At 29.8% G+C, this 57,671-nt stretch carries 52 protein-coding genes (2 of these 52 cut by a window edge); 29 read left to right on the top strand and 23 right to left on the bottom strand.

Going from position 1 to position 57,671, the window contains the following annotated elements:
- The 4 genes in view from DB313_RS01935 to DB313_RS01920 are tightly spaced (at most 56 nt apart) and all read left to right on the top strand, a layout consistent with a single transcriptional unit that may run on beyond the window.
- Window positions 1-876, top strand: partial view of an MGH1-like glycoside hydrolase domain-containing protein gene (locus DB313_RS01935; RefSeq protein ID WP_120104176.1) — the 3' portion only. It extends 549 nt beyond the left edge of the window; only the last 876 of its 1,425 coding nucleotides appear in the window; its start codon lies off the left edge, out of view; the stop codon is at window positions 874-876.
- Between the two features lie 56 nt (window positions 877-932).
- Entirely contained in the window at window positions 933-2,294 is a 1,362-nt protein-coding gene (gene mgtE / locus DB313_RS01930) for a magnesium transporter (RefSeq protein WP_120104175.1), read from the top strand.
- Between the two features lie 40 nt (window positions 2,295-2,334).
- Window positions 2,335-2,754, top strand: a complete 420-nt coding sequence (locus DB313_RS01925; protein ID WP_174220842.1) for an HIT family protein — start codon at window positions 2,335-2,337, stop codon at window positions 2,752-2,754.
- 23 nt (window positions 2,755-2,777) lie between these two features.
- Entirely contained in the window at window positions 2,778-3,446 is a 669-nt protein-coding gene (locus DB313_RS01920; RefSeq protein ID WP_120104174.1) for a hypothetical protein, read from the top strand.
- Window positions 3,447-3,484: 38 nt separating this feature from the next.
- On the opposite strand, the gene DB313_RS01915 is transcribed toward DB313_RS01920, so the two are convergent.
- Genes DB313_RS01915 through DB313_RS01900 form a run of 4 tightly spaced genes read right to left on the bottom strand, consistent with a single transcriptional unit; the run spans window position 3,485 to window position 7,011 of the window.
- Window positions 3,485-3,967: an S-ribosylhomocysteine lyase gene (locus DB313_RS01915; protein WP_120104173.1), complete on the bottom strand. Its 483-nt coding sequence runs from the start codon at window positions 3,965-3,967 to the stop codon at window positions 3,485-3,487.
- Window positions 3,964-5,133 (bottom strand): methionine adenosyltransferase, encoded by a 1,170-nt coding sequence (metK, locus tag DB313_RS01910; RefSeq protein ID WP_120104172.1) that lies wholly within the window; start codon window positions 5,131-5,133, stop codon window positions 3,964-3,966. The genes DB313_RS01915 and metK overlap by 4 nt, the downstream gene beginning before the upstream one ends.
- The gene (locus tag DB313_RS01905) at window positions 5,133-5,858 is read right to left on the bottom strand and encodes a 5'-methylthioadenosine/adenosylhomocysteine nucleosidase (protein ID WP_120104171.1); all 726 of its coding nucleotides are present in this window, start codon (window positions 5,856-5,858) and stop codon (window positions 5,133-5,135) included. The genes metK and DB313_RS01905 overlap by 1 nt, the downstream gene beginning before the upstream one ends.
- A gap of 13 nt (window positions 5,859-5,871) precedes the next feature.
- Window positions 5,872-7,011, bottom strand: coding sequence for an HD-GYP domain-containing protein (locus DB313_RS01900; protein WP_120104170.1), 1,140 nt, complete (start codon window positions 7,009-7,011; stop codon window positions 5,872-5,874).
- Between the two features lie 129 nt (window positions 7,012-7,140).
- Here DB313_RS01900 and DB313_RS01895 point away from each other — a divergent pair, with 129 nt between their 5' ends.
- From DB313_RS01895 to DB313_RS01870, 6 genes are read left to right on the top strand one after another with little or no spacing between them, the layout of a single operon-like run.
- Window positions 7,141-7,917, top strand: coding sequence for a hypothetical protein (locus DB313_RS01895; RefSeq protein WP_174220841.1), 777 nt, complete (start codon window positions 7,141-7,143; stop codon window positions 7,915-7,917).
- Between the two features lie 13 nt (window positions 7,918-7,930).
- On the top strand, window positions 7,931-9,403 hold the full coding sequence (gene gltX / locus DB313_RS01890; protein WP_120104168.1) for a glutamate--tRNA ligase: 1,473 nt from the start codon (window positions 7,931-7,933) through the stop codon (window positions 9,401-9,403).
- Window positions 9,404-9,432: 29 nt separating this feature from the next.
- On the top strand, window positions 9,433-10,770 hold the full coding sequence (locus DB313_RS01885; RefSeq protein WP_120104167.1) for a glycine--tRNA ligase: 1,338 nt from the start codon (window positions 9,433-9,435) through the stop codon (window positions 10,768-10,770).
- Window positions 10,767-11,984: a tyrosine--tRNA ligase gene (gene tyrS, locus DB313_RS01880; protein ID WP_120104166.1), complete on the top strand. Its 1,218-nt coding sequence runs from the start codon at window positions 10,767-10,769 to the stop codon at window positions 11,982-11,984. Before DB313_RS01885 ends, tyrS begins: the two co-directional genes overlap by 4 nt.
- 10 nt (window positions 11,985-11,994) lie before the next feature.
- A complete protein-coding gene (locus DB313_RS01875) occupies window positions 11,995-14,286 on the top strand; it encodes an AAA family ATPase (RefSeq protein ID WP_174220840.1) in 2,292 nt (763 codons plus the stop codon).
- Between the two features lie 17 nt (window positions 14,287-14,303).
- Entirely contained in the window at window positions 14,304-15,347 is a 1,044-nt protein-coding gene (locus tag DB313_RS01870; protein ID WP_120104165.1) for an NAD(P)H-dependent glycerol-3-phosphate dehydrogenase, read from the top strand.
- Window positions 15,348-15,370: 23 nt separating this feature from the next.
- Here the strand turns inward: DB313_RS01870 and DB313_RS01865 are convergent, their stop codons facing one another.
- Window positions 15,371-15,637 (bottom strand): PTS transporter subunit EIIB, encoded by a 267-nt coding sequence (locus tag DB313_RS01865; protein WP_120104164.1) that lies wholly within the window; start codon window positions 15,635-15,637, stop codon window positions 15,371-15,373.
- 6 nt (window positions 15,638-15,643) lie between these two features.
- A complete protein-coding gene (locus tag DB313_RS01860; protein ID WP_120104163.1) occupies window positions 15,644-17,020 on the bottom strand; it encodes an aminopeptidase in 1,377 nt (458 codons plus the stop codon).
- Between the two features lie 114 nt (window positions 17,021-17,134).
- Here DB313_RS01860 and DB313_RS01855 point away from each other — a divergent pair, with 114 nt between their 5' ends.
- The gene (locus DB313_RS01855) at window positions 17,135-17,749 is read left to right on the top strand and encodes an LA7/P22 family lipoprotein (RefSeq protein WP_120104162.1); all 615 of its coding nucleotides are present in this window, start codon (window positions 17,135-17,137) and stop codon (window positions 17,747-17,749) included.
- A gap of 89 nt (window positions 17,750-17,838) precedes the next feature.
- Here the strand turns inward: DB313_RS01855 and DB313_RS01850 are convergent, their stop codons facing one another.
- The 4 genes from DB313_RS01850 to DB313_RS01835 are packed head-to-tail and all read right to left on the bottom strand — an operon-like array spanning window position 17,839 to window position 22,415.
- A complete protein-coding gene (locus DB313_RS01850; RefSeq protein WP_120104161.1) occupies window positions 17,839-19,836 on the bottom strand; it encodes an EAL domain-containing protein in 1,998 nt (665 codons plus the stop codon).
- Window positions 19,837-19,889: 53 nt separating this feature from the next.
- On the bottom strand, window positions 19,890-20,849 hold the full coding sequence (gene lgt / locus DB313_RS01845) for a prolipoprotein diacylglyceryl transferase (protein ID WP_120104160.1): 960 nt from the start codon (window positions 20,847-20,849) through the stop codon (window positions 19,890-19,892).
- A 9-nt stretch (window positions 20,850-20,858) separates the two neighbouring features.
- Window positions 20,859-21,992 carry a MinD/ParA family protein gene (locus tag DB313_RS01840; protein WP_120104159.1) on the bottom strand — a complete coding sequence of 378 codons (1,134 nt, stop codon included), beginning with the start codon at window positions 21,990-21,992 and terminating at the stop codon, window positions 20,859-20,861.
- Between the two features lie 12 nt (window positions 21,993-22,004).
- Window positions 22,005-22,415, bottom strand: coding sequence for a hypothetical protein (locus DB313_RS01835; RefSeq protein WP_174220839.1), 411 nt, complete (start codon window positions 22,413-22,415; stop codon window positions 22,005-22,007).
- Window positions 22,416-22,476: 61 nt separating this feature from the next.
- On the opposite strand from DB313_RS01835, the gene DB313_RS01830 reads away from it, so the two are divergent.
- The 6 genes from DB313_RS01830 to DB313_RS01805 are packed head-to-tail and all read left to right on the top strand — an operon-like array spanning window position 22,477 to window position 28,509.
- Complete coding sequence (locus tag DB313_RS01830) at window positions 22,477-23,892, top strand: S41 family peptidase (protein ID WP_120104652.1); 1,416 nt, start codon at window positions 22,477-22,479, stop codon at window positions 23,890-23,892.
- 3 nt (window positions 23,893-23,895) lie between these two features.
- Entirely contained in the window at window positions 23,896-24,624 is a 729-nt protein-coding gene (locus tag DB313_RS01825; RefSeq protein ID WP_120104158.1) for a 16S rRNA (uracil(1498)-N(3))-methyltransferase, read from the top strand.
- Window positions 24,617-25,210: a hypothetical protein gene (locus tag DB313_RS01820; RefSeq protein ID WP_120104157.1), complete on the top strand. Its 594-nt coding sequence runs from the start codon at window positions 24,617-24,619 to the stop codon at window positions 25,208-25,210. Before DB313_RS01825 ends, DB313_RS01820 begins: the two co-directional genes overlap by 8 nt.
- 47 nt (window positions 25,211-25,257) lie before the next feature.
- On the top strand, window positions 25,258-25,743 hold the full coding sequence (locus DB313_RS01815; RefSeq protein ID WP_120104156.1) for a CarD family transcriptional regulator: 486 nt from the start codon (window positions 25,258-25,260) through the stop codon (window positions 25,741-25,743).
- Window positions 25,744-25,774: 31 nt separating this feature from the next.
- Complete coding sequence (locus tag DB313_RS01810; protein ID WP_120104155.1) at window positions 25,775-26,713, top strand: hypothetical protein; 939 nt, start codon at window positions 25,775-25,777, stop codon at window positions 26,711-26,713.
- 5 nt (window positions 26,714-26,718) lie between these two features.
- A complete protein-coding gene (locus tag DB313_RS01805; protein WP_120104154.1) occupies window positions 26,719-28,509 on the top strand; it encodes a hypothetical protein in 1,791 nt (596 codons plus the stop codon).
- Window positions 28,510-28,512: 3 nt separating this feature from the next.
- Here DB313_RS01805 and DB313_RS01800 read toward each other — a convergent pair whose 3' ends face one another.
- On the bottom strand, window positions 28,513-29,622 hold the full coding sequence (locus tag DB313_RS01800) for a hypothetical protein (RefSeq protein WP_120104153.1): 1,110 nt from the start codon (window positions 29,620-29,622) through the stop codon (window positions 28,513-28,515).
- A 122-nt stretch (window positions 29,623-29,744) separates the two neighbouring features.
- Between DB313_RS01800 and DB313_RS01795 the strand changes: the two genes are divergently transcribed.
- Both DB313_RS01795 and rpmB read left to right on the top strand, forming a co-directional pair.
- Complete coding sequence (locus DB313_RS01795; protein WP_174220838.1) at window positions 29,745-31,313, top strand: hypothetical protein; 1,569 nt, start codon at window positions 29,745-29,747, stop codon at window positions 31,311-31,313.
- Window positions 31,314-31,322: 9 nt separating this feature from the next.
- Window positions 31,323-31,601 (top strand): 50S ribosomal protein L28, encoded by a 279-nt coding sequence (rpmB, locus tag DB313_RS01790; RefSeq protein WP_120104151.1) that lies wholly within the window; start codon window positions 31,323-31,325, stop codon window positions 31,599-31,601.
- A 4-nt stretch (window positions 31,602-31,605) separates the two neighbouring features.
- Here rpmB and amrB read toward each other — a convergent pair whose 3' ends face one another.
- The 3 genes from amrB to DB313_RS01775 all read right to left on the bottom strand — a co-directional run bounded on the left by amrB (window position 31,606) and on the right by DB313_RS01775 (window position 35,311).
- On the bottom strand, window positions 31,606-32,313 hold the full coding sequence (amrB, locus tag DB313_RS01785; RefSeq protein WP_238614529.1) for an AmmeMemoRadiSam system protein B: 708 nt from the start codon (window positions 32,311-32,313) through the stop codon (window positions 31,606-31,608).
- 50 nt (window positions 32,314-32,363) lie between these two features.
- Window positions 32,364-33,797, bottom strand: coding sequence for a pyruvate kinase (gene pyk, locus DB313_RS01780; RefSeq protein WP_120104149.1), 1,434 nt, complete (start codon window positions 33,795-33,797; stop codon window positions 32,364-32,366).
- 107 nt (window positions 33,798-33,904) lie between these two features.
- Complete coding sequence (locus tag DB313_RS01775) at window positions 33,905-35,311, bottom strand: NFACT RNA binding domain-containing protein (protein ID WP_120104148.1); 1,407 nt, start codon at window positions 35,309-35,311, stop codon at window positions 33,905-33,907.
- A gap of 168 nt (window positions 35,312-35,479) precedes the next feature.
- On the opposite strand from DB313_RS01775, the gene DB313_RS01770 reads away from it, so the two are divergent.
- The 9 genes from DB313_RS01770 to rpsI all read left to right on the top strand — a co-directional run bounded on the left by DB313_RS01770 (window position 35,480) and on the right by rpsI (window position 44,358).
- Complete coding sequence (locus tag DB313_RS01770) at window positions 35,480-36,136, top strand: LolA family protein (RefSeq protein WP_120104147.1); 657 nt, start codon at window positions 35,480-35,482, stop codon at window positions 36,134-36,136.
- 11 nt (window positions 36,137-36,147) lie between these two features.
- Window positions 36,148-37,347, top strand: a complete 1,200-nt coding sequence (locus DB313_RS01765) for a helix-turn-helix domain-containing protein (protein WP_120104146.1) — start codon at window positions 36,148-36,150, stop codon at window positions 37,345-37,347.
- Complete coding sequence (locus tag DB313_RS01760) at window positions 37,347-39,443, top strand: ATP-dependent helicase (RefSeq protein WP_120104145.1); 2,097 nt, start codon at window positions 37,347-37,349, stop codon at window positions 39,441-39,443. The genes DB313_RS01765 and DB313_RS01760 overlap by 1 nt, the downstream gene beginning before the upstream one ends.
- Before the next feature lie 9 nt (window positions 39,444-39,452).
- Complete coding sequence (gene gatC / locus DB313_RS01755; RefSeq protein ID WP_120104144.1) at window positions 39,453-39,728, top strand: Asp-tRNA(Asn)/Glu-tRNA(Gln) amidotransferase subunit GatC; 276 nt, start codon at window positions 39,453-39,455, stop codon at window positions 39,726-39,728.
- A 25-nt stretch (window positions 39,729-39,753) separates the two neighbouring features.
- Window positions 39,754-41,184, top strand: coding sequence for an Asp-tRNA(Asn)/Glu-tRNA(Gln) amidotransferase subunit GatA (gene gatA, locus DB313_RS01750; protein ID WP_420808988.1), 1,431 nt, complete (start codon window positions 39,754-39,756; stop codon window positions 41,182-41,184).
- A complete protein-coding gene (gene gatB / locus DB313_RS01745) occupies window positions 41,174-42,631 on the top strand; it encodes an Asp-tRNA(Asn)/Glu-tRNA(Gln) amidotransferase subunit GatB (protein ID WP_120104143.1) in 1,458 nt (485 codons plus the stop codon). The genes gatA and gatB overlap by 11 nt, the downstream gene beginning before the upstream one ends.
- Entirely contained in the window at window positions 42,624-43,409 is a 786-nt protein-coding gene (locus DB313_RS01740) for a hypothetical protein (protein ID WP_120104142.1), read from the top strand. Before gatB ends, DB313_RS01740 begins: the two co-directional genes overlap by 8 nt.
- Window positions 43,410-43,487: 78 nt before the next feature.
- Window positions 43,488-43,937, top strand: a complete 450-nt coding sequence (gene rplM, locus DB313_RS01735; protein WP_120104141.1) for a 50S ribosomal protein L13 — start codon at window positions 43,488-43,490, stop codon at window positions 43,935-43,937.
- Window positions 43,938-43,947: 10 nt separating this feature from the next.
- Window positions 43,948-44,358, top strand: a complete 411-nt coding sequence (gene rpsI, locus DB313_RS01730) for a 30S ribosomal protein S9 (RefSeq protein WP_120104140.1) — start codon at window positions 43,948-43,950, stop codon at window positions 44,356-44,358.
- A gap of 41 nt (window positions 44,359-44,399) precedes the next feature.
- On the opposite strand, the gene eno is transcribed toward rpsI, so the two are convergent.
- Window positions 44,400-45,701, bottom strand: a complete 1,302-nt coding sequence (eno, locus tag DB313_RS01725) for a phosphopyruvate hydratase (RefSeq protein WP_120104139.1) — start codon at window positions 45,699-45,701, stop codon at window positions 44,400-44,402.
- A gap of 122 nt (window positions 45,702-45,823) precedes the next feature.
- Between eno and DB313_RS01720 the strand changes: the two genes are divergently transcribed.
- Entirely contained in the window at window positions 45,824-46,579 is a 756-nt protein-coding gene (locus tag DB313_RS01720; RefSeq protein ID WP_120104138.1) for an early set domain-containing protein, read from the top strand.
- A 199-nt stretch (window positions 46,580-46,778) separates the two neighbouring features.
- Here DB313_RS01720 and DB313_RS01715 read toward each other — a convergent pair whose 3' ends face one another.
- The 8 genes from DB313_RS01715 to DB313_RS01680 all read right to left on the bottom strand — a co-directional run.
- Window positions 46,779-47,759 carry an ABC transporter ATP-binding protein gene (locus DB313_RS01715; protein ID WP_120104137.1) on the bottom strand — a complete coding sequence of 327 codons (981 nt, stop codon included), beginning with the start codon at window positions 47,757-47,759 and terminating at the stop codon, window positions 46,779-46,781.
- Window positions 47,760-48,632 carry an ABC transporter ATP-binding protein gene (locus DB313_RS01710; RefSeq protein ID WP_120104136.1) on the bottom strand — a complete coding sequence of 291 codons (873 nt, stop codon included), beginning with the start codon at window positions 48,630-48,632 and terminating at the stop codon, window positions 47,760-47,762.
- A gap of 12 nt (window positions 48,633-48,644) precedes the next feature.
- Entirely contained in the window at window positions 48,645-49,697 is a 1,053-nt protein-coding gene (locus DB313_RS01705) for an ABC transporter permease (RefSeq protein ID WP_120104135.1), read from the bottom strand.
- A 12-nt stretch (window positions 49,698-49,709) separates the two neighbouring features.
- Window positions 49,710-50,630, bottom strand: coding sequence for an ABC transporter permease (locus tag DB313_RS01700; protein ID WP_120104134.1), 921 nt, complete (start codon window positions 50,628-50,630; stop codon window positions 49,710-49,712).
- Between the two features lie 165 nt (window positions 50,631-50,795).
- Entirely contained in the window at window positions 50,796-52,403 is a 1,608-nt protein-coding gene (locus tag DB313_RS01695) for a peptide ABC transporter substrate-binding protein (protein WP_120104133.1), read from the bottom strand.
- A 123-nt stretch (window positions 52,404-52,526) separates the two neighbouring features.
- Window positions 52,527-54,113 (bottom strand): peptide ABC transporter substrate-binding protein, encoded by a 1,587-nt coding sequence (locus tag DB313_RS01690; protein ID WP_120104132.1) that lies wholly within the window; start codon window positions 54,111-54,113, stop codon window positions 52,527-52,529.
- 266 nt (window positions 54,114-54,379) lie between these two features.
- A complete protein-coding gene (locus DB313_RS01685) occupies window positions 54,380-55,960 on the bottom strand; it encodes a peptide ABC transporter substrate-binding protein (protein WP_120104131.1) in 1,581 nt (526 codons plus the stop codon).
- 223 nt (window positions 55,961-56,183) lie between these two features.
- Window positions 56,184-57,671, bottom strand: partial view of a peptide ABC transporter substrate-binding protein gene (locus DB313_RS01680; RefSeq protein WP_120104130.1) — the 3' portion only. The gene runs 93 nt beyond the window's last position; the window shows 1,488 of its 1,581 coding nt (coding positions 94-1,581); the start codon falls outside the window, past its right edge; its stop codon occupies window positions 56,184-56,186.

Genomic DNA, 57,671 nt, shown 5'->3' with positions numbered 1-57,671 from the left:
TCATTACAAGTGCATAGTGCGTATTGTATTTCGAAATTGGCGGACATATTAAATGATAAAAATTTATCACTTGAATATAAAAAAAGATTTTTTTCCCTTAAGGCCAAGATTAATTCTTTGATGTGGGATGAAATCGATGGGTTTTATTATGATCTTGACATTAATGAGAAGATTATTAGATGTAAGACAATAGTAGGGTTTTTACCTATGCTTTCTGAAATTCCAAGTGAAGATAGAATAGAGAGAATGGTTTTCTATTTAAAGAGTGATAAACACTTTGGAACTCCAAATCCTTTTCCTACTCTTTCTGTTGATGATTCTAAGTTTAATTTAGATGGAAATGGGTATTATGGCTCTGTTTATACTTATATGAATTTTTTTATTATTAAGGGACTTGAATATTGTAGGCGTGCAAATATTGCAAGGGAATTTACCATAAGGCATTTGTATTATGTTCTAGATACTCTGCTACCCGATGGCAAGGTTAAGGGGCATATTTGGGAAGCTTACAAGCCAATGAAAGAGGGTCCGGCTTATTTTGATGTTGAGAATAAAATTCTTCCAAAAAAGGATATTATTTGTTATCTTGCTCTCTTTAGTATTAGTTTGATGATAGAAAATATTATTGGCCTTACAATAAGTTTGCCAGATAAAACAGTCTATTGGAATATTCCTGCTCTTGAAATTATGGGAATAGAGTGCTTATCTCTTAGGAAAAATCAAACTACAATTATTTGCAATAAGGGCAAGAGGGGATGGGAGATAAAGATGGAATCTGAGAAGCTTTACTACTTTACAATAAATATATTAAATAAAAAAGAAAAGACGCTACCTATACCTTCAGGTAGATGCTCTATGCTTTTGGATAAGTTATAGCTTTAATAAGTTTATTTTTATTATTTATTGAGAGTTAAAATCTTGGGGGTCTTAATATGATAGATATTGTATTTTTAAAAACCTTACTTGAAGAGAAAAGATATTCTGAAATAAAGGAAGAACTTTTAAAATACGATGCTTTTGATATTAGTGAAACGATGAAAAGACTTAATGGTTCTGATTTAATTTTGCTTTATAGGTTTCTTCCCAAGAAAGTTGCTGTTGAAGCTTTTTCTAATTTTGACCAAGCTACAAAAAATAAATTGGCTAATTCTTTTACAAACAAAGAAATAAGTGAAATGATAGATGAGTTAAATCTTGACGATGTTATTGATCTTTTGGAAGAAGTGCCAGCAAATGTTGTACAAAGATTTTTAGCAAGTTCTACTGAGGAAAATAGAGAAATTATTAATAAATTTTTGTCTTACAGTGACGATTCTGTTGGTTCAATTGTAACTATAGAATATATTGAACTTAAAGATTATTTTTCTGTTAGAGAAGCTCTTGACTATATTAGGAAAGTGGCAAAGACTAAGGAAGATGTATATACTTACTATATTACAGATGAAGAGAAGAGGTTAAAAGGCGTTGTTAAGATTGAAGATTTGATGCTATCTAGAGATGATGTTGTTATTTCTTCGATAATGAGGACTAGTGGGTTTTATATTGTAAAAGTTAGTGATGAGAAGGAGGAGGTTGCTCTTCTTTTCCAGAATCATGATATTTTGAGTGTTCCTGTTGTTGATAATGAGGGAAGAATGATAGGCATCATAGTTATTGATGATATTCTTGACGTTATTCAGAGTTTAAATACCGAAGACTTTCATATAATGGCTGCAGTTACTCCTTTAGGTAAGTCTTATCTTGATACTTCTATTTTTGACATGACAAAAAATAGAATAATTTGGCTCTTAATTCTTATGATATCTTCTACTTTGACAGCTACTATAATTACAAGTTATCAGAATTTGATTTTGTCTTTAGTTATCTTAACTAGTTTTATCCCACTCTTGATGGACACATCAGGAAACGCGGGTTCTCAAGCTTCTGCATTAATTATTCGTGAGCTTGCTCTTGGAACTCTTAAAGTAAAGGATTTCTTTCGTGTATTCTTTAAAGAAGTGTGTGTTAGCATTTTAGTTGGTTTAATTCTTGCTAGTATTAACTTTTTGAGGGTTGTATTTTTTGTAATTCCTGAGAATGGTGAAAGGTTTAGAATAGCTTTTGTTGTCTCTTCATGTTTGATGATAGGTTTAATGGTGGCAAAAGTATTGGGGGGTCTTTTACCTATTTTTGCTAAGATTTTAAGAATTGATCCAGCTTTAATGGCGGGACCTTTAATTACGACTATTGCTGATGTTATTACCTTAATTGCTTATTTTAATATAGCTAGATTAGTACTATATAATTATTTTTAAGGCTTAATGATATTTTTAATATGATTAAAAGGGGGGAGTTTTGAGTGATTGTATTTTTTGCAAGATAGTAAGAGGTGAAATGCCTTGTTATAAGGTTTATGAGGATGATTTAGTACTTGCTTTTCTTGATATTAACCCTTTAAATGTTGGACATACCCTTGTTATTCCCAAACAACATAGCAATGATGCTTTAGTTATGAGTGATGATCTTAATGGTCAAGTATTAAGAATATGCAAAAAAATAGCTATTTCTTTGAAAAAGTTGAGCTCATGTATTTGTAGTGGAGTAAATATTTATACTGCAATTGGGTCAGAAGCTGGACAAATTATTTTTCATACTCATTTTCATGTGGTTCCAAGATTCCAGGGGGATAATTTTGGTTTTAGCAGAGGTTCTAATGTTAATCTCTTAGAAGATGAATTTCTGAATTTATCAGAAAGGATAGGTCGAAATATTTAGTTTTTAAAGAAGGTATTTAATATATGAGTAAATTTTTTTATATATTAGTTGTTGTTTTTGTACTGAGTGTGTTTAAACTACATGCTTTTTCTTCAGGAGATACTAATGTTTATGGTGGTGTTGGAGTAGGTGTTGATAATTTTTCTCAAGATTTATATTTTTATGAAAGACTTAAATATCAAGCTATTTTTGGTTCCGGGCTTGTTGTTTCAAATAGTTTAGCTTTTGGAGGAGAAGTTTCTTTCGATGCTAGATTTTTATCAAAATATACACCTTATGCTAGGGAAATTGTGTCTATGTTAACAGGAGCTAGTGACATAAAAGAGCTAATAAGATCTCCTGATATTTTTGAGCTTCGTGATCTTTCAACATCAATTAGAATTTATCTTAATTATTTCTTTGTTCCTAACATGTCAATATTTAGTTTGACTATTTTTTCGGGTCTTAAGATATCATACATGGATTTTCAGAGTTATTCTTACGGTTATTTAGATTATATAGTAAGTGAAAACCCTGTGATTGTAGGACTTGACGTAGGTACAAGAATTAATTTGGGATTTATTTTCTTAGAATATGTAATTTCACCAATCTTTTATGATAAATCTTTGCTCTTTGAACAAATGCATAGAGTATCTGTAGGTTTTATTTATCAGTATAATGTAGCATCCATTAGTTCTACAACATACTTTTGATGGATAATGTAGTTTTCTAGTTACTTAGGTAATGAATACTATGAAGGGTAGATTAAGTTTTCTTCCTTGATGTTTGTTAGTATTTTTAAATATAGCCTAGACTCATGTTTTGCCATGTTAATATTGTGATCTTGATAATTTCCGCATTCCTTTTCAGTTGCGCCTGCATCTGTAATGTGTCCTTGAAAATTTGCTATCTCAGTGAAAAGCCAAGATATTAAGTTAACAAGATCTTTACTTTCATAATCTCCTAAAAGGATTAAATAAAAACCAGTCCTACAGCCCATTGGCCCAAAGTATAATGTTTTCTTACCCCAATCTTGATGATTCCTTATCACCATTGCACCTATATGTTCAATGGTGTGTATTTCTGCATTGTTTATTACAGGCTCTCTATTGGGTGCTTTCATTCTAATATCCACAGTAGTAAATGTTATATTTTCAAAGACATCTTTTCTGGAGATGTATATGCCAGGATTTAGTTTTGTGTGGTCAACTGTAAAGCTTGCTATTTTATTCATGTCTTAAACTCCTCTTTAATTTTGTCTACAAAGTCTAACTTTTCCCATTCTAGTTCGTTTTTTCCAAAGTGTCCGTATGTTGATGTTTTAGAGTAAATGGGCTCTCTTAATTTTAATTTCTTAATTATACCATCGGGAGTTAGATCGAAGTTATTTATGATAAATTCTAATATCCTTTTTTCATAATTTTCGTCATTTATTCCTGTAGTTATTTTAGTAGATACTGGATTAGAAAGTCCAATAGCATAAGCAAGTTGTATTTCAAATTCTTTAGAAATGCCTGCCGCTACCATGTTCTTAGCAATATATCTTGCCATGTAGGCAGCAGACCGGTCAACTTTAGTAGCATCTTTCCCGCTATAAGCACCCCCACCATGTCTTGCAAACCCACCATAGCTGTCGGCAATAATCTTTCTTCCTGTAAGACCTGTATCTCCGGTTGGACCACCAATGACGAAATTTCCGGAAGGATTAATATAATATCTAATATTAGGATCAAACATTGATTTATTTTGAAGTGTGGGTTTTATAACCTTCTCAATTATTGTTTGCCTTATTACATCTTGAGAAATATCGGGATCGTGTTGATGAGATACAACAATGTTGTTTATTCGAATAGGTTTTTTATTAGGATCATATTCGATGGTAACTTGTGATTTTGCATCAGGTCGTAACCATTTAATTTCTCCTGTTTTTCTAAGTTTGCTGGCTTTTTGTAAGATTAAGTTAGATAATTCATAGGCTATGGGCAAGAAATTTTCAGTTTCATTGCATGCATACCCAAATATTATTCCTTGATCTCCTGCTCCCGTGACCTTTGTATCTTTTCTTTCAACGGCATTTGCAATATCTATTGATTGATATCCAATAGCATCAATGATTGTAACAGATTTATAATCAAGTCCGTATTCTATGTTTGTATATCCAATATTTTTGATTATTTGTTTAGCAATTCCTTTTATATCTATATCTTTTTTTGCTGTACTATTTATTTCTCCTGCAATGACCACTAAATTTTGTGAAATTAATGTTTCACATGCAACCTTTGCCATTTTGTCTTTTTTTAACATTTCATCAAGTATTGCATCTGAAATTTGGTCTGCAATCTTGTCGGGATGTCCCTCAGACACGGCTTCAGAAGTTGATGTCTTGTTTTTACTTATCATTATTGATCCTTTTCTATGAGTCCAATAAGCTCCTTGACCATTCTAGCTGAATTCATTGATGCGATTTTTAGAAATTTATTGAAATCTATGTGATTGTCTTTGATGTTTGGCAAGTCAGATACAGAGCGTGTAATAATAAAAGGTATATTAAATGTGTGTGCAACTTGTGCAATTGCAGCCCCTTCCATTTCTACAGCTAAAGCATCTGGGAAATTACTTTTAATTACTTCTAATTGTTTTTGGTCTCCAATAAATTGGTCTCCTGTAAGTATTAGTCCAATATGAACATTAATGTCTGTTATTTTATCCTCTATAACTTTAACTGCTTTTTTTAATAGTTCTTCATCCGCTTTAAATTTTTGAGGCAATCCCGGGACTTGTCCTATTTTATGTCCAAATTTAGTTAAGTCAAAATCATGGAATGCCATTTCTGATGATACTATTATGTCTTTAATTTTAAGATTAGAATTATCTTTTATCCCACCAGCAGTTCCTGAGTTAATTATGTGAGTGATTTTGTATTTTGATACAATGTAACTAGTCCAACATGCAGCGTTTACTTTACCAATGCCAGTAGTTAAAGAGATTACTTCATGTCCTGAGATTTCTCCCTTCTGAATTTTCTTCTCACCTAAGTAGTCATTTAATGTAATTTCTCTTCTGTTTTCAATTATTGTGTTTATTTCTACTGCTTCTGCATCCATTGCAGATATGATTAAAATCATATTTTTCTCCTTTTTATATTTCTTTTAAAGAATATTTTTTTAAAAGAAATTCTATTTCGTTTTGGCTAAGTATTTTTTTAATTCCCGTCTCTGTTTTGGGTATTGACTTGATCTGATCTTGGTTTTCACTAGGAGGTATAACTTTGTCATCTTTTATTATATATTTGATGTAAGGATAATTAAGATTCTTTTCATTAACTTTTATTATTTTGGCAATTGATTTATCATTAAGTTCCACAATAAAATCTAGTGGGCATTGAGAAAGTACTTTAATAATTAATTTTAAAACCCTTTTATCAAATTTTTTATCTGCGTCTTGTATTAGCTCTATAAGAGATGCTCCAGAATTTAAGGATTTTTTATATGTTTTATCTAAAATAATTGCACTATATGCACTAGCAGCACCAATGATATTTGATTCAATGCTAATATTTTCGCTTTTAAGCTTTTTAGGGTATCCTGATCCATCTAAGTTTTCTTTATGGCTGAGTAATGTTGAGCAGATAGAATTAGAAAAATCAGTTGCCGATACAATTTTATAACCAAGAATAGGGTACTTTTTGATTAGTTCAAACTCTTTATCACTTAACTTTTCTTGCTTTTCACTTATCTTTAAAGGAATAAATAAAAATCCTATTTTGTGAAGAAGTGCTACTGTACATAATTCAACTGTTTTGTGGTTGTTTAAGTTCATCTCATGTCCAAGTGCAACTGTTAATATTGCAGTGTTTATTGAGTGTACAATATGATAGTCAGACAAGAATTTAGGTATTTTTATGTATTTTATAAATGTTTTTTGATTTTTCTTATAAAATTCTATTACCTTTTTTGCAGTTGGTAAGATATCTTGGTAATAAATTTTTTTATTTTTTTTGCAAGTTTCATATATTTCTTCTAAGTTACTTATTAGTATATGATAGTTTGAAATAGATTCTTTATCATATTCTGAATTGTTCAGTACATTTCCTTTATTCATTAGGGACTCATTAAAGAAGTTCATTTTTACGTAAAGCTCACCTCTTAAACCCCATTTTTCGATTAATTCAATATGTTTGGGTTTGACAAGAGAATTTTTAGGCCATACTAAAAAATCTTTTTCTATCATACAAGAAAAAACCTTTACATCTTTTGCCAACTCATCAAGGCTTTGCATCTTTCCCCTTAAGGTTACACTTGTTAATAAACATGTATAACACATTATTTATTAATTGTCTATCTGTTTAGTATAATATAATTGTATATCTCAATTTTGTAATTTAACTTATTTTAAAAGAGATTTTTGATGGTAGATAGAATACTTTTGATTTTTAATATTATGTTTGTTGGATTTTTTTTGTGTTTAATTTTTTTCCTAGAAATTTTAAAATATTCGAGTGTACTAGAATTTATTTTCCTTCATTCTTATTTTATTTTAGGGTTTATTTTACTTGTGTTTGCATTTAATATTTTTTATTCTAAATTGCTTTATTCAAGGTTATATTTTGTATTTAATGGGGTAGAGAATACTTATACTTTTTTGAAACTTAAGATAATTAGGAGGCGACTTAGGAGTGTATTTGATATTTCTCTTTTGTTAAAGATGATTTTAATCAAACAAGATAAAAAAAGCCTTGATGAAGTTTATTTTTATTTAAAAGATAATAAGATTAGTAATAAAACAATTGTAGAACTTTATTCTGTTCTTATTAGTTTTAGAGAAAAGGAGAAGGCATCTAGTTTGATTTTAAAGTATACAAGCAGTAAGAATAGGTGGGTAAAGTATTGTATAGCACTTAGTATGATTTCCTTTGAAGAATATGAAAAATTGGATAAGATATTAGATTTTTTAAAGAAGTATTTTTTAAAAGAACCTATTTTTACAATTTATTATTACTATATCTTAAAAAGATCTAATGTAGGATCTTATTTAACTGAAACCAGTAAACTTGAGATTAGAGATAAATATTTTAAATACAAAGATAAACTGAATACTAAACATACAAAATTACTAGGTTCAAATTTATTTTTTGTAGTTTTTTATTATATTTATGATAGCTCAAAAAAGGATATTTTTTATTAAGAGAGGATAGATTTTGAGTGTAAGAGTTAGATATGCACCTTCTCCAACGGGTTTGCAACATATTGGAGGAATTAGAACAGCTTTATTTAATTATTTCTTTGCCAAGTCTTGTGGTGGGAAATTTTTACTTAGAATTGAAGATACAGACCAGACGAGATATTTTAAAGAAGCCGAAGATGATCTTTATCGGAGTTTAGAGTGGCTTGGGATTGATTTTGATGAGGGCCCTACTTGTGGGGGACCTTATGAACCTTATGTTCAGTCAAAGAGAACTGAAATATATGTTGAATATGCTAAAAAATTAGTTGAATCGGGAAATGCTTACTATTGTTATTGCACGCCGGAGAGGCTAGAAAGGATTAGGAAGATTCAAACTGTTAATAAGATGGCAACAGGGTATGACAGACATTGTAGAAATTTGAGTGAGAGAGAGATTCGGGATGCTATAAGTTTAGGAATTAGTCCTGTTATTAGATTTAAAATTCCTCTTGATGGAGAGACTAGTTTTAATGATATTTTACTTAACAAGGTAACATGGCCAAATAAGGATATTAATCCTGATCCTATTATTCTTAAGTCTGACGGACTACCAACTTATCATCTTGCTAATGTTATTGATGATTATTTAATGAAAGTTTCGCATGTCTTAAGAGCTCAGGAGTGGGTTTCTTCAGGCCCTTTACATGTACTTCTTTATAATGCTTTTGGATGGACTCCTCCCATTTATTGCCATCTTCCAATGGTGATGGGTAGTGATGGGCAAAAATTGAGTAAGAGGCATGGTGCTACAGCTTTAAGACAGTTTATTGAAGATGGGTATCTGCCAGAGGCTATTATTAATTACATTACTTTACTTGGTTGGTCTTATGATGATAAGAAGGAATTTTTTACAAAAGATGAATTTCAAAAATTATTTTGTGTTGAGAAGATAAATAAATCTCCTGCTGTTTTTGATTATCATAAATTAGATTTTTTTAATAGTTATTACATTAGAGAAAAGGAAGATGAGGAACTGGCTAGTCTTTTAATTCCTTTTTTGCAACGAGTTGCCTACATTAAAGAGGATATTAAACCTGAAGATAGGGAAACATTGATACTTTTAATTCCCCTCATAAAGACAAGGATTAGAAAGCTTAGCGAGGCTATAAATATGCTTAAGTTTTTTTATGAGGATATTAAAACATGGAATTTAGATGAGTTTTTAGGTAAGAAGAAAACATCGGGTGATATTTATTTGATTTTAGATAAGATTAAGCCAATATTAGAAGGTTTTGAAACAAGGGAATTGTCTGATAACGAAAAAGTGTTTAATGATTTTGCTAAGGCGAATAATCTGAAAATAGGTGAAGTCCTTCTTCCAATTAGAATTGCAGTTCTTGGCAGTAAGGTATCACCTCCTCTTTTTGATTCTTTAAAATTACTCGGAAAAGGTAAGGTTTTTGATAGAATAAACTTAGCACAAGAATTTTTGAAAAGACATGAATAACAAAAATAATACGTTTTAAGGATATTGATATGACAAGAATAGAAGATATTATTGCACTTGCTAAAAGGAAGGGTTTTGTATTTCAATCCTCAGAAGTTTATGGAGGCCTTTCAGGGGCATGGGATTATGGGCCTTTGGGTATTGAGCTTAAAAATAATATACAAAAAGAATGGTGGAAGAGTATGGTTTACTTGCATGAAAATGTAGTAGGCTTGGATAGTGCTATTTTTATGAGGCCTGAAGTTTGGGCGGCCTCAGGGCATGTTGATAGTTTTTCAGACTCACTAGTTGATTGTAGAAATTGTAAAAATAGATTTAGAGTGGATTTTGTTGATGTGTCTAAGGATTGTCCTAGCTGTAGTGCAGAGAGTTCTTTTACAGATCCCCGAAATTTTAATCTAATGTTTAAAACTAATATTGGGGCTACAAAAGAGAGTTCGAGTGAAATTTATTTAAGGCCAGAGACGGCTCAGGGTATTTTTGTTAATTTTCGCAATGTATTGGACTCTACAAGACTTAAAATACCTTTTGGCATAGCTCAAGTTGGTAAAGCATTTAGGAATGAAATAATAACAAAAAATTTTATATTCAGAACTTGTGAATTTGAGCAAATGGAGATGCAGTTCTTTGTACATCCTAATCAGATGGATGACTGGTATTATTATTGGAAGCAAAATAGAATGAATTTTTTTGTGGAAACTCTTGGAATAAAATCGGATAGTCTTAGATTTAAGGAACATGGCGAGGATGAACTTGCTCATTATGCTAAAGCAGCTGTTGATATTGAATATGAATTTCCATTTGGTTTCCAGGAAATTGAAGGGATTCATAATAGGGGAGATTATGATTTGACTCAACACGCTAAGTTTTGTGAGAAGCCTAAATTATTTGAATACCATGATTTAACAAGTGGTGAGAGATATATTCCTTATGTTATTGAGACGTCTCTTGGGCTTACAAGGAGTGTTTTAATGACTCTTTGTGATGCTTATGCGCAGGAGGAACTTGAGGGAGGCGATAAACGAGTTGTCCTTCGCTTGCACCCTAAGCTTGCCCCTTATAAAGTTGCAATACTTCCTCTTGTAAAAAAGGATGGGCTTGATGATCTTGCTAGGAGGGTATTTATGGAGCTTAGCGATGATTTTTATATGTTTTATGATGACAGTGGTACAATTGGCAAAAGATACAGGCGTCAAGATGAAATTGGAACACCTTATTGTGTAACCATAGACTATGACACTATGGAAAATAGGACGGTTACTTTAAGAGAGAGAGATCGTATGACTCAGGTAAGAATTTCGCTTGATGAGTTATATTCATATATTAGGACTGAAATGTTAAATTATAGGGGAGTTTCAAATAGATGAATCTTGCCTTGGAGATTTTAAAGAAGCGAGGATTCTTAAAACAGTGTACAAATCTAGAAGCTTTAAGTGAGTTGATGGATAGGGAAAAGATAGTTTTTTATGTGGGAGTTGATGCTACTTTTAATTCTCTTCATATTGGACATTTAATTCCTTTTATGGCAATGGTACATCTTCAAAGACAAGGACATGTTCCAATTGCTTTAATTGGTGGTGGTACTACAAAGATAGGCGATCCTTCTGGCAAGAATGAGATGAGGAAAATTTTATCAAAAGAGGATATAGAAAAAAATGTTAATGAGATAAAGAAACAGTTATTAAGAATAGTAGATTTTAATAGTGGCTATGTTCTTGATAATTCGGAATGGCTTGATAGTATTAATTATATTGAATTTTTAAGGGATATTGGAATTCATTTTTCTGTTAATCGTATGCTGGGGTTTGAGACTTATAAAAGAAGATTGGATACTGGCCTTTCATTTATTGAATTTAATTATCAACTTTTGCAATCTTATGATTTTTATATGCTCAATAAAATTAAGAATTGCAGTCTTCAGATTGGAGGGGATGATCAGTGGGGCAACATTGTTTCCGGAGTTGATTTAGTGAGAAGGAAAGTGGGGGAAGAGGTTTTTGGTCTCACATTTCCCCTTGTTACACGAAGTGATGGGAAAAAAATGGGAAAATCAGAAAAGGGAGCTGTTTATATTGACTCAGAGATTTACAGTGTTTATGATTTTTATCAATATTTTAGGAATATTCCGGATTTAGATGTTAAGAAATTTTTGTATCTATTTACTTTTTTAGAAGAGGCTGAGATTGAAAATATTTCAAGTTTTGAAGGAAATTTATTAAACAAAGCAAAAGAAACTTTGGCTTTTGAAATAACAAAGATTGTTCATGGAGAGGAGTCAGCATTAAGAGTCGCTTCCGCTGCCTCTGCTGCTTTTAAAGGAGATGGAGACAGGGCCAATATCCCTTTTTTTGAGTTAGGGTTAGATAATTTGGGAGAAGGAATTTTATTGATTGATTTAATGATTCTTTCAAAAGTTGTATCTAGTAAGTCAGAAGCTAGGAGATTAATTAATTCAGGTGGAGTTTATATAGATAAATTAAGAATAGGAGAACAAGATTATTTTCTTACTAAGGATAATTTTACTAATGGTGAGTTTGAAATTAGAGTAGGTAAGAAAAAAGTTTTAAGAATTATTTTATAGTTGGGGTTTCGTGTATAACAGAAGAGCTTTAAATAATTTATTCTTTAGATCATTTCTGTTTTTTATGGAACGGCAACATGCTGTCTTTACAGAAGAACATGTTTTTCATAGTTTAATTAATGACGATAAGATTAAAGAATTGCTTGAGTTATGTACTCTCGATTTTTACAATCTTGAGAAAATATTAGAAGAGTTTTTTAAGAAACTTCCCTTAAGAGAATCTAGTATTTCAGATTATGCTTTCAAGATAAATGATTTGTATCAAGAAATAATTGATACAATTTTTTGTTATAAAAAACCATATAAAATACAGGAAAAAGATTTATTATGGGTATTAATTAGAAAAAGACAAAATACAATTTTAGATTCTTTACTAAAGTCGGGCTTTAATTTATCTATCTTTGATAAGATGATTGAAGTTTATGATTACTTAGGTTCAGATGTAAAGTTAGGATTAGTTGACAATAAAAGAACTGCCTCTACTTATGTTTCTGACGAAGAAATAGATAAAAATGGAGGTTTTGATATTTTTGAGGAAGACCATTTTAGATTAGAGAGCAATAATGATTCATTGGACGACAGTAATTTTGTTAAAGAATTTCTAGTAAATGTTATTGATAGTTTAGATCCAAATTTAGAGCAAAGCCCCTTGATTGGTCGAGAAAAAGAATTGAGTAAGTTGATTCAAGTAATGCTACGCAGGCATAAAAGTAATCCAATTTTGTTTGGAGAGCCTGGTGTTGGAAAAACGATATTAATTCAAGGACTTGCTTATATGATAAAAGAGGGTAGGGTACCTCAGGAGTTGAAGGGGCATGAGGTCTATTCTCTTGATATTGGTAAACTTATATCTGGAACTAGATACAGGGGAGATCTTGAGGATAGAGTAAATAAAGTTTTAGATTTTTTGTATTTAAAAAAAAAGGTAATTCTCTTTATAGATGAAATCCATATGATAGTTGGTGCTGGTGCCACCTCGTTTAGTAGCATAGATATTTCAAATTTATTGAAACCTATTTTGACTTTAGGGAAAGTGAAGTTTATAGGTGCTACTACGGAATATGAATATAAAAAGTTTTTCTTAAGAGATAAAGCTTTAGTAAGAAGGTTTCATAGCATAGAACTTAAGGAACCAAGATTTGAAGACACCTATCTTATGTTAAAGGGAGCTAAGGGACAGTATGAAAAATATCATAATGTAGAGTACACGGATGAGGCAATACGAGCTTCCATTTCTATGTCTTGTAAATATATTAAGGATAGATTTCTTCCAGACAAGGCTTTTGACTTGTTAGATGAACTTGGAGCTAAGTTTAAACTTGAGAATAATAAAAAAATAATCACTGAGGATGATGTTAAAGATTTTGTTAAATCTATGGTTGGTATGAGTATTTTTAATTTGGATGAACATGATGATAGTTTACTTGTTGATCTTGAACATAAAATAAGAGAGAACATGATAATTGATGAGGATGTTTTATCTGACTTGATATTGAATATAAAGCTTTTAAAGGTTAAATTTCTGCTTGAAAATAATACTCTTGGTCTTTTTGTTTTTATGAGCTCTTCTGATCTTGATAAGAATAAACTTTCATGTATTTTATCAGAAGAGCTTAAAATGCCTAAGTTTACCTTAAGGATGAGTGAATATGGTGATTTTGATGGTATTAATAGGTTAATAGGCCCTATGTATTCCTCTGATTCTTATGATGAACCTACTAAATTTTTTAAGTTTTTGAGTAGGTCTTCAAGTTCAATTATTTTTCTATCGGATTTTGATAAAGCTCATAAAAGGGTTAAAGATTTTTTTTTTGAAGGATTTAATACGGGAAAATTTTTTGATAGTTTTGGCAGAAGTGTTAGTTTGTCAGATAGCATAATAATAATAGATATTAATATAGAACATAGAGAATTTAGCAGTATTGGATTTAAAAATGAGGTAACAAGTGCCAGGAGTTTACTAGAGAAGAGATTTTCTTCTCTAGTTTTAGATTTGGTAGATCATATTTTTTTCTTCAGACCTTTGGATGAGGGTGATTTTGAAAAGGTTATTAAGAAAGAGATTAATAATTTTATTAGGATATTAAAGGAAAAGGCGATTGAAGTTTTTTTTGAAGAAGATATTATAGATTATTTAAAGGGTAAGACATATGAAAGTGGATTTGGAATTAAGGGTGTAAGGAAAATTATAATTAAGGAGATAGGAAGCTTGTTAATTAATGAAATGATTGTAAAAAAAATTAAAAAAAATGATAAAATTAGGGTCTATTTAGAGGGTAAGATGAAATATGAATTATTATGAATATATAGGAGCTATATATGAAGATATCGATAATTGGAGCAGGAGCTTGGGGAACAGCTGTTGCTAAGGTGTTGGCGGATAAGGGTAAAGATAATGTTTTAATATGGTCTTTTGAAGAAGATGTTAAAGATAGTATTAATAATGAACATGAAAATGTTAAATATTTAAAGGGAATTAAATTACCAGATAATTTGGTTGCAACTTCTGATTTAAGAGATGCTGTGAGTTTATCTGACTATGTTTTTATTGCAACTCCTTCTCTTTATACTTTGGGAGTCTTTAAGAGTTTAGATAGTATTATTACTGGTAGAAAACCTGGTTTGGCAATACTTACTAAGGGTTTTATCACTATTGATGGTAAACCTTGTCCTATTGTAGAGGTTGCAGAGAGTATTTTGGGTGAATATAGGGATAAGATTACTTATATTGCGGGTCCAAGTCATGCTGAGGAAGTTGGTCTTGGTGTGATTACAGGACTTATGGTTGCTAGTAAAAGCAGGGAGGCTGCTTCTGCTTTTATGAATTTGTTTGCTAGTACTTCCATTTCTGTTTTTTATAGTGATGATGTTTTGGGTGTTCAGATAGCATCAGCTTTGAAAAATATATTTGCAATTGCATTTGGGATTTTGGACGAGTATAAAAGTAAAAATCCAAATTTGATAGGAAACAACACAGAGTCTTTTTTATTTTCAGTTTCTTTAAATGATATGAAAAACATTGCATTTAAGGTTGGTGATTGCAGTGAGAAGACGTTTTTATTTTTAGCTGGTTCTGGAGATTTGGATGTTACTTGTAGAAGTATTTTTGGAAGAAATAGACGATTTGGCCGTGAACTTGTTAGTAAGGGTATTTTAAGTAATTTTGAAGGTATAGATGACTTAATAAGTAATATACATAAAATTGGTTATCTTCCAGAGGGAGTAGTTGCTGCTAGGGAAGTGTCTTTGCTTTTAGGGAATGATTTGGGTAAGCAAGGTTTAGCAGGCGTTGTTTATAAAATATTGAATAAGGAAGCAAGTCCTGATGCTGTTATTGAGTATATAAAAAATTTTAAATATTAGGACCCAGTAGGGTCCTTCAATTTTTAATTTGTGTGCTCATTCATCATATACAAAATATTATTGTAAACATCTTCAATTATTTCAAAATTCATTACGATCTCTGTAAATTCATTTGATTTAATTGTGCCTATTATGTTTTTATCTTCCGTTAAATTTTCTCTTTTAATTAAAGAGTTACTGTCAACTAGTATTTTGATTCTAGTAACATCTTTGTCTATTTCTTTAATGTTTACAATACCACCAAAACATTCTACGATATGTTCCGATGTTTTTATTGCTTTTTCATTCATATTTATTTATCCTTGAAAAAATGCCTTATATGCCATATAGGAAGTGTATACATCAAATTTAGAAGTTATTTCAAATGGTGAGTGCATACTAATTACACCAGGCCCCATGTCTATTGTTCTTATGCCATAATGAGCTAAAAATTTTGCAACAGTGCCACCGCCTCCTTCTTCTACTTTACCAAGTGTAGCTACTTGCCAAGCTATGTTATTCTTGTTTAGCAAATTTCTAATATAAAAGACAAGTTCAGCATCGGCATCGCTGGCCATGGACTTACCCCCATGTCCTGTATATTTCATAATGGGTATTCCATATCCTATCTTAGGTGCGTTTTGTTCATCATGAACAGATTTAAATAAGGGATTAATTGCACCACAAACATCAGCGGATATGCTTTTTGAGTTCCATAGTGCCTTTTGAACAAGAAGATCATTATATTTATTACCTTCAAGTTTGAATAATATGTCTGATACAAAGAATTCAAGATATCTTGAATTTAAACCAGTTGAACCAGTTGATCCAATCTCTTCTTTATCAACTAAAAAGCATACAGCAGTTTTGTTTGGAGTCTCTTCTAAGCTTAAAATAGCCTCTAGTGAAGTGTAGACACAAACTCTGTCATCTTGACCATAACCACCAATAAGTGCTCTATCAAATCCTACATCCTTTGCTTCTCCTGCTGGTACTATTTCTATTTCTGCTGAGACAAAATCTTCTTCTTCTATTTTGTATTTTTTATTTATTAAATCAAGAATAGCAAGCTTTACCTTATCTTTTTCTTTAGTTTCAATAGGTAGACTTCCGATTATTATTTTTAAATTTTCACCTTCAATAATTTCTTCGGATTTTTTGTCCCTTTGTACTTTTTTGTCAAGATGTGGCAATATGTCAGGAATTACAAATACGGGATCATTCTTGTCGTCTCCGATATTAATTTCTACTTTATCTTCGTTTTTCAAAAAGACTACTCCTCGTATTGATAGAGGAATAGATAGCCATTGATATTTTTTGATTCCTCCGTAGTAATTTGTTTTAATTAATGCAAATTCATTTTCTTCTGCAATTGGTGATGGTTTTGCGTCAAGTCTTGGTGAATCTGTGTGAGATACAATGAAGTTCATTCCATTCTCAATAGGTTCCTTCCCAACAAAAACAAGAGCAACATTTTTATCTCGACATGTGTAAAAGATTTTGTCTCCGGGTTTTAATTCTTGCTTTTCACATGAACAGGTGAAACCTTTTTCTTTAGCCTTTTGTATAGCATAATGGATAGATTCTCTTTCGGTTTTGATAGTGCTTAAAAAATACTTATATTTTTCTGAAAATTCTAAAATTTTATGTTTTTCTTCTTCTTTTAAAGAAATCCAAGGGTTTTGTTTTTTCATTTAAATTCCTCCTTATTTTTTTATTATAGCAGTTGAATGATACATAAAATTTGTATAAAACAATTGATTTATCATTGTCTTTAAAAGATAATGATAAACTATAGGAGAATATTTATGTACAGAAATTATTTTTTTAAAAATATTTTATTAATGACTATATTTATTTTGTTATTAGTAGGGTGTGAGTCTAAGAATAAAACAGAAGAAAGTAAGGCCCATGACCATCATGATCATGACCATGACCATTCTGAGTCTTTAAGAGGCCCTATTGATGAACATACTTTGGGGCATATATTGCATGCAATGGGAATATCTGTTGCTGGCAAAGATGAACGTTCAAAGATAGGGAAAGCTATTAAAGTTATGCATTTTGCAGGGGATAATGAAGGCCTACGAGAAGTAGATTCAAGTGCAGACGCTAAGATGACTGTTTATTCATATGAAAATGCATATGTGGCAGAGGCACATATTGATATTGCTGGCAGTAAGCAGGATTCTCATATTTTTGTAGGAGTAAGTTCAGATCTTAAAAAAATTATAGACATGAATTTGAATGGAGTTAAGAATGATACAGCAAGAGAGTTTATAAAGACTTTTAAAGGCCTTGATATTGTTGATGGTAAAGTAAATGTTTCCATTGATGAGAATGATGAAGATGCTAAGAATATATTAGCTACTGTTAATTTTATAATAGGTAGTCTTGCAAAAACTGTATTGTCAATGAATTAAAGATTGAAATTGGTATGTTTTGATTAATTTTTAAGAATAGACCTTACTAATCATAAGGTCTATTCTTGATCCTGAATACCTTATATGCTCTATATTGGTTCTGGTACATGCCATAGGAATCCTTGTCCATAATCTATTCCAATTTCATTGATTTTTTTAAGTATTTCTTCGTTTGATACAAATTCAGCTACTATTTTTATTCTTTTTGTATCAGCAATTTCTTTGATTGATTTTATTATCACAAGATCTGTTTGGCTGGAATTTATTACTTTAATAAAAGACCCATCTATTTTTATGATATCTATCGGTAATATTTTAATGTATGAAAGTGAAGTGTGACCGCTTCCAAAATCATCAAGTGCTAGTTTGATTCCAAAACTTTTAAGTTCTTTGAAATAGTTGTTAACTAGTTCAAAATTTTCTAAAATCCCAGTTTCTGTTATTTCTAAGCATATGTTTTGAAGTGGTACATGACTTGTAAGGAGTGTTTCTCTTAAGAACATTCTAAAATTTTTAGATTTTAGTGATTGTGGTGAAATGTTGATTGAAAAAATATGTATACCATTTTTTGCTACAAAATTTGTATATTCTCTTAAGGCTTTAGTAACAATCAGTTGGTCCACTTCAACAGTTAGATTATATTTTTCTATTAAATTGAATACTGTGCTATTTGGAATAGGAGTCCCAGTGTGGTCAAAAAGTCTTGTTAGTATTTCGATTTTAGGTTTTAAATTCTTTTTAAGGGGAGTTATTTTTTGATAGTAGAGAGTAAAAAAGTCATTTTTGATTGCTTTTACTATGTATTCAAATATTTTATTTTGGTTTTTAATAAGTATTGTTTCTGGTAGATCGTCTTTATATAAAATAGGAAGAGAATCTTTATATTCAGAAGATATTTTTGTTGCTATTTTTAGTTTTGAAATTATTATCTCTATGTCTTCTTGTAAATTAGCCTCTATTACTCCTATATTGAATTTAAATAGTATGAATCCTTGCTTTTTAAGTTCATTCGATATGGTTTTCTTAATTTCTTCTGCAATTGCAATTAGTCTCCTCTCTCCACCATTTGTGGAAATAATAACTATTAAATTATTATCTTTCACTCGAAATATGTATTCTGAGTAAAATGACATTATTTTAGAGGTGATTTTTTTAAGTATTTTAAAGTCTATATTTGCTCTATTCCCTTTATATTCATATTCTGTATTTATGTGTAAGTCTAGGTCAAATAAATATGTATTTTTATAAGAGGATTCAATTTGATTTATTAAAAGATTTTCAAGTTCTTTGATATTATACAAATCTGTTTGTGTATCAATAATTTCAAGATTTCTATCGTAGTTTTTGGGTTTTAAATGAGATATTTCTCTTATTGTTATTAATTTATCAATGTTATTTTGGCCAATTGTGCTAACAAATAAATCTACAGTTAATTTTTTATTGTGCTTTGCTATTAAAAGGCAATCAGTTATTAATATGTTCCTAAATTCAGGAATGTCATTTATAGTATAACTTAAATCTATTTTATTTTCTTTTTCTAAAGCTATGATATTGATATCAGTTATTTTATTTGTTTTGCCTCTAGTCTTTATTGGGAGTTCAAGTTCTTTACTGCCTTTCTCATTAACATAGATAATATCATTTTCAATATTTGTAATTATTACAATCTCTTTAATAAGTTCAGCTAAATTTAAGAAAAAATCAAGGTTTGCATTATTATTGTCATGAAAAAGCTTTTTTTGACATATGAGACTGTGATTAAAACTTAACTCATGGATGTCTCTTAGTATTTCTATATAATTGAATTTATAAGTTGTTGTTTCTGTAGGCTTATTGTTTATTATAATAGAATAAACTTTGTTGATGCTTTGTAAATCATTAGCTATATTGATTGAGAATTCTATTGGTCTTTTGTGGTTGTAAATGATAGCAAACTTAATATCATTTTGTTTAATGTATTCTCTGGAGATATTTTTTCTAGAGGATGAAATATATAATAAGTTGAAAATAGATTGAAGCCTTGCAATATCCTCGTCATTAATTTTTTGCTCAGATATTGCAATCGCATTTGGATATGTATTCTTCATCTTACTATAAATAAACTTATAGTGATTTTGTTATAAATCTATATTTTTGTGATTTATTTATTTAATTTTTCTGATCTCATCTTGGCCCATAAAAGCCAAATTATTCCTGATAGCATTAAAATTAAAGAGAGCACTTGTCCCATTGATATGTTTAAAAAAGAGAAGTCGAGTAGACTCTCAGGCTGGCTATAGGTGATAACAAATCCTATTTCTTTATCTGGTTCCCTTAAGTATTCAATTAAGAATCTAAAGAAACTATAAAGAATTATGTATACTCCAAAAATAAAACCATCATATTTTTTTATTTTTCTAAAGACAAACCATAGTAATAAAAAAGATACAGTCCCTTCAAAGAATCCTTCAATGAGTTGTGATGGAATCCTTGGTAGATTAACAAATAAATCATGAGGTGATAGTTCAAGTCCAATTGATTCTGCAAATTCTTTTACTCCCTTATCGCTTGTTCTAAAAGGCACTGCGTTTGGGAATATTATTCCTCCTTTCATTGGTCTTCCATAAAGCTCTGCATTTGCAAAATTAGCAAGTCTTCCTAGTATGTATCCTGAAGAAAAAGCTATCGCTCCGTAATCTGTCATCTTTATAAAGTACTTTCTCACATTTGTATTCTTAAGCTTGGTATTAATTATTATTAATAGTGTAATAATTACTCCAAAAAAACCTCCGTGTATTGCCATCCCTCTAAAACCTGTGAAGTTCCAGTGTTTGTCAAATGGTAGAAAGATTAACCAAGGGTGTGTATAATAAAGACCACTTTTGTCATAAATTAATGTAGATGCCAACCTACCACCGATTATTGCCCCCATAACAAGTGAGAACATCATTTTTTCATAATCACTTCTTTTAATATCAATTTTGTCAAGTTTTATTTGGTACCAAATGAATTTATAGCAAATCATGATTATTATAATGTAGGAAAGGCTATACCATGTGATTGGAATGCCTTTAATTATTTCAGGATGTAACCAGGTAGGGTAATTTATGTAATTCGGCATTTTTTCTCCTTAATCTTCTTTTAATTGTTTAAATAACTTTTTTTTAAACATCATGTTTTGTTTTCTCAATGTTGCAATTTCTCTTTGTTGGGATTTTATTATATCAATAATTTCATTATTGTCTATTGTTTTGTTTAATAGCAATGATTCAAGATATTCAGATTTTTCCAAGTATTCGTCTTGTGCTTCTTTGAGTACAAAATCATAGCTTTCGTGTATATCTTCCTCACTTAAGAGTTCTGCATCATTTATTAAAGTTTCAAGTTCAATTAATTTGCTTGCTATTTTTTTAATGCTTTTAGAAGTTAAACTTGTAGGTTTATAGATTGTTATTGGGATTTTATGGTTTAGTGCTATGTCAATAATCTCATCTTTATAAATTGAACCTATGCTTTGTAAATTTATATTTAGATAATCCTTTGCGGATTTTAGTATTTTTTCTGTTTTTTGAATGTCATCAGGTGTTCTTAACATATTAAAGACTATGAAAGGACTAAATCGTGAGAAAATTGCCATGAATTTTTCGTAATTTTCAGGGTCTTGATTTTCAATTTTAAGTAATAGATTGGGTATATATATTTTTTGTAAATCGTTAGAGTCTTTTTTTATCTCAGAGATTATTTTGTGTCCTTTTGTGTCTTTTGTAAATATTTTTGATATAAGCCTAAAGATTGTATTTTTTAAGAATAAATAGGCATTCATTGTTGCTGTTACTGTTGGGATTGTTACTATGACTCCACGATTTGACATTAAAAAGAAATCTATTGTATTAAATGTTGTCCCAGCACCAAGGTCAATTATTAAATAGTCATAAGTGAGGGATTTTAAGTTGTTAATTATTCTTCTCTTTTGAAAGGTAGCTATATTTGCAAGCTCTGGAATGTCAGAGTCCCCTGCAATAAAACTTAAATTTTTAATTCCAGATTCAATTATTATATTTTTGAAGGGAATTTTTGTTTTAAGGAAAGTTCCAATGCTCTTCTTAGGTATGATATTTAGCATGGAATGTAGGTTGGAACCTCCAAGATCAAGGTCAATAAGCAATACTTTTTTTCCTTCATTTGCAAGACAAATTGCAACATTAGTTGAAAAAAGAGACTTGCCAACTCCTCCCTTTCCGCTAGCTACAGGAATGATAACCAAACCTTTACTCCGTTACTTATCCTTTATTTTTATTAAAAATAGAATCATTGAGTTAAATATAGCGTAAATTATTACTATTCCTAAAAGATGAAATAGGGATATTTGATACACATATAAGCGAAGACTATAACCTAATATGAATAACATAATTCCCATTATTATTTGAAAAATTTTTGTTGTGATAATCAAGTTGTGAAGGATTTTAAATTTTTCATATAATAAATAGTTTATTGTTAGTATTGCAAGACATAACTCTGGTGAGAATATAATAAAAGATAACATAAACTTAATAGAAGAATTACTGACAAATATTATTTTGTTAATAGCTCCATAAAGTTCTACGAGTATTAATAAGCTTTCAAGTACTTGCATAGCAATAATGAAACTTGTAATTTTTATTTTTAAAGTATTTGTCTTTAACATAATCTTAAAGTATTATATTATGGAGATAAAATCAAGTTTTATTTGTGTAGGAATTAGTTGGATGAAAAAGAAATTTTTAATATTTGTATGCTTTTTATTAGCACTCAGTATGAGTTCTTTAGTTGTTGTAGAGTCTATCTTTGCACAATCAGATTCTTCTAGAGGTAAATTATCTGCGTCAAATTATGGTCATATGATGACAGAAGCTTTTGATTTTATTAAGAGAAATTATGTTGAACCTGTTGATGATGAGGCTGTTTTTGAAGGGGCTTTGAAGGGTATGTTTCAGGCTTTGGATGATCCATATTCTCAATATTTAACAAAAAAAGATTTAGAGGAGATATCAAAAACCACAGAGGGGAATTATGTTGGAATTGGGGTTACTATTACCAAAAAAGATTCTACTAAGGGATCTAATCTTGAACCTAATTCTTATGTGAAAATTCTTACTCCTTTTGAGGAAGGGCCTGCATATAAGGCTGGAATAAGGTCGGGTGATTACATTACAGCCGTTGATGGTAAGAGTGCTTCTGCAATGACAGTAGAACAAGTTGTTGAGCTTTTGAGGGGAAAAGAAGGTACAAAAGTTAAAGTTTCTATTCTAAGAGGTAAAGATTTAAAATTGGAATTTGAACTTATAAGAGAAAAATTAGATATACAGACTATTAAATATGATGTTATTAAGGAAGACGTTGGGTATATTAGGATAGTAAGTTTTAATCCAAATACTAATAGTTACTTTAGAAAAGCTTTAGAAAAACTTAAATCTCACAATATTAAATCTTTGATTTTAGATTTAAGACTTAATACCGGAGGTTTTCTAAAGGACGCAATAAAGATAGCCGATGATATTTTGACTGAGGGAATTATTGTTTCAACAAGGACAAGGGATGCTAAAGCTCCTTTTGAATATAAGGCTAATTCTGAATGTTTGGTACCTTTGGACATGAAAATTGTTGCTTTAATTGATAAGCATTCAGCATCAGCATCCGAAGTTTTAGTGGGAGCCTTAAAAGATCATAAGAGGGCTTATGTTATAGGTGAGAAGTCTTATGGCAAAGGAGTAATACAAAATGTAATCCCTTTCCATACAGGAGGCTTTAAGATTACTAATTCAAAGTACTATACTCCATCTGGTCAAAGTATACATAATATTGGGATTAAACCTGATTTAGAGATTGTTTCGAAAGATTTTTCTGAGGAAGAAGTCTTAGCTTATAAAGAAATTTTTGACAAGGATTTAATAGGACATTTTTTAAAGGATAGAAAAACTATTACTGAAACTGAAATAGATAATTTTATTGATAACCTTGTTAAAGGACATGCTAATTATAATGTAGATAAGGACTTTTTAGGTCAGTATGTACTTACTAAATTTTATCAAGACACAAATCAAGAAGCACCGATTTATAATTTACATTATGATAAGGCCTTAAGAGCTTCTTATGAGTATCTTTTAAATGAAACTAAAAATTAATCTGTGAAACAAATAGTCTTAAACGATGACTGTTTATTTGGGAATGATATCATTATTAATGATATTAAGATTTATCATTATCTTATTGATGTGAGACGGTTTAAGGTAGGAGATGCATTAAATGTTTTGGTGAAGGGAAAAGAAATAAGGTTTGCTAAAATTTTAAGCATTGATAATAAGATTATTAGGCTTTCTACTCTTAAGATAGAGAAAATAAAAAAGAGGGATTTTGAAATAAGCATGTTTATATCTAATCTTAAAGGTAGAAAATTAGACTTATGTTTAAGGCAAATCGTTGAGATTGGAGTAGATCATATAAACATTGTTAATGGCGATAATTCTGTTTCTAAGATAGATATGAATGATTTAAGTTTTAAAAGATCTAGATTTGCAAAGATAATTGATGAAGCTTTAAAGCAGAGTGGTAATATACATGTTCCTGATATTAATTTTTACAAAAATTTTTTTAGTATTCCTTATTCATCTTCTGTTCATTATTATGTTGCCCATCAAGAGGGTGGTTTATTAAGTTGTGGTGATAGTATAAGTCCTTTAAATAAAATTGGGATTTTAATAGGTCCTGAGGGTTGTTTTTCAATGGCAGAAATTAATTTATTTAAGGATTTGGGTTTTAAGTTCGTGAAGTTTAATACTTCAATTTTGAGGGCAGAAACAGCTATTGTTTATTCACTTATTTGTTTTAAATTGTTATTAGAGGGTAATAATGGCTAATTTAAAAGATATATATTCAAAACCCGACAGGATTTATTTTTGTGGGATGCCAATAGATGTATTTAAGAATAGTGATAAATTGGCGAGTCGATTTGAATATCTTTTATCTCATCCATATCATTCAATGGTGATTTTTGTTGATTTTAAGGCTTTATTGAAATTTTTGATTTTTAAAAAATTTAGAAATCTTGTTAAGGATTCTTCACTTGTCTTTTCTAATTCTAAGTTGTTAAGGGTTCTTTGCAAGCTTTTTAAAAAGATTGATATTAGTTATTATGATTCAAATTCAATTCTGCTTATTTTAATGAGTATACTAGAAAATACATATAAAACATGCTATATTATAGACAAGGATAAAATAATTTCTAAGAAGAATTTTTTAAGATTGAAAGAATCACATAAAGAAATTAATTTTATTGGTTACTATGATTTGAGGGCTGTTAAGAGAAATAAGGAAATGTTTTTTGCAAATATTAATAAGCTTACTCCTAGTATGATAATAAGTTTTTGTAGTAATGATTATCTTGAAAAATTGTTTTATGCAAATAAATTTGGCATTAGAACTAATTTAAGTGTGTTTTTATAACTTCTTTTGATTTAAGTATTAGTGAAATTTATTATATGAGGTAAAAAGTGGCATTTGTATTAGATCAAGCTGTAGTTTATCCAATGCAGGGAGTGGGTAGGATAAAAAATATTCAAAATAAAGAATTTAATGGTGAGTTTATTGATTATTATGAGATATACTTTCCCTTTAATGAAATGACTTTTATGGTTCCGGTTGCTAGAGCTGATGATCTTGGGATTAGAGCTTTGGTTAGTAGGGAAAAGGTGGAGGAAGTCTTTGATGTTATTAAAGATTTTGAGGGTCAAATAGATCAAAAAAAAATAAAAGATGGTAGTCATGATTTTTATAAACAAAATGATATATTGAATACCGCTAAGTTGTATAAGTTCTTGTATGCAAAGTCTACTCAAAAAGAATTACCCTTCTATGAGAAGAGGATTTTAAATGATTTTGAGCTGATTTTGGAGCATGAAATTAGTTTGGCCTTGCAAATTAGTTTTGAAGAAGCTAAGCAAAAAATTAAAGATGTTTTATCTGTTAGAAAGTCTTAAAATATTTATTTTCGACTTATAGGGATTTATGGTGTTGAATGTTTTAAGGTTTGTTTTTTTAGTATCTTGTAGGTTTATTTTTATATTTTTTCTCTTATCTTTTGTCTTCCTTTGCACATTTTATTTGAAATATAAATTTCTATATGTAAATTTTTCTATCTTTAGTTACGAGCTTTATTATGATACTTATCTTTATACTTTTCCCTTAGCTCTTGTTGTTACTTTTATGAGAATTTCTTATCCTTTCGATGTAGAAGTTTTAAAAATATCTAGGACTTTGTATTTTGTCACTTTTGTTTTTATATTATCTTTGTCTTATTTTGGATTTAGAGCATCTTCTAATTTTAATACTATATATGAAAATCTTCATCAAAAGAGCGACAGGATTATTAGAGATGGGGTAGTACATTTTTTTGATGGTAAGTTAGTGTTTTATAGCAATGATGTTAATTTTTTTGGTTTTAAGGGTCTTTTAAAGGTAGAAAAAAACGAGAATGAGGATAATGATTTTAATGAATTTTCATATAATCCAGACTTTTCTCAAGTTAATGCTATTTATTCTGAGAAAAATGCATTTTTGATGCAGGAATTATATAGTAAATTGATTAGCTATGTTTTTAATGATTTGGAAACTTTAAATTATTTTTTTCTATCTTTAGGGCATGTTGGTTTGATATTTAATATATTTGGATTTGGGTTACTTTTATTTTCATTTTCTTATGTTTTTAATCTTATATTTTCAAGTAGTTTTTCTTTATTTCTTTATCCGATCTTTATCATATTATTTTTTAAAGTTTACAATCTTTATGCAATTGAGTTTCCTAAAAATTTTAATTTGATTGTGGGAAGAAATGTAATTTCTGATTATATTCCTTTTGTTTTTTGTATTCTGACTTTCTTTTCTATTTATTTGTTTGGATTCATTTCCGATTGTATTAAGATTAGTGAAGGATTTGATAATAGTTTGTAGAGTTTATGAAAAGAGAATTGTATGCTTTTGTAAGCAATTTTATTATTTATTTATTTTTATTTATTTGTTTATTTTTTTGTTATGCATATTTTTTTGGGTCAGATTATTTAGAAAAATATAGATTAATAGCCACATTTTTTGATACTGTCTTAGGTGTTTATCATTATTTTAATGGTTTTTTTATTTTTTTTATTTGTATCTACTTTATTTTCTTAAGTCAATATGAAATAAGGGTTTATTTAAAAGAGTATAAGGGTTATTTATTTAGGAAATTTTATCCATTTGTATTTTTATTTTTTATAGTAGGAGTTATTGTTTCTCTTATTTTTAATTTTATTTTACCTTATACCATTACTCAAAGGAGTGAGTATAGGTATAGTTATGAGAGGTATAATCTTCTTGAAAATCAGGCAAATGAAATAGTAAATAAAGTAAAGGGAATAGATATAAGTTTATCAGTAAGCAAGATTTTAGATGCAAATGATTTAATAGAAGCAATGAAGAAGAAAAGAAAATATCTTGAAGATTTAATTAGAATATATAATAAAATGAGACTTATTGATTTTGATAATGATGAACTTTCAACTAATTATTACTTAGTGAAATCAGAATATAATAGAATGCCTATTTATGATGTTGATTTAGAAAAAATTAGAAAGACTATTAAGACATATTTGATTAGAAATCTTACCAAGAAAGATTTTCAAGATATTGTAAATGAGCTTATTGATAAGGGTGATTATGCTACAGCTAATTATTTTGCTTATATAGGATTTGCTTCTACTAGGGATGATGAACTTGCTGCTCTTCTAGACTTAACTTTTAAGGCTATTAATGAGAATAAGAATATTGAGAGCGAGAAGAGACATTTAGTTTTGGAAGAGAAACAGAAAAATTTTTTATATTTTAATACAGAAAAATTTAGAGATGCATATTATGGATTTTTGAGACTTCATAAATTATTTCCAAATGATAATGAGATTTTAAGTTATAAGAATAAGTCTTTGGAGAAACTTAGAAGTGAATATCTTTTCTTTGATGAGATTGAAAAATATTATGAACATCATGGTATAAATGATGTTTTATTGTTTCAATCTGACTCTGGGAGTGGGACATTCGATTATATTTATATGCAAAAAATTGTGAGTGGTATTTCTTATTTAAAAATGGTTAAAAATTTTGAACTTATTAGATTCAATAAATCAGGTAATATTGTATTTCACATTAAAGTTCCATTTGCTACTCTTAAGGGTAATGAGGTTTATCAAAATGTTTTAGATAAGGATAATGAGGAGAGCAATATTATTGCTACTAAAATTATTGTGTCGTCTAGAGATTTTGATTTAAATGAGCCTGCTATTATTAGTATTAATAAAGATGTTGACAATTTACATTTATTTTCGAATTCTAGTAGTAATATATTTTTGCCTGCCCCAGGACTTTTGAATGCTTTTAACCAAGTTGAAATGCTTAACTTAAGGTTAATAAGTATTTTCTCTTTCAGTCTTTTATTATTGATAAACCCTATGTTATTGGTTTTATGGGGAGTGTTATTTATGGGTGTGTCTTCTAAGGTTAGTTTTGAATTTGACTCGAAGTTTATAATATTTTTAATATGCATAATGATAGCTATTTTTTCAGTTATTATTTCGCTTTTTATAAATTATTTATTATTTATTTTAATAGCGGTCTTTATTCAAATGTTTGCTAACATATATGTGCCCTTTGTTTTTATTCTTTTTCTCTTATTTATTTTTATATTCCATTTAATACGGGTTAATTATAGGGAAGCATAATCTTTAATTTAAGTTTTTAGTTATTGATGATAGAAATAATTCATTGATCACTTGGTTTTCTTTTTCTATTTGTTTTTTGTTGAGTATGTATGAGTTTTGATCTATATCATTTTCATCAATAATAAAAGAAGGATTTTCTTTTTTTATGTTTAATTGCAAATTTAAACTTTTATAAGGTGTTAATCCACTTACAAATCCGAAATGTTCATTAAATTTATTCTTGTCTTTAAGTTTAATTAGTTTTTTTTGTATTTCTTTATCTAGTATCCATTGAATAAATTTTTCTATAGGTTGTGATAATTCTTGAACCCCCATAAAGGTTATATTGGATACTGTTAATTTTTTGTCTTGATCCGTTAAGTATGAAAAATTGAGTTTATTTTGGATGTCTTTACTTAAACCATTATAATATGTTAAATCAGCTAAACCTGCTATTAAAAGAGTGTTCTTTTCAAGCAATATGTTTTCTAATTTTAAATATTGGTATTTTTCTGTAAATCTTTTTTGCAGTTTAAGTTCATTTACATCCAAAAACGATTTAAAGTGATTTATCATATTTAACATTTTTTTCTCATCATATTCCAGATTATTATTAGCAAAATAAAAGTTTATTTTGTTTATTTTAGATATTGTGTAAAATAAGCTTTCAGAAATATAGGGAGAAATAAAGAATTTTTTTTCTCTTTGAAAAAGTTTATATATTGTTTTAATACTTTGTGCATCTATATATTGTTCTATGTTATATTCGTTTTTATATATTAAGATTGGAATATCAAAACTTAAGGGAATAATTCTGTATGTAAACTTCTCAGATATATTTTTTAGAACTAGATAATCTGGAGAATAATATTTTTGAATATTTTTAAAATTTTTAATTATATTTATATTGTCTATGGTTTTTGATATAACTATTTGAGCATTTTCTTTGTTAATTGTTTGCATGTTAATATGGTCTTTGTATTTAACGATAAAACTTGCTTTATGTTCGATATTGAATTGGTTTACATAAAATGGAATAATTTTATTGTCGGTTAGTAAGATAATGCTATCATTACTTGAACAACTAAGAATTAAAGTAAAAACTATGATTAAAATTGATTTTTTTATGTACATAAAAATTATTTATTTTACTTCCTTTTATTTTACAATAAATTATGTATAATTTTTATAGTTATTTTGATAGTTTTGGTGTTTAAAAGAATATTAATTTTATAGTTTGATTTTTAGTAGGGAGATTGGTAAATTTGGGTTTGTTTGATTTTTTATTTTCTATTTTTAATAGAGAGCTTACTCCTGAACAGGTAAGGCAGAAGAGGATTAGAGAAGTAAAAAATAATCTGAATAAGATAAGTAATTTTTTTAATGCTTCGAAAATACAAGCTTTACCTCAATTTGCTAAATTTATTTATAATCTTTACAAAACTTTTGCTCCTTTAAAGCTTTTTGTGCAAAGATATCGAAATTCAAATAAAATAATTCACTTTGTTGTTGAAAAGTATTTGAATGAAAGTCAAAAAAAGGCTTTGGATTATATTTATTCTTTTTCAGCTAATGATATGCCTAATTTTAATTCGGATGTGCCTAAAAATTTGAATAATAATTTGAATTATTTATTTAAGAATGTAACTCAAGAACAAATTAAGTTAATCGATGAAACTTGTGGAGCTTTGTATATCTTTTTTGATTTAGTCTCATATTCATATTATTCTATTATTAAAAATTTTGATGGTTTGTTTCCAGAAGATGATTTTGTCTATAAGCCAAGATTTAATGCAGTTGGCTGTGGTTTGATTCTTGATGAGATTAAAGATTTTTTAGAGAACATATATTCTATTACAGATTTTGCTGTCTGGAAAAATCTATACGATATTCTTTTAGAGGTATATGGAGATAAGGGGAATTTTCCTATTAAACCAAATATTTGGCTTAAAATAGTAACCTCCATTATTGAGATAAATAAGAATAAGGAAATTTTGTATCTTGTAAGATATGTTAGTGGAGATCCTGATTATTTTCCTATATCTAATGGAAAGAAGCCAAAACCTATGACAAAAACATTTTTCAATGATCTTGCTAAACATGTTGCAAACGAAATAGAAAAGATTAAGGTTTTGCAAAAAAATAGTAAATCTAAAATTGTGGCAGAAAAATTGTTTCCTGCAGGTACACTTTTACATTTAGATAATTATAATGAAAAGATGAATGTTAAGATTACATCTAAAATTATGAGTACTCCTGGATATGTTTATTATGAGCTTTTAGGTTATTTAAAAACTTATGTGATTAATTTTGTGAAAAAAGATCTTAATGATACGATTAATATTCTTATCATTAAGGGGCAGTGGAAGGACATGGAAATTTCAAGAGATATGTCTAATGATATGCATTCTTTGATTAATACTTATTCAAGTCTTATTGATTTTGATAATAATCTTGGTGAACAGGGGAATTATGGTAATAGAATTAAAGCTCTTTTGCATAGGGCTTCTGTTGGAGACAAGTCATCAGAAAAATTGTTAATAAGCATAGTAGCAGATATTAATAAAAAGGCTTTTGTTTTATTGAATGAGTATTATTCAATAATTTATTCTATGGAGCAACGATTAAAGGATTGTTTAGAGGATTATGTTAAACCTTCTTCAGAAAGAGAATTGATTTATAACTGGAAGGAGCTTGATATTGATCTTATAAAAACTTATGGAAATAATATAAACTTTGGTAGTATAATTAAAAATATAATAGGTAATTTGAGCTTATTTTTAAAATTGATGGATTTATATTTAGAGAGAAAACATACAGTTTAGGAGTTTTAGATGGGCAGAGAATGTGAAATAACAGGAAAGAGGACCTTATTTGGAAATAATGTACCAAGGAAGGGACTTGCTAAGAGAAAGGGTGGAGCAGGCCAGCATATTGGGGTTAAGACTAAGAGAACTTTTAAAGTAAATTTAATTAATAAGAAATTTTTTATTCCTGAATTGGGAAGAAGTATTAATATTAAGGTTTCTGCAAATGCTTTAAGAAGTATTTCAAAAGTTGGTCTTGATGTTTTTTTGAAAAAAAATTGCAAAAAAGTAGAAGACTTTATTTAGAATTTTAATTTATTAATATATTTTCTATTATTAAGTATTCATTATTGTTGTTGACAATTTCATTGTGTGTAAATTCAAATTCTTGGAAAAGTTTGTGGATTATTATAAATGCACTTATATTTTCAGGAAATATTTTATGAGCATTATAATTCTCTAGGATAAGAGAGGTATTTAGATTATTTGCAAGTAAAAGCTCTTTTAGTGTTGATGCTAGCTTAGTAGCTTTGTTTAGATTTGTAGAGTGTGAGATAAAATGAGAAAGGAAAAGGAAAGAATTTTCTTCTTTTCTTGTAAATGGGCTTAAAAATTGACAAAATTCTTTTAAGGTTTGATATTTAAGTTTACCTAAGATAATGGGAATTATTTTTATCTCTTCTGTCATGTCTTTAATGAAATTTAACACAATTTCAATTTTATGATCGTTTTCTATTATTTTATCTTCTGTGTTTGTAAATTCAAGATCTTGTATTAGATTCATTATATTGATATTCACATCAATTTTTGAGTTGAATATCTTCCAAGCTTTGTGAGTTGAAATGTTAACTTGTGAATTTTCTTTTGTTTGTGAGAATACAAAAACATTTTTTGTATTCTTAGCTATTATTCTTTGAAATAAATAGGCATTTTGTAAGAAAAACTCATAAGTTCCATAACTTGCTAGAAGTGCTTTATGAGTTTTTCTTTTATGTAAGTTTAGTAAATTTGGGTTGATTTTGTTATTTGAGTAAAATATGTCATTAACTAAACTATTCCTGATTTTATTTATATGTTTCGTCCCTTAATTGCATCTTCTACTGTATTTATCTCCATAAATTCTGTACCCTTGCTGACATCTCTGTTTGGATTTCCTGAAATGATTACTACAGTATCTGAATCTTTGACTATTCCTTGTGTTTTTAGTAGTTCAAGAGAAGTTACTACAAACTCAGTTGTTCTTTTAAAACTATTATCAACAAGATTAGAATAAACACCGTAAGAAAGAGATAACTCTCTTGCAATTCTCTCATTGCTTGTTGTAATAAACAAAGGAACACTTGCCCTATATGTTGCCATTACTCTTGCAGTTCTTCCCTTTAGTGAGTCAACAATAATAGCTTTTATGGGCATGATCTTTGTTGAATCAATTGCACATTTAATAATGTAGTTTCTAATAATTCTTTTACTACAGAAAATTTCGTCCCTAAATAGGGTTTTTTCTCTATGTTTTTCAACCTCTCTAGCTATTCTAGTCATCATCTTAACAGCTTCAACTGGATATTTACCGTAAGCTGTTTCACCAGATAGCATAATAGCGTCTGTCCCATTTAAAATGGCATTAGCAACATCGGAAACCTCTGCTCTTGTAGGTCTTGGATTTTCAATCATTGAGTGAAGCATTTGTGTTGCAGTAATTACGGGTATTCCATACTTAATGCAAGTTTTTGTTATTTTAATTTGGGCCAAGGGAACATCTTCAGCAGGTATTTCAACACCCATGTCTCCTCTTGCTACCATGATTCCATAGGAAGCCTTTGCAATTTCTTCAATATTATCAATTCCTTCTTGATTTTCAACCTTAGAAATGATTTTTACATCAGAATTTCCAGCAGCATTTAATATATCCTTAACATCTTGAATATCTTTTTCATGCCTTACAAATGAGTGAGCAATAAAATCAATATTTTGTTTTGCTGCAAGTTCAATAAATCCTTTATCCTTTTCAGTTACAGACTGTAGCTTAAGTGGAACTCCTGGTGTATTTATGGATTTTTTATTCTTAATATGTCCGTCGTTTTTAACCTCACAAATTAATCTGTCTGATAATTTTTCAATGACAATCATTTCAAGTTCGCCGTCATCAATTAAAACCTTAGACCCATTTGGAACTTCATTAACAAAACCATCGTAGTTAGTTTGAAATGAGTTGGAATCACCAATAGGGGATGTTGATATTATTACCTTGTCATTCATCTTAACGGGAATAGGGTTTTCAATGTTTGCCGTCCTAACTTCTGGGCCTTTTGTGTCAATCATTAGTGCTATTTTATTTGAAACTTGTCTAACATTATTAATTACTTTTAGAGCATCTTCATGAGATTGGTGAGCAGTATTAAGTCTTATTACATTAACACCTGCCTCATATAAATCTTTTATGTGCTCTGGGTCGCATCTAAGGTCAGATATTGTTGCTACTATTTTTGTTAATTTTTTTATCATATGGTACTTCCTCCACTATTTAAATTTTATGCTTTTTAAGTTGCAATAACAATATTTTTAATAACTTGCTGTTTTATTTTAAATTTAAATTAGAATAAAATATAGAGTTAATTTTTGTTTTTAATTTTTCTAAGCATATCAAGATCTAGTTTAATATTTAAATTTTTTTCCTTATGTGGTATTACAAGTCCTTTCTTTCCTCCTTTCACTCTTCTTAAGTTTTTAACATGAGTGTAGTAAAGATCAGCCTTGCCCGATTTTCTTGCAGCTTTTGTGTAAAAAACGCATAAATTACCAGCATGTAGCAAAACTTCAAGAGGAGGTGTTTTATTTTTCTTATTTCTAATAAAAACATAAGCACCAGGGTAATCTCTTGTGTGTAACCAATAGTCATTTCCCTTTGCCCAATTTCTTAAGAGTTCGTCATTTTCTTTTGCATTTCTTCCTACAACGATTTCAAATTCACATGAGATGAAATGAATACCAATAGGTGGCTTCTTTAGTGAGGTTTGTTTTTGAGCTCTTTCATTTTTTGAATAAAGTAACTCTTTGTTATCTATGCAGGTTGTCTTTGATATTAATACATCATATTGTTTTCTTGCATAATTTAATTGTTCTTCTAATAGATTTAAAGAATTTTTACTTCTTTTATATTCTTTAAAGTATTTAAGGGCATTGTCTTTAGGCAGTAATGTTTTGTCAAGTTCTATTGTGATTTCTTCTCCATTGTTGTTCTTTATAATAATTTTATCCATTCCTTTTCTTATTAGATTAATATTTGATAAAATCATTTCACCTTTTTCTCTTCTAGATTCAATTGATTTAATTGAGTCTATTTGTGTTTCTAAAGAGTTTATTCTTTTTTCTAAATTTATTTTTTCTTTCTCGTATTTTTTTCTAAGTAGTTCTGTATTATGTTCGTGAGTCTCTTTTGCTTCTAAGTTACTATAGTAATTTTCAATAAATTCAGAGTAAGAAGATTCATTATCGTATTCATCCTTTAGGTTGACTTCTTTTTTTTGCTTATTGTTGTTTTCAGTAATTTCTTGGATTTTAGTAAAAATTTCACCTGTAATTTCACTTGATTTTGGTCTTCTATAAAATGCATCAAGTATTTTTAAATTGATATCTGTTGCAATTATGTTAGGAGCGGATGGCCATAATTTTATGAAGATAAATGTTATTATTCCATCTTTTACTACTTTAAGAGAAATTATTCTTTCATTGTTTATTTGACAAGCTTCAAATAATTTCCCATTTTGAATTTTTGATTTTAAAAATTCAAAAAATCTTAAGGGTGGTTTAATATTATCAAATTTTTTACTTGTTCTGTGTATTCTAGTGGTTTTTGAGTCTAGTGAGATTAATACATTGAAATTTTTTTCATTTACTTCTTTGTTATAGAGTTCTAAAATTAAGGTTTTATAGTTGGGTTGTTTGATTTTTCTTAAAAATGAATTTTTTAAAGGAAGTTCCTTAAGTATTATGTTTATTTCACTGTAATTTAATGACATTTTGTTTCCTTTAATCTTTTACTATAATTATGTTTATTATTAGTTTGCAAAATGGTATATTTATGAATAGTAACTTATTATTTTAATAAGTTACAGTATGGGTGTTAGCCGTAAATTGTGTAATATATTTTGTTATTAAATTAGGCTTAATGAAATAAGAGTTTTGTAATGAAGAAAATAATATTAATATTAATTGTATGCCCCTATGTTGTTTTTGCTCAAGTGTCTGCTAACCAGTATTTTGAGAATATTTATTCAAAATATCAAAGTGTAGAAGATATGCAGGCTAGGATTAGTCTTAATATAAAGGGCTTAAAGCAAACGGGAACTCTGTTATATAAATTTCCAGATAAGTTTATTATTAATTTAGATTCAAATAATCAAGTTTTTGTAAGTGATGGAGAGCTTTTGACAGTTTATGTTCCATCACTTGGTACTTCTTTTAGACAACAGTTAACAAGGGGAAAAGCAGGTGGTGGTTTTATGAATGTTTTAGGTACCGAGTATAGCGTATCTTATACTAATTCTCCCAATTTAGAACCTCTTGATGAGACTGGAGGAAGTACGGAAAGTTTTATCAAATTGACTTTTTCAAGGCGTCTTTATAAGGGTGCTGCTACAATTGATTCTTTTATGATTGCTTTTGCAGAGAGTGGCGCAATTAGGAGGATTATTGCTTATCCTACGGGTGGTGGACGAGAAATTATTATTGATCTTTTATCTATGAAGTTTAATGTTGGAATTCCTGAGAGTAGATTTAAGTATGATCCGCCAAAAACTTCAAACAAGGTAGATAATTTTTTATATGATGTTAAAAAAACTTGAGGTGTTGAACTATGGAAGAAAATGATTTCGTTAAGTTTGGAGATTTTTTAAAAAAAGCTAGGGTTGAGAAGGGGTTAACTCTTGAGGTTATATCTGATGATATTAAGATTTCTGTTAAATACCTTAAAGCTCTTGAAGACTCTAATATTGAATTATTTCCAAATGAAGTTTTAGCTGTAGGATTTTTAAGAACCTATAGTGAGTATTTAGATGTTGATGTTTGGTATATTTCCTCTCTTTTTAAGGAATATAAGAGAAGACTTAATGATAGTTATATTGGCATTAAACCTGAAAATAAAAATGTTGGTTCAAATTTTGCGAGTGAGGGGAAACTTGCAAATAAGAGCATAGATGTTTCTAAGATAAATTCTGCTAGAATGATTAAGATACTAGTGGTATTGGTTAGTCTTGTAGTGTTAATATTTTTTATTTTCAATTTTAATGAAATTAATACTTATTTAAAAAAAATATTTAAATCGAATCATGTTGCAAGGAAATCTCCAGAAGTTCATGAAATTCCTTTTGATAAAGAAAGTTTTTGGAATGCTTCGCTTGCAGATGGTGATTTTTTATCTTTAATTTATGGTGATACTATTTTAAAATATAGGGTTTCTTTTAAAAATGATGATTTAGTTATTACAGATGAGTTGAGTAATAGTCGAGATGTTTTTAAGTTAGGTAAAGCTCGAGAAATAGATTTTAATGATAATATAAGGGTGAAGATGATTTATGAAAATTATTCTCGTGATAGGCTTAAGAAGGCTCATGTAAGCTTGGAATCTTTTATTTTGAATGTTGAATATGTATCTGAAACTAGTCTTTCTAATAGATTTGAGATTTTAGATTGGGGGTTTGCAGTTAATGGTCCTAAGAGTAGGATGGTTAGTGAATATCCTACCTTATATTCTTCTCAAAATATTGTGAATATTGATTTAATGATTCGTTTTTTAAATGATACATTTTTAAGATATGCTGATGAGAATAATCTTTCAGGAAAATCTTTACTTGTATCTAAAAATAATTCGCTTAATTTGAGTTTTAGGAAATCTTTAATATTGTTTTTATCAAGACTTTCTGATGTTAATATTGCTCTTCAAGGCAAAGATATTACTTCTATTTTAAAAGGGTATGAAAAAGAATTAATGGCAGTTCAATTTTTTTGGTTAAAAACTCCTGTGGGATTTGATCTTAAGGTTTCTGAAGTTTATTAATGGTAGATAGGATAGAAGAGTTTCTTTTTAGTTTGAATACTTACCAGAGAGAAATTGTTTTAGATGACACTAAGAATCCTATTTTAGTTTTAGCAGGGCCAGGTAGTGGTAAAACAAGGGTTATAACAGCTAAAATAGCTCATTTAATAAAAATTCTGGAAATAAGGCCGGAGGAAATTCTTGCTTTAACATTCACAAATAAGGTTGCAAGAGAGATGAATGCAAGAATAAATCATCTTTTTGATTTTAATAAGTCTTTGCATATTCAAACTTTTCATTCTTTTGGTGCTTGGCTTTTAAGAATTTACTTTAAAGAATTTGATAAGAATTATGATTCGAATTTTACAATTTGGGACACTAATGATGTTGTTCGTTGCGTTAAACAAATTGGACTTGCTCCATCCATTGAGCTTGCAAAGCAAGTTTCGTCTTTAATACTTAAGGGAAAGGAAAGTGGATTTTTACATGATTATTTTGGTATTGAAGAGAAAATTTACAGAGATATTAAAACTTATGAGCAAGAAAAGGCTAGAAACAATGCTTTTGATTTCGCTGACCTTATTCTTAAGTCTGCTTTAATGTTAAGAGAATCTGAAGATATAAAGAGACGAGTACAGAAGAGATTTAGGGCTATTCTTGTAGATGAATATCAAGATACTAATTATGCGCAGTTTTTGTTTTTAAAAGAACTTTATAATCAAGGTATGCATTTTATGGTAGTAGGAGATGAAGACCAGTCTATATACTCTTTTAGAGGAGCTAGAGTAGAGAATATTCTTGAGTTTGAAAAGACATTTAATAATGTGACTAGATATTATTTGGTACAAAATTATCGTTCTACCTTAAGTATTGTTAATGTGGCAAATGATGTTATTTCAAAGAATAAAAATCGATATGAAAAAGTAATAGTTACAAAAAACAAGATAGGAAAGAAGATGAAATTTTTTGTTTTCCAGAATCCTGCAGAAGAGGCTGAATATTTTTCTAATTTTCTTGTTAAAGACAAACTTGATACGGCAATTCTTTATAGATTTAATTATCAGTCTTTTCAATTTGAGAAATCTTTTTTAAAAAGAGATATTCCATATAAGGTGCTAGGCTCAATTAGATTTTATGAGAGGGAAGAAGTTAAAGATGTAATTTCCCTACTTAGACTTTTTGTAAATAAAAAGGATAAAGTATCTTTCCTAAGAGTAATAAATAAGCCTGCTAGGGGGATTGGTAAAACTACTACAGATAAAATAATAGGTATGCTGAATAATAGCGATGTTAATCTTGATTTAATACTTGCAAGCAGAAGAGTTTCTGAGACTCTTAAGGGCAAGGCAGGCGACTCTCTTATTGCTTTTTTAAGTATATATGATGCATTAGGGAAAAGAATTGACACAGATGTTTATGTTAATTTATCTGCGTTTATTAGAGATGTTGTGGTTAAATTTGGGCTTTGGGATTATTATCAAAAATTTGATAAAGATGAAAAGTCTAGGAATATTGATGAACTTATTGGAAGTGGAGTTGAGTATTCAGGTAGTTTTGAGGGGCTTGTATTATTTTTAGAAAATTCATCTCTTTCACCTTTGATGCACGGCGATTCTAATTCTGGTGTACTCTTGTCTTCAATCCATGGCGTTAAGGGACTTGAATTTGATAGGGTAATAATATCTGGACTTGAGAAGGGATTACTGCCTGCTGAAATTGAGGAATTGACGGAGGAAAGAATAGAGGAGGAAAGAAGACTTTTTTATGTTGCTGTTACTAGAGCCAAGTTTGAACTTATTATTACACTTAACTTACAGAGATTTTTTGGTGGTATGTTGAGAAATACGGCTATTTCAGTCTTTTTTCAAGATATTAACAAAGATGCTTATGATGTTACTTTTGTTCCAGAATATTTAAGGGATAACTTTAAGTATTTTTTTACAAAGAGTAGTGATAAGAACTTTAGTATTGGAGATTATATAAATTATAATGGAGAAAATGGGGTAATTGTGGATAAATGGTATCAAAGTGGTGAGCAGTTGATTAAGATTAATCTAAGGAATGGCAAGAAGGTAATTTTAAATTCAGTCCATATTAAAGGACTTTCTAAGGTATAGAGGTGGCGTTTGAAAGATATTCATTTAGAAAATAGTTTGAAGTTAAGTTTATTGAGCTTGAGTAAAGACGAGGAGCAAAAATTTGTTGAAAGGTTTGAAAATGTAATTAGCATGTTAAATAAAATTTCTGAATTTGATGTAAGAGATGATTTTAAACAAAAGACATGTGAGTTGTCTAATTTAAGGGATGATGAGGTTTTGGATTCTTTGACGATTGAGTCTATTAAAAATTTTAGTAATTTATTTTTAGATGGATATTTCCCATCTCCTAAGGTACTTGAATAGGGTTATTGATTTGAATTTAAGAGATATGAGTTTAATAAAGATTAAGGAATTAATATTAAGTCGTAAGTGTAGTATTTATGACATTGTCCTTTCCTATAAAGAGCAATATGAATCAAATAAAGATATAAATGGATATATTGAATTTTTTGATGATTCATTGGAGTTGGCAAAAGAATATGATGTCCTTTTGGAGAAGGGTAAGGGACAAAATTTACCTTTAATTGGAATACCTATTGCTGTTAAGGATAATATTGCAATGAAAGATAAAGGTTTAACGTGTGCTTCTGAGATTTTACAGGGCTATGTTTCCCCTTATGATGCAACAGTTATTAAACGATTAAGGGATAATGGTGTTATTTTGCTTGGTAGAACTAATATGGATGAATTTGCTATGGGTTCTTCTTGTGAATTTTCTTACTATGGTGCTACTCTTAATCCTTTAAATAAGGAATATGTTGTTGGGGGTAGTTCTGGTGGCTCTAGTGCAGTTGTTGCGGATAAACAGGCTCCTTTTTCACTTGGAAGCGATACTGGAGGGTCTGTTAGACTTCCTGCTTCTTTTGCTGGTATTATTGGATTTAAACCTTCTTATGGAGGCCTCTCCCGTTATGGGCTTGTGTCCTATGCGTCTTCTCTTGACCAGATAGGATTTGTTGCTCGTTTTGTTGATGATATAGCTTTAATATTAAAGCATACCTGTGGAATTGATAAAAAGGATGCTACTAGCATAGATATTGATATAAATCCTTATCCATTGTTAAATAAGCCTTTAAAAAGTATTAAAGTAGCTACAATTAAGGAACTTAGTGAAGATTTAATGGACAAAGATATTGCTTGTGAATTTTCTAAGTTTAAAGTGGCGCTTTTGAGTAGGGGAATTGAAATACACGAGATTTCAATAGAGGAAATTACTTATGTACTCTCTCTCTATTATTCAATAGCACCAGTCGAGGCTGCATCTAATCTTGCCCGTTATACTGGTCTTCGTTATGGAAAAATAATAAAAGATAATTTAACTTTAAATGATTTTTACTTCAAACACAGAAGTTCATTTTTAAATGAAGAAGTAAAAAGGCGTATTGTACTTGGTAATTATTTATTGTCAGAGGGCTATGATTTAAAATATTACACAAAGGCTTCCCGTATTATTGAAAATATGATAATCCCTAAATTTAATGAGCTTTTTAATAATTTTGAATATATTATTATGCCTACCAGTTTTGTAAAGCCTTTTAAAATTGGAGAGATGTGTGATGATCCTATAAAAATGTATTATTCTGATATATGTACTGTGATAGCCAATCTTATTGGTTCTCCTGCAATTTCTATACCCTTTGCTCAAGATGAAAAAGGATTGCCTATTGGTATGCAGATAATTGGACAAGCTAAAAAAGATTTCAAGCTTTTAAATTTTTCAAAAAATATAATAGAGGAATTGGGATTAGATGGAATATAGATTGCTTATTGGGTTAGAAGTTCATGTGCAGTTGGGGCTTAAAACGAAGGCTTTTTGTGGTTGTAAGAATGATTTTGGTGGAATTCCAAATTCGCGTACTTGTCCAACATGTCTTGGATTACCTGGAGCGTTGCCTACTGTTAATAAAGAATTAATTAATAGTGCAATTTTGGCTGGCCATGCTACACACTCTAAAATCCGCAATATTGTTAAGTTTGATAGAAAGCATTATTCTTATCCTGATTTACCTAAGGGTTATCAAATATCTCAAAATGATGAACCAATATGTGAGAATGGATTTATTTTTGTTGAAGATTTTTCGGGATTTAGAAAGATTAATATTGTTAGAATACATATGGAAGAGGATTCTGGTAAAAGCTTACACTTGCTTGAGAGTGATAATAGAAGTTATATTGATTTTAATCGTTCAGGAGCGCCATTACTAGAAATTGTCTCTGCTCCAGAAATTAACAGTGGAGATGAAGCTGTGGCTTATTTAAATTCTTTAAGGGAAATTTTTAGATATCTTGATTTATCTAATTGTAATATGGAGGATGGGTCTTTTCGTTGTGATGTTAACATTAATTTACTTGTTAATGAGGATGGTATTAAGTATAAGACTCCAATTGCTGAGATAAAGAATTTAAATTCTTTTAAGTCTGTAAAATTGGCAATTGATTATGAAGAGGTAAGACAAAAAGAAGAATGGATTTTGTATAGGAAGACTTTTAAGGATGAAGGCAAGCATACTAGAGGTTTTGATGATAAGAGAGGGATTACAGTACTTCAAAGAAGTAAGGAAACAATGGCGGATTATAGATATATTAAGGAACCGGATTTGCCTTTAGTGAGGTTAGATGATGATTATATTGAAAGTATAAAGAATAGTAGAATGGTTGAGTTGCCTTTTGATACAAGAATTAGATTAAGAAAGCAATATGGTCTTAGTGATTTTGATGTTACTACCTTAACTTCTGATAAAAACTTGGTTAAATATTTTGAAGAAGCGACATTGGGTGCAAGTGACCCTAAAAGGATAGCTAATTGGATTTTGTCTGAAGTGTTGAGTGTGCTTAATGAGCGAGAAATAAATATACTTAACTTTAATATACCCCCATCATATATTAGAGAACTTGTTGAACTTATTGTTAGTGAGAGAGTAAGTGGTAAGATTGCTAAAGAAATATTTGTAGAAATGCTTGAGACAAATGTTTCTCCTTCTGTAATTGTTAGTGAGAAAAATTTAGAACAGATAAGTGATAAGTCTTTGATTGAGTCGGTTGTGATTGAAGTTTTAAATGAAAATCCTAAATCAGTTGAACTTTACAGAAAGGGTAAAAGTCATGCGTTGAAATTTATGATGGGACAAATTATGAAAAAAACTTCTGGAAAAATTAATCCTGTGCTTGCGAGTGAAATTTTAATGGACAGATTAAAGGATGTGTAGTGAGTCTCTGATAAATTGTATTCCAATTATTAAGAGAGCAAGGTTTTTTTACCTTTATGATATTAAGGGTAATAGGTATTTGGATTTATATTTGAATGGGGGTAATAATTTTTTAGGACATAGGGTTAAAGGTTTAAATCTTATTCTTAAACAAACTTTTTCAAGAGGACTTACAGCTTCTTATCCTTCTATATTTAGAAAACAATTTGAAAATGTTTTTTTTTCTTTTTTTAAAGAGGCGGGGTGTGCATATGTTTTTAAGTTTGAAAGAGATGCTAGGGAATTTTTATTATCTTTAACGGGTCAAAGTTATTTTAGTAAACCTTGGGAAGAAAAGCATGGAATATATGAATTTAAGGTTGGATTTAGTAATTTTAGGTATCCTATGCTTGTAAATATTCCAATGCCGGGGTGCATGTCTATTAGTATTGTTATAATAGATAATTTATCTAAAAAAATAGAATTTAGAAATAGTTTCGATGCTTTAACTTTAGCAGTTGCTAGACATATGCTTGTTAATATTATGTCTTATGAAAAGGATAAAAAAATTAATTTTGATATTTTCGCTACTTCTATGTTTAGAATAATGAATAGATACATGTTTCCTCTTTATAAATCTGAGTATCATGTTGAAGTTTTTAATGAATATTTAAAGAATGGATATTTAATTAGTCCTGTTTTTGACAATCCTTCTATTGTTCCTTTAAAATTTTCTAAGGGAGATTTAGATGGATTTCGAAAAGTTTCTTTTAAGCTATATGATAAATTTAGTTATTAGTATTGACAGGTTAGTTTACAAATAATACAATTTAAAAGTATGATTTTGTACAATATCTAAGTGAGGACTTTAATTACTATGAATAGAATAACTGAGAATAAGACAATATGGGTTAAACCAAGGTATGTGGAGAAGAGATGGTGTATTATTGATGCTAATGATAAAGTTCTTGGTAGAATTGCTACAGAAGCGGTTAGGATTTTGAGAGGTAAGCATAAGGCTTATTATACACCTCATCAAGATTTGGGTGATAATGTTATAATTATTAATGCTTCAAAGATTAAGCTTACGGGTAAGAAATATTCTCAGAAAATTTATTATAGACATTCAAGATATCCGGGGGGCCTTTATTCTGATACTTTTAGGACATTGTCTGAGAGGAAGCCGACAGCTCCTCTTGAAATAGCTATTAAGGGTATGTTGCCAAAGGGGCCTTTGGGGCGTGAGCTTTTTAGGAATCTTAGGGTTTTTTCTGGGGCTGAACATAATCTTAAGGCACAAAATCCTTATAAATTAGATTTGGATTAAGAGAGGGAAAATGGCAAAGGTAAATGTTAAGGGTGTTAATTTAGCAATGGGTACTGGAAGACGGAAGTCTTCTGTTGCTAGGGTGTATATTAGAGAAGGTAAGGGTGAGATTAAGATTAATGGTAGAAATTTTGATTCTTATATACAGCTTGAAAATTTAAGAACACTTGCTTTATCACCATTGGTTTTAACAAATACTCTTGGGAAATATGACGTTTATATAAATATTTATGGTGGAGGCATTTCGGGTCAGGCTGGTGCTATTAGGCATGGGGTTGCAAGGGCTCTTTTTGCACTTGATGAGGAACATAGAGTAGTTCTTAAATCTAATGGGTTTTTAACAAGAGATTCAAGAAAGGTTGAGCGTAAGAAATTTGGCAGAAAGAAAGCTAGAAAAAGTTTCCAATTTTCAAAAAGATAAGAATTTGTATTTTTATGAAAAAGCCCCGTGGGGGCTTTTTTTTATTTTTTCTTAATGGAATAAAAAACATCTTTGCCGTGATATTCAGCAATACTTCCTAGTTCTTCTTCTATTCTTAAAAGTTGGTTATATTTAGCTATTCTATCTGTTCTTGACAAAGAACCTGTTTTAATCTGTCCTGTTCCAAGTGCAACAACAAGATCAGCGATTGTTGTATCTTCCGTTTCTCCTGAACGATGTGAAACTATTGCAGTATATCCTGCTTTTTTTGCCATTTCAACAGCTTCAAAAGTCTCAGTCAATGTTCCAATTTGATTTACTTTAATAAGAATTGAATTCGCAACTTTCATTTCAATTCCCTTTTTAAGGAATGATGTATTTGTTACAAATAAATCGTCTCCAACAAGTTGAACTTTATCTCCTATCTTATCTGTGAGTTTTTTCCATCCATCCCAATCTTCTTCAGCCATTCCATCTTCAATTGATATAATAGGATATTTTTCTACCCATTTTGCCCAATATTCAACCATTTCCTCAGAATTAAGTTCTTCCTTAGTTGACCATCTAAGTACATATTTTTTTGTCTTTGAATCATAAAGTTCAGATGTAGCGGGATCAAGGGCAATTGCGATATCTTTACCAGGCTCATATCCTGCTCCCTTTATGGCCTCCATGATAACTTCGCAAGCTTCTTCGTTTGACTTTAGGTTTGGTGCAAAACCACCCTCATCTCCAACAGAGGTTGCATAACCTTTTTTGCTTAAAATGCCCTTAAGGGTGTGAAAGACTTCAGCTGCCATTCTTATTGCATCACTAAAAGTTTTTGCTCCAACCGGCATTATCATAAATTCTTGAAAATCAACAGAATTGTCAGAGTGAGCACCGCCGTTGATAATGTTACACATGGGTGTAGGTAAAACATTAGCCTTGTAAGCTCCAAGGTATTGATAAACTTTAAGTCCAACATAAGCAGCGGCAGCTCTAGCTGTAGCCATTGAAACCGCAAGGATAGCATTAGCGCCAAGTTTTGATTTAGTAGGTGTACCGTCAAGCTCAAGCATTTTTCTGTCAATTTCAACTTGATTTAAAGCACTCATTCCTTCAAGTTCTGGAGAGATAATATTTGTTATGTTTTCAACTGCCTTAAGTACTCCTTTACCCATATAAACAGATTTATTGCCGTCTCGTAATTCAACAGCTTCATTTATTCCTGTTGAGGCACCTGATGGAACAGCTGCTCTACCAAAAGAACCATCCTCAAGTACTACATCTGCTTCAACTGTTGGATTTCCTCTAGAATCAATGATTTGCCTAGCTTTTATTTCATAAATATGAAAGCCCATTTTGTAACTCCTTGTTATTAATATTTGTATTTACTTTACTATATGTTTTTAGTATAATAAGAAATAAAATAAATGTGTAGTATTTGTCAAAAGAATTGTGTATTAGATTTTCCAATTAAGTTATGAAAAGGCTTTCAAGATATTTTTTTTATTTTATATTTTTTATCTTTAATATTAGTTATTTAGAAGGTTATGTTGTTGAAAATTTTAATTTATCTTTAATTGAATTTTTGGAAATTTCAACAAGAAAGGATAATTTAACACCAATAGTTGACTCTAAGAGGGTTATTATGTTTTACCCTCCGGATAAAAGTATTAGGAAAGTCTTTGCTGTTTTTGATTTTGATGGTTATGCAAAAAAGTATTTATTTCAGAAAAATAAGTATGGTCTTTTTTTTGTAAAAGTAAATCTTCCTCATGGGCTTTGTAGAATAAAGTATAAACTTGTTGTGGATGGAATTTGGACAAATGATGAATATAATACAAATATAGTCTATGATAAAGACTTAATACCATTTTCTGTAATTGATATTTCAGGTATAAATGATAGTTATATTTCTTTACGAAATCCAATTGATTCTTCTGATAGTAGAGAAGTTGAAATTTTTTATATAGGTCGTCCTGGGCAGGTTGTTACAATAGCTGGGAATTTTAATAATTTTAATCCGTTTTTAAACAGATTAATTGAGCAGGAGCACAATCAAGGGATATATACTATTAAGCTTAAAGACCTTCCTAAAGGTAGGATTTATTATTATTTTGTTGATTCTGGAAATAAAGTGATAGATAAGAATAATGTTAATAGAACTAATCTGTATTTTGTTAAGGGAATTGACAATAAGATAGATTTTGAAGTTTCTTATTTTGATAATCAATAGTTTTTATTTATGATATTAAGTTTGTATTCTTGTTGAAATTACAAGCAAAAGGAAATATATGAACAATAGAGTTATGGAATTAATACTTTCTAGTATTAGTAGAAAATTGTTCGTAGAGACGGGTCTTAGTTAGAGGCAGGCGTACACAAAGGACACTTTGCTTGAAGAGCAAGTTATGAAAAGCATATAGGTTATAACTTTATTTGTTTATTAAGTTATTCATTTCATCGAGAAGATACTTAGATACAAAATGATCCTTTTCTACTTCTTCAAGTGGTATGCTTTCTGGTGTTGAATTTGTATTTCGCATGCTTGATAATGATGGTTCATCTAGTTTTATATTTTTATTTTTTCTTTTTTCAGGATCGATTTCAGGAATAGATGCTATTAGCGTTTTGGTGTATGGATGGATAGGATTTGAAAATAAGATATCTCTAGGTGCAACTTCTAAAATGACCCCCAAATACATTACAGCAATTTTGTCACTCATGTATTTGACTACTGCCAAGTCATGGGATATAAAGAGATAAGATAAGTTTAATTCTTTTTGTAGAGTTTTAAGTAAATTTAAAATTTGCGCTCTTATTGATACATCTAGAGCAGATACGGCTTCATCTAGTAGTAAAAGCTTAGGACTTAAAGCAAGTGCTCTTGCTATTCCTATTCTTTGTCTTTGTCCTCCTGAGAATTCGTGTGGATATCTGGATAACATGCTTTTTTCAAGTTCGGTGATGTCCATTAGTTCATTTACTCTTTTATCTATCTCTTGTTTTGTTTTTGGAAGAATTTTATTTTCATTATAAATAACTAATGGCTCTGCTATTATTTCTTTTATTGTCATTCTTGGGTTAAGAGAGGTATGAGGGTCTTGAAATACCATTTGCATATCTTTTTTTGTCTTCAAAAGTTCTCTTTTTGGAAGTTTAGTGATGTCTTTTCCATTAAAGTATATGCTACCAGATGTTGGTGTATAGAGTTGCATTATTGACCTGAGAGTTGTTGATTTACCGCATCCAGATTCTCCAACGAGCCCTAATGTTTTATTGCGTTCAACTTCAAAACTGATGCCATTTACAGCGTTTATCTTGCGCTTATTTTTCCAAAATAAAAAGTCTTCTCCAATTGTAAATGTTTGTACTAAATTTTCTACTTTAAGAATTATGTCTTTCCCGTTGTTCATTTAAAGCTCCTCGATGTTATTTGTAGTTGATGCGATAGAGTTTACTTTAATTGAATAAAGCTGCTCATTTGGGTCTTGATCCAGAGTAAGTATTGATTTTAAAAGCCCGATTGTATATGGATGTTTAGGATTTTTAAATATTTCTTCTACTGTCCCTTCTTCCACAAATTTACCTTGGTACATTACAGATACGGTATCACAAATTTCTGCAACTACTGCTAAATCATGAGTTATTAGTATTGTTGAAGTATTGAATTTTTTAGATAAACTTTTAATGAGTAATAGTATTTGTTCTTGAATTGTAACATCAAGAGCTGTAGTAGGTTCATCTGCTATTAATAAAGAAGGATGACAACTTAAAGCCATTGCAATCATAACTCTTTGTCTCATTCCTCCGGAGAATTGATGTGGATAATGTGATATCCTCTCTTCTGCGCTCACAACACCAACGGTCTTTAGCATTTCTATTGCTTTTTTCTTTGCTGTATGTTTGTCTAGTTTTTGATGCAACATTATTGTTTCTTCAATTTGTGTGGATATTCTTAAATATGGGTTTAAAGAAGTCATTGGATCTTGAAATATCATGGCTATTTTATTGCCTCTAATACTTTGAAGTTCTGTTTCACTAAGCTTAAGCAAATCTTGTCCTTCAAATAGTATTTCGCCTTCTTTGTATACTGTTGTCATTTCAGGTAATAGCTTTAATATAGCCATACTTGTAACAGATTTTCCGCTGCCAGATTCTCCAACAATAGCCCTAATTTCTCCTCTTTTCATTTTTAGGTTTATGTTGTTTACAGGGTATATTGTTGTGTGTTTTAACTTAAACTCAATTGCTAAATTTTTGATTTCCAATATGTAATCTTCTTTCATTTGGTTGTTCTCCTAGAGTTGATCCTTCGGATCAAATGCATCTCTTAATCCGTCGCCTAAAAAATTCATAAATAGCAAGAATATTGTCATGACTGTTGCTGGAATGAAAATTTTCCATGGATATTCAATAAATGTAGGAATCCCATTTTTAACTAACTCTCCCCAGCTAGTCATTGGTGCTGATATTCCAAGACCCAAAAATGATAAAAATGATTCAACCATAATAAACCCTGGAACATTCATTGTTGTGATTATTGCTATCATACCAAGGCTATTGGGGATTAAATGATTAAATATCATCCTCTTATTTGTTGCACCTAATGTTCTAGCTGCTTGTATAAATTCAGATTTTGAAAGTGATTGTATTTGCCCTCTAACTATTCTGGCAAGTGATAGCCATGAAATAATGCTAATTGCAATAAATAACCCTATTATGTTTCTTTCCATAACAGTCATTAATGTTATTATTACAAGTAAAGAAGGCAAAACATAAAGAATTTCTATTATTTTAGTTATGACCCTATCTGTGATACCACCAAAGAACCCTGCTATTGCCCCTATTATGGTCCCTATTATCATCGATATGAATGCACCAATAAACCCTACAGATATTGATATTTGACTACCTTGTATTATTCTTGCAAGCAAGTCTCTTCCAAGGCTATCTGTTCCGAGTATGTATATTCTTTTGTGTATTTTAGTATCTCTACCGTCAATTTTTTGGACTTCTGTTTCTATTCTCCCTTTTATTTCTTCTAGTTTGGCGTTTTCTTCTTCATTGAGTTCTCGTTTTTCTTTTTTTGCTAGTTTTTGTATGAAATTAAGTTCTTTCTCATACCATAATTCTCCAGCATGTCTAAAAGATGGGGGTAAATCAGCATGTTCAACCACTTGAGTATAGTATTTATATATTGGTAAGATTGGCTGCAATATTGCAATTATTATATAAAATCCAATAATAAATATGCTTATAAATGCGAGCTTATTTTCTTTAAATCTTAACCAAGCTCTTCTACTAGATGTATGAGACTCAAATGAGGTGTTTTTTTGTTCATAGTCGCTCATTTTGTTATCCTCCTATACTCTTGGGTCAAGTCTTTTGTAAGCAATGTCTGATACTAAAATGGATATAAGCAGTATGGTTGAATAAACTAAGACAGAGCCCATTAATAGTGGATAGTCTCTGTTTAGGGATGATTCTACTGTAACCATACCCAATCCAGCTATTCTAAATATTTGTTCAATAACCATACTACCAGAAATTATTCCAGCAAAAATAGGTCCCATGTAACTTACTAGAGGAAGTATGGCTCCTATTAATACATGTTTTCTGACTATTACATTAAAACTTAATCCTTTAGCTCTTGCTGTTCTTACAAAATCGCTATTTAATATTTCTAACATAGAACCTCTAAGTATTCTTGTAAAAATAGCTGTATATGGCAAAGTAAGTGTTAATATGGGCATAACTAAATTTGCAAGACCTCCGCGCTCTGTAATCCAGCCAGAGGTGTAAAATAAGCCTAATTTTACGGATAGAAAATATTGCAAAATGGGACCAATTACAAAAGTAGGTACAGAAATTCCAAATATTGCTATTACTCTTATTATATAATCGATTCGAGTATTTTTTTTAATAGCGGCGATTGTTCCGAATAAAATTCCAAGCATGAGAGATAATATTAAAGTTATTATTCCGATTGTAAATGACTTAGGCATTCCTAATTTTATATATTGATTTACACTTAAGTCTTTCTTTTTTAATGATGGTCCAAAATCTCCTTTTAAAACATTTGTGATGTAGTAGTAAGCTTGAAGATAAAAAGGTTTATCAAGGTGATATTTTTGCATTAATTTTTCTTTTACCTGAGGATCAATAGGTTTCTCAGAATCAAATGGATTCCCAGGAGCAAGTCTCATTATTAAAAAGCATAAAAAAGTTATTGCTATTAGAGTTGGAACTGTTTCTAATAGTTTTTGTATGGTAAACTTTAGCATAAGTGCTCCTTATTTAACAATAGGATTTTTAATCTACATAGTTAATTATTTTAACACATAATCTTAAATATTTATTTAAAATATTGACATTTGTTTTTATCATTTTATAAATAAATATTTATTTGTGTTATATGTTTTAACTACATTTTGTAATTTAATTTTTGCTTAACTGTTTTTAATTGGTTTTAATTCGTGTAGATTGTGTCTGTTGAAAAGGTTAGGAGTCCATCCAGTCCATTTATCATTTCTGAATAGATAATTTCCTACATATATGTATGTTGGAGCTATAGGGAAGTCTTTCTCTACTATTATCTCTTCAGCTTTTCTTAAGATGTCTCGTCTTTTGATTGGGTCTTGTTCAAAATCAGATTGCTTTATTAAATCATCATATTTTTTATTTGAATATTTGTATGATGCTAAGTGCGAATTTTCACTTGTAAATATGTTTAAGAATGATAGTGGATCATTAAAATCAGCAATTCTTCCAGTTATTGCTATTTCATAATTTCCATTTTTTCTGTTTTGAGAGAGTATTGACCATTCTTGAGTTTGGACTTGAATGTTAATATTTAGCATTTCTTTCCATTGATTTTGAATAAATTCTCCCATTTTTTTTTGGTAGGGTACCATGCTGATTGATATTGTTAAAGTAGGAAAATCTTTACCGTCAGGATAACCAGTCTCAGCTAGTAATTGTTTAGCTCTCTTTGGGTCAAATAATGTGAGCTCTTTACCATAAGAATAGTGTTCAAGTGGTGGAGTTAAGTTTCTTGTGGGCTCTGCTTTCCCTTTATTAAAAGTTTTAGATGTCAGTTCTCTGTCAATGGCAAGTGTTAAAGCTTCTCTGACTTTTGGATTATCAAGTGGTTTAACAGTGGTGTTAAATGAAAAAAATCCTATTGTATTATTTCTGTGTCTATAATGATCTTCTCTTAGTTCTATGTTTGCCAGAGTGTCAGGAGGAATGCTGTGGAAGAGGCCATCAATTTCATTATTTAAATACATGTTATAAAGGATTGTATTATTATCTATTGTTAAGAGCACGAGTTCTTCAAGTGCTACATTTTTTGCGTCATAGTATTTATCGTTTTTCCCCAGTACTAATTTTTCATTTAGGACTTTTTCTTTTAGTTTAAAAGGCCCACTTACTACCATATTTTCAGGATTTGTCCAATTACTGCCATACTTTTCAATAGCATGAACTGGTACTGGTACAAAAATTTGATTTACTAACATATCGAGGAAGTAAGGCTTTGGATTAGTAAGAGTTATTTCTAAGGTCTTGTCGTTAATAGCTTTAACTCCAAGTTCAGAATCAGATACGTTACTATCGAAATAATCCTGTGCATTTTTTACTGTTGATTTGATTATATTTACATAAGGCGCTGCTGTTTCTTTATTTAAGACTCTAAGGTAAGATTTTCTAATCCCTTCAGCAGTAATAGGTACGCCATCACTCCAAACGAGCCCCTCTCTTAAGTAAAAAGTGTAAATAAGACCATCATCGGAGATATCCCAAGAATGAGCAAGTCCTGGTTTATATCCTCCAGTTTTAGAGTCTCCTATAACAAGTCCCAAGAATAGTTGTCCTTGGATTTCTCCTGTACTTCCATCGTCTAATTGAGGGTCAAGAGATGCAGGTTCTCCTCCTATATTAACTTTAAAAGATAGTTTGTTATCAGTTGGTTTGCTACAAGAGGCTATCATTATTAAGAATATTATTAACAATTTAAATTTATTTTTTAAAAAATTGTGAATATAATGATATGACATATTTCCTCCTTGTTATTGTAGATAACAGACATTATTTTTGAATTTTAATTTATCAGTTATTTTTAGAGTTGTCAATGAATAGATGCTTATCAAGATACCCTTGATAAGCATTAATTTGGTTTATTATTTTATTCTTTTAAGTTCAGAGAAATCAAATCTTTCTAGAATGTTAGGGGTCCACCCAGTCCATTTATCATTGTTGAAGAGATAATTTCCAGCATATATGTATAGTGGAGCAACAGGAAAGTCTTTTTCTATTATTATTTCTTCAGCTTTTCTTAAGATGTCTTGTCTTTTCATTGGATCTTGTTCAAGGTCAGATTTATTAATAAGATTTTCATACTCTTTGTTAAAGTATTTATATGAAGTAAAGTGGGAGAATTCTTTTTGGAACAAGCTTAAAAAAGCTAATGGGTCTGAATAGTCGCCTAACCAGCCTCCTCTTGCTATTTCATAATTTCCATTTTGTCTATTTGTTAAATAGGTAGTCCATTCTTCATTTTCAAGTTCGATGTTTATGTTTAAAGTTACTGACCATTGATTTTGAATAAATTCACAGATTTTTTTATGGTTTTCATTTGTATTGTATTTTAATTTTAGTTTAGGGAATCCCATACCATTAGGATAACCAGCTTCAGCTAATAGTTGTTTTGCTCTCTCAGGGTCAAATAGTTTAAGTTCCTTGCCATAAGAATAGTTGTTAAAATTGGGACTAATCCTTCTTGTGGGAATAGAACTATTTTCTATGACTTTTTCTGTTATAGTTTCTCTGTCAATGGCAAGAGTTAAAGCTTCTCTAACCTTTGGATTATCAAGTGGTTTGATGGTGGTGTTAAATGAAAAATAGTAAAGGCCGTTAATAGCTGAAGCATAATAGTCATTTCTGAGTTTTATTTCTTTTATTAAACTAGGTGGAATAGATGCAGTTGTTAGCGCATCAAGTTCGTCATTTTCATACATTCTATAGGAAGTTGTGCTGTTGTTTATTGTATAAAAAACTATTTCATCTACCTCAACATGACCAGCATTATAGTATTTGTCATTTTTTTCAATAACGATTTTTTCATTTAAAATCTTGTGTTTTAGTTTAAAAGGACCACTTACTACCATATTTTCAGGATTTGTCCAATTACTACCATGTTTTGCAATAACATGAACAGGCACTGGTATGAATGTTTGGTGTACTAACATGTCAAGGAAGTAGGGTTTTGGATTAGTAAGAGTTATCTCTAGAGTAGTGTCATTAATAGTTTTAACACCAAGAGCAGAATCAGATACTTTACCATCGAAGTAATCCTGTGCATTTTTTATTGTAGATTTAACCATGCCAACATATTGAGAAGCAGTTTCTTTATTTAAGACTCTAAGATAAGATTTTCTAATCCCTTCAGCAGTAATAGGCACACCATCACTCCAAACGAGCCCCTCTCTTAAATGAAAAGTGTAAATAAGACCATCATCGGAGATATCCCAAGAATGAGCAAGTCCTGGTTTATATCCTCCAGTTTGTGAATCAGCATCTACGATTCCCCTAAACATTTGCTCAATTATAGTTGCTCCCACTGTGTCTTCAGCAAGCTGAGGGTCTATTGATTTAGGCTCCCCCCCCAGGCTGATTTTAAAAGATATAATGTCTTTGCTAGCTTCCTTAGTACAAGATAGGATTGCGGTTATGAAAAGCGCCATAAGCACATATTGTTTAAATTTCATCAATTTTAATCTCCTTCTTATTAAAGTTAATTCTAATTAATTAAAAATCATAAAAGATTTGATATTCTATCATAAATGGTTATGTGATAAAGTGAAACTATATCAAGATAAAAAGGATGATTAGATATTATTTGCAATAGATTTTTAAAATCTTGAATCAAATGAAGAGACCACTTTTATAACCTATGTCATAAAAGTGGTCTTTATACTTATGTAGATTTTATCACTAATCCTAAATTTTTAAATTAATGACTTTTATGTTTTATTTATTTTTTAACTTTTATATCTTCATAGCTGTAAAATTCTGCAACATTAGGAGTCCATCCAGTCCATTTATCATTTCTGAAGAGATAATATGATTTAGGTATTGAAATAGGGGCAATAGGGAAGTCTTTTTCTACCAGTATTTCTTCAGCTTTTCTTAAGATATCTTGTCTTTTGATTGGGTCTTGTTCAAGGTCAGATTGTTCTATTAAAGCATCATATTCTTTGTTTGAGTAACCATATGTTCCAAATGTGTGATTTTCTGTTGTAAATAGGCTTTCAAGGAATGTTAGTGGATCTGAATAATCACCTGCCCATCCCATATATGACAATTGATAGTTACCTATTTTTCTGCTGTTTAAGAATGTGGTCCATTCTTCAGTTTCAATTTCAAGGTTAATGTTTAATGTTTTTTTTAATTGTTCTTGTAAAAACTCTGCAGTTATCCCCATTCCATCACGCTTTGAAGTTTTGTATTTAAGAGTAGGGAAATCCTTACCGTCAGGATAGCCAGCCTCAGCTAGTAGTTGCTTTGCTCTTTCAGGGTCAAATAGGGTAAGTTCCTTTCCATAAGAATAATTTTCAAAGGGAGGAGTTAAGTTTCTTGTTGGATCTGATTGATTCTTTAAAATAATCTTATTTAGTGCTTCTCTGTCAATAGCAAGAGTTAAAGCTTCTCTAACCTTTGGATTATCAAGTGGTTTAACAGTGGTGTTAAATGACACATAAGTTACTCTGTTGATAGGGTGAGAGTAGTAATCATCTCTAATTCTAGCTTCATCTAAATATTCCATTCCTACTTTCATAAGAAAATCAAGTTCGTCATTTATATACATATTGTAGGCAGTATTTGCATTTGTTGTATAAAAAACGACTTCATTTATCTCAACATTGTTAGCGTTGTAGTACTTATTATTTTTTTCAATAACGATTTTATCGTTGACTAATTTTTCCTTTAGTTTAAAAGGCCCATTTACTACCATGTTTTCAGGATTTGTCCAATTTTGTCCATGTTTTTCAATAGCATGAACAGGCACTGGCATGAATGATTGGTGTGTTAACATGTCAAGGAAGTATGGTTTTGGATTAGTAAGAGTTATCTCTAGGGTAGTATTATTAATAACTTTAATGCCAAGTTCAGAATCAGATATTTTACCATCGAAGTAATCTTGTGCATTTTTTATTGTAGATTTAACTATGTCAACATATTGAGCAGCAGTTTCTTTATTTAAGATTCTAAGATAAGATTTTCTAATCCCTTCAGCAGTAATAGGCACGCCATCACTCCAAACAAGCCCTTCTCTTAAGTAAAAAGTGTAAGTAAGGCCGTCATCGGAAATATCCCAAGAATGAGCAAGTCCTGGTTTATATCCTCCAGTTTGTGCATCTCTTACGGTTAGTCCTAAAAATGTGTTTATTAAAATGTTAAATGCTTGAACAGAAGTAGCAAGCTGAGGATCAAGTGAATCGGGCTCACTGTCATTTGTAACTCTAAATGTTATTTTATCTTTGTGTTCATCACTAGTACATGAGGATAAGAATAAAACAAAAAAAGATAAAAGAATTATTGCTTTGTATTTCATAAAGTGTTCTCCTTGAATTCTTTGTTATTTGTATTTTCTTTTATTTTTTCAAAGTTAGATTATACTGTATTTTGCATTATATAAGTATAAAATTGGTAATGCAATATTGAATAAAAGATTGAATTTTAACCTTTATGTAATTACAAGCTATGGTATTCATAGGTACAAACAATTAATAATTAATTTTTAAATTCTGGTTTTTAAATAATTACTTTTATGTTATTTATTTTTTAACTTTTATATCTTCATAAAGATATTTACCTGCAACATTAGGAGTCCATCCAGTCCATTTATCATTTCTGAAGAGATAATATGATTTAGGTATTGCAATAGGGGCAATAGGGAAGTCTTTTTCTACCAGTATTTCTTCAGCTTTTCTTAAGATATCTTGTCTTTTGATTGGATCTTGTTCAAGGTCAGATTGTTTTATTAAAGCATCATATTCTTTGTTTGAGTAACCATATGCACCAAATGAGTGATTTTCTGTTGTAAATAGACTTTCAAGGTATGTTAGTGGATCTGAATAATCACCTGCCCATCCCATGTCTGATATTTGGTAGTTACCCATTCTTCTGCTGGTTAAGAATGTGGTCCACTCTTCAGTTTCAATTTCAAGGTTAATGTTTAATATTTTTTTAAATTGTTCTTGTAAGAACTCTTCGAATAATTTTGGACCATCATTTTTTGAAGTTTTGTATTTAATAGTAGGGAAATCCTTGCCGTCAGGATAGCCAGCCTCAGCTAGTAGTTGCTTAGCTCTTTCAGGGTCAAATAGGGTGAGTTCCTTTCCATAAGAATAATTTTCAAAAGGTGGAGTTAAGTTTCTTGTTGGAGTTGAACGCCCTTTACCAATAGTATGGGCTATAGTTTCTCTGTCAATAGCAAGAGTTAAAGCTTCTCTAACCTTTGGATTATCAAGTGGTTTAACAGTGGTATTAAATGCTAGGTAGTTTGCAGCATTGTAAGGGTGAGAGTAGTAATCATCTCTAATTCTAGCTTCGTCAAACTTATCTCTTCCTATTGATGTAAGGAAATCAAGTTCGTCTTTTATATACATATTGTAAGCAGTATTCCCTTGTACTGGATAAAAAACGACTTCATTTATCTCAACATTGTTAGCGTTATAGTATTTATCATTTTTTTCAATAACGATTTTATCGTTGACTAGTCTTTCCTTTAGTTTAAAAGGCCCATTTACTACCATGTTTTCAGGATTTGTCCAATTTTGCCCATGTTTTTCAATAGCATGAACTGGTACTGGTATGAAAGCTGAGTGAGTTATCATGTCAAGGAAGTATGGTTTTGGATTAGTAAGAGTTATCTCTAGAGTAGTGTCATTAATAGCTTTAATGCCAAGTTCAGAATCAGATATTTTACCATCGAAGTAATCCTGTGAATTTTTTATTGTAGATTTAACCAAACTAACGTATTGAGCAGCAGTTTCCTTATTTAAGATTCTAAGATAAGATTTTCTAATCCCTTCAGCAGTAATAGGCACGCCATCACTCCAAACAAGCCCTTCTCTTAAATAAAAGGTGTAAGTAAGGCCGTCATCGGAAATATCCCAAGAATGAGCAAGTCCTGGTTTATATCCTCCAGTTTGTGTATCTCTTACTGTTAATCCTAAGAGCATATTTGCAATGATATTAGAACCAGCGGAATCAGTAGCAAGCTGAGGATCAAGTGAGGTAGGTTCACCACCATTTGTAAC

Source organism: Borrelia turcica IST7 (assembly GCF_003606285.1).
Lineage (GTDB): Bacteria > Spirochaetota > Spirochaetia > Borreliales > Borreliaceae > Borrelia > Borrelia turcica.
This window is presented reverse-complemented; position numbering and strand designations above follow the sequence as displayed.

Bases quoted from the DNA above. Each gene is read 5' to 3' on its own strand.
- mgtE (WP_120104175.1), top strand. From the start codon at position 933: ATGATAGATATTGTATTTTTAAAAACCTTACTTGAAGAGAAAAGATAT.
- DB313_RS01920 (WP_120104174.1), top strand. From the start codon at position 2,778: ATGAGTAAATTTTTTTATATATTAGTTGTTGTTTTTGTACTGAGTGTG.
- DB313_RS01915 (WP_120104173.1), bottom strand. From the start codon at position 3,967: ATGAATAAAATAGCAAGCTTTACAGTTGACCACACAAAACTAAATCCT.
- metK (WP_120104172.1), bottom strand. From the start codon at position 5,133: ATGATAAGTAAAAACAAGACATCAACTTCTGAAGCCGTGTCTGAGGGA.
- DB313_RS01905 (WP_120104171.1), bottom strand. From the start codon at position 5,858: ATGATTTTAATCATATCTGCAATGGATGCAGAAGCAGTAGAAATAAAC.
- DB313_RS01900 (WP_120104170.1), bottom strand. From the start codon at position 7,011: ATGCAAAGCCTTGATGAGTTGGCAAAAGATGTAAAGGTTTTTTCTTGT.
- DB313_RS01895 (WP_174220841.1), top strand. From the start codon at position 7,141: ATGGTAGATAGAATACTTTTGATTTTTAATATTATGTTTGTTGGATTT.
- DB313_RS01885 (WP_120104167.1), top strand. From the start codon at position 9,433: ATGACAAGAATAGAAGATATTATTGCACTTGCTAAAAGGAAGGGTTTT.
- tyrS (WP_120104166.1), top strand. From the start codon at position 10,767: ATGAATCTTGCCTTGGAGATTTTAAAGAAGCGAGGATTCTTAAAACAG.
- DB313_RS01870 (WP_120104165.1), top strand. From the start codon at position 14,304: ATGAAGATATCGATAATTGGAGCAGGAGCTTGGGGAACAGCTGTTGCT.
- DB313_RS01865 (WP_120104164.1), bottom strand. From the start codon at position 15,637: ATGAATGAAAAAGCAATAAAAACATCGGAACATATCGTAGAATGTTTT.
- DB313_RS01860 (WP_120104163.1), bottom strand. From the start codon at position 17,020: ATGAAAAAACAAAACCCTTGGATTTCTTTAAAAGAAGAAGAAAAACAT.
- DB313_RS01855 (WP_120104162.1), top strand. From the start codon at position 17,135: ATGTACAGAAATTATTTTTTTAAAAATATTTTATTAATGACTATATTT.
- DB313_RS01850 (WP_120104161.1), bottom strand. From the start codon at position 19,836: ATGAAGAATACATATCCAAATGCGATTGCAATATCTGAGCAAAAAATT.
- lgt (WP_120104160.1), bottom strand. From the start codon at position 20,849: ATGCCGAATTACATAAATTACCCTACCTGGTTACATCCTGAAATAATT.
- DB313_RS01835 (WP_174220839.1), bottom strand. From the start codon at position 22,415: ATGTTAAAGACAAATACTTTAAAAATAAAAATTACAAGTTTCATTATT.
- DB313_RS01830 (WP_120104652.1), top strand. From the start codon at position 22,477: ATGAAAAAGAAATTTTTAATATTTGTATGCTTTTTATTAGCACTCAGT.
- DB313_RS01820 (WP_120104157.1), top strand. From the start codon at position 24,617: ATGGCTAATTTAAAAGATATATATTCAAAACCCGACAGGATTTATTTT.
- DB313_RS01805 (WP_120104154.1), top strand. From the start codon at position 26,719: ATGAAAAGAGAATTGTATGCTTTTGTAAGCAATTTTATTATTTATTTA.
- DB313_RS01800 (WP_120104153.1), bottom strand. From the start codon at position 29,622: ATGTACATAAAAAAATCAATTTTAATCATAGTTTTTACTTTAATTCTT.
- rpmB (WP_120104151.1), top strand. From the start codon at position 31,323: ATGGGCAGAGAATGTGAAATAACAGGAAAGAGGACCTTATTTGGAAAT.
- pyk (WP_120104149.1), bottom strand. From the start codon at position 33,797: ATGATAAAAAAATTAACAAAAATAGTAGCAACAATATCTGACCTTAGA.
- DB313_RS01775 (WP_120104148.1), bottom strand. From the start codon at position 35,311: ATGTCATTAAATTACAGTGAAATAAACATAATACTTAAGGAACTTCCT.
- DB313_RS01770 (WP_120104147.1), top strand. From the start codon at position 35,480: ATGAAGAAAATAATATTAATATTAATTGTATGCCCCTATGTTGTTTTT.
- DB313_RS01765 (WP_120104146.1), top strand. From the start codon at position 36,148: ATGGAAGAAAATGATTTCGTTAAGTTTGGAGATTTTTTAAAAAAAGCT.
- DB313_RS01760 (WP_120104145.1), top strand. From the start codon at position 37,347: ATGGTAGATAGGATAGAAGAGTTTCTTTTTAGTTTGAATACTTACCAG.
- gatA (WP_420808988.1), top strand. From the start codon at position 39,754: ATGAGTTTAATAAAGATTAAGGAATTAATATTAAGTCGTAAGTGTAGT.
- gatB (WP_120104143.1), top strand. From the start codon at position 41,174: ATGGAATATAGATTGCTTATTGGGTTAGAAGTTCATGTGCAGTTGGGG.
- DB313_RS01740 (WP_120104142.1), top strand. From the start codon at position 42,624: ATGTGTAGTGAGTCTCTGATAAATTGTATTCCAATTATTAAGAGAGCA.
- rplM (WP_120104141.1), top strand. From the start codon at position 43,488: ATGAATAGAATAACTGAGAATAAGACAATATGGGTTAAACCAAGGTAT.
- rpsI (WP_120104140.1), top strand. From the start codon at position 43,948: ATGGCAAAGGTAAATGTTAAGGGTGTTAATTTAGCAATGGGTACTGGA.
- eno (WP_120104139.1), bottom strand. From the start codon at position 45,701: ATGGGCTTTCATATTTATGAAATAAAAGCTAGGCAAATCATTGATTCT.
- DB313_RS01720 (WP_120104138.1), top strand. From the start codon at position 45,824: ATGAAAAGGCTTTCAAGATATTTTTTTTATTTTATATTTTTTATCTTT.
- DB313_RS01715 (WP_120104137.1), bottom strand. From the start codon at position 47,759: ATGAACAACGGGAAAGACATAATTCTTAAAGTAGAAAATTTAGTACAA.
- DB313_RS01710 (WP_120104136.1), bottom strand. From the start codon at position 48,632: ATGAAAGAAGATTACATATTGGAAATCAAAAATTTAGCAATTGAGTTT.
- DB313_RS01705 (WP_120104135.1), bottom strand. From the start codon at position 49,697: ATGAGCGACTATGAACAAAAAAACACCTCATTTGAGTCTCATACATCT.
- DB313_RS01700 (WP_120104134.1), bottom strand. From the start codon at position 50,630: ATGCTAAAGTTTACCATACAAAAACTATTAGAAACAGTTCCAACTCTA.
- DB313_RS01695 (WP_120104133.1), bottom strand. From the start codon at position 52,403: ATGTCATATCATTATATTCACAATTTTTTAAAAAATAAATTTAAATTG.
- DB313_RS01690 (WP_120104132.1), bottom strand. From the start codon at position 54,113: ATGAAATTTAAACAATATGTGCTTATGGCGCTTTTCATAACCGCAATC.
- DB313_RS01685 (WP_120104131.1), bottom strand. From the start codon at position 55,960: ATGAAATACAAAGCAATAATTCTTTTATCTTTTTTTGTTTTATTCTTA.